Annotated in this window: 50 protein-coding genes and 3 tRNA genes (2 of these 53 cut by a window edge); 16 read left to right on the forward strand and 37 right to left on the reverse strand. The window is 55.7% G+C overall.

From position 1 onward, the window contains the following. From cdsA to rpsB, 7 genes are all read right to left on the reverse strand, one after another. Nucleotides 1–794 carry the 5' portion of a phosphatidate cytidylyltransferase gene (cdsA, locus tag RZ35_RS08530; protein WP_026742924.1) on the reverse strand. Its footprint begins 64 nt before the window's first position, so only the first 794 of its 858 coding nucleotides appear in the window; it begins with the start codon at nucleotides 792–794; its stop codon lies beyond the left edge, outside the window. Between the two features lie 9 nt (nucleotides 795–803). Beyond that, entirely contained in the window at nucleotides 804–1565 is a 762-nt protein-coding gene (gene ispU / locus RZ35_RS08535) for a (2E,6E)-farnesyl-diphosphate-specific ditrans,polycis-undecaprenyl-diphosphate synthase (protein WP_026742925.1), read from the reverse strand. A gap of 188 nt (nucleotides 1566–1753) precedes the next feature. Then, the gene (gene ispC, locus RZ35_RS08540; RefSeq protein WP_026742926.1) at nucleotides 1754–2947 is read right to left on the reverse strand and encodes a 1-deoxy-D-xylulose-5-phosphate reductoisomerase; all 1194 of its coding nucleotides are present in this window, start codon (nucleotides 2945–2947) and stop codon (nucleotides 1754–1756) included. A gap of 200 nt (nucleotides 2948–3147) precedes the next feature. After that, nucleotides 3148–3705, reverse strand: coding sequence for a ribosome recycling factor (frr, locus tag RZ35_RS08545; protein WP_026738762.1), 558 nt, complete (start codon nucleotides 3703–3705; stop codon nucleotides 3148–3150). Nucleotides 3706–3840: 135 nt separating this feature from the next. Continuing rightward, nucleotides 3841–4572 (reverse strand): UMP kinase, encoded by a 732-nt coding sequence (pyrH, locus tag RZ35_RS08550; protein ID WP_026738761.1) that lies wholly within the window; start codon nucleotides 4570–4572, stop codon nucleotides 3841–3843. Between the two features lie 144 nt (nucleotides 4573–4716). After that, nucleotides 4717–5574: a translation elongation factor Ts gene (gene tsf, locus RZ35_RS08555; protein WP_026738760.1), complete on the reverse strand. Its 858-nt coding sequence runs from the start codon at nucleotides 5572–5574 to the stop codon at nucleotides 4717–4719. 112 nt (nucleotides 5575–5686) lie between these two features. Beyond that, nucleotides 5687–6412, reverse strand: coding sequence for a 30S ribosomal protein S2 (rpsB, locus tag RZ35_RS08560; RefSeq protein ID WP_026742927.1), 726 nt, complete (start codon nucleotides 6410–6412; stop codon nucleotides 5687–5689). 356 nt (nucleotides 6413–6768) lie between these two features. Between rpsB and map the strand changes: the two genes are divergently transcribed. From map to RZ35_RS08580, 4 genes are all read left to right on the forward strand, one after another. After that, nucleotides 6769–7563: a type I methionyl aminopeptidase gene (gene map, locus RZ35_RS08565; protein ID WP_026738758.1), complete on the forward strand. Its 795-nt coding sequence runs from the start codon at nucleotides 6769–6771 to the stop codon at nucleotides 7561–7563. A gap of 41 nt (nucleotides 7564–7604) precedes the next feature. Continuing rightward, nucleotides 7605–10298 (forward strand): bifunctional uridylyltransferase/uridylyl-removing protein GlnD, encoded by a 2694-nt coding sequence (glnD, locus tag RZ35_RS08570; RefSeq protein WP_026742928.1) that lies wholly within the window; start codon nucleotides 7605–7607, stop codon nucleotides 10296–10298. Between the two features lie 39 nt (nucleotides 10299–10337). Next, entirely contained in the window at nucleotides 10338–11162 is an 825-nt protein-coding gene (gene dapD, locus RZ35_RS08575; protein WP_026742929.1) for a 2,3,4,5-tetrahydropyridine-2,6-dicarboxylate N-succinyltransferase, read from the forward strand. Nucleotides 11163–11283: 121 nt separating this feature from the next. Next, nucleotides 11284–11673 carry a DUF3461 family protein gene (locus tag RZ35_RS08580; protein WP_026742930.1) on the forward strand — a complete coding sequence of 130 codons (390 nt, stop codon included), beginning with the start codon at nucleotides 11284–11286 and terminating at the stop codon, nucleotides 11671–11673. Nucleotides 11674–11770: 97 nt separating this feature from the next. Here the strand turns inward: RZ35_RS08580 and RZ35_RS08585 are convergent, their stop codons facing one another. From RZ35_RS08585 to syd, 4 genes are all read right to left on the reverse strand, one after another. Continuing rightward, nucleotides 11771–12229 (reverse strand): flavodoxin, encoded by a 459-nt coding sequence (locus RZ35_RS08585; protein WP_026742931.1) that lies wholly within the window; start codon nucleotides 12227–12229, stop codon nucleotides 11771–11773. A gap of 45 nt (nucleotides 12230–12274) precedes the next feature. Continuing rightward, nucleotides 12275–13030, reverse strand: a complete 756-nt coding sequence (gene truC / locus RZ35_RS08590; protein WP_026742932.1) for a tRNA pseudouridine(65) synthase TruC — start codon at nucleotides 13028–13030, stop codon at nucleotides 12275–12277. A gap of 4 nt (nucleotides 13031–13034) precedes the next feature. After that, complete coding sequence (locus RZ35_RS08595) at nucleotides 13035–13355, reverse strand: YqcC family protein (RefSeq protein WP_026742933.1); 321 nt, start codon at nucleotides 13353–13355, stop codon at nucleotides 13035–13037. 663 nt (nucleotides 13356–14018) lie between these two features. Continuing rightward, nucleotides 14019–14573: a SecY-interacting protein gene (syd, locus tag RZ35_RS08600; RefSeq protein ID WP_026742934.1), complete on the reverse strand. Its 555-nt coding sequence runs from the start codon at nucleotides 14571–14573 to the stop codon at nucleotides 14019–14021. 225 nt (nucleotides 14574–14798) lie between these two features. Here syd and ppnN point away from each other — a divergent pair, with 225 nt between their 5' ends. Beyond that, entirely contained in the window at nucleotides 14799–16163 is a 1365-nt protein-coding gene (gene ppnN, locus RZ35_RS08605; protein ID WP_026742935.1) for a nucleotide 5'-monophosphate nucleosidase PpnN, read from the forward strand. A 73-nt stretch (nucleotides 16164–16236) separates the two neighbouring features. After that, a complete protein-coding gene (gene xni / locus RZ35_RS08610; RefSeq protein ID WP_026742936.1) occupies nucleotides 16237–17001 on the forward strand; it encodes a flap endonuclease Xni in 765 nt (254 codons plus the stop codon). Between the two features lie 18 nt (nucleotides 17002–17019). Here xni and rlmM read toward each other — a convergent pair whose 3' ends face one another. From rlmM to RZ35_RS08630, 4 genes are all read right to left on the reverse strand, one after another. Then, a complete protein-coding gene (rlmM, locus tag RZ35_RS08615; RefSeq protein WP_026742937.1) occupies nucleotides 17020–18120 on the reverse strand; it encodes a 23S rRNA (cytidine(2498)-2'-O)-methyltransferase RlmM in 1101 nt (366 codons plus the stop codon). Continuing rightward, nucleotides 18113–18508 carry a DUF423 domain-containing protein gene (locus RZ35_RS08620; RefSeq protein ID WP_026742938.1) on the reverse strand — a complete coding sequence of 132 codons (396 nt, stop codon included), beginning with the start codon at nucleotides 18506–18508 and terminating at the stop codon, nucleotides 18113–18115. The genes rlmM and RZ35_RS08620 overlap by 8 nt, the downstream gene beginning before the upstream one ends. 52 nt (nucleotides 18509–18560) lie before the next feature. Further along, complete coding sequence (locus RZ35_RS08625) at nucleotides 18561–19490, reverse strand: transcriptional regulator GcvA (RefSeq protein ID WP_026742939.1); 930 nt, start codon at nucleotides 19488–19490, stop codon at nucleotides 18561–18563. Between the two features lie 339 nt (nucleotides 19491–19829). After that, nucleotides 19830–20051, reverse strand: a complete 222-nt coding sequence (locus RZ35_RS08630) for a YgdI/YgdR family lipoprotein (protein WP_026742940.1) — start codon at nucleotides 20049–20051, stop codon at nucleotides 19830–19832. 183 nt (nucleotides 20052–20234) lie between these two features. On the opposite strand from RZ35_RS08630, the gene csdA reads away from it, so the two are divergent. Next, the gene (gene csdA / locus RZ35_RS08635; protein ID WP_026742941.1) at nucleotides 20235–21440 is read left to right on the forward strand and encodes a cysteine desulfurase CsdA; all 1206 of its coding nucleotides are present in this window, start codon (nucleotides 20235–20237) and stop codon (nucleotides 21438–21440) included. Nucleotides 21441–21445: 5 nt separating this feature from the next. Then, nucleotides 21446–21889 (forward strand): cysteine desulfurase sulfur acceptor subunit CsdE, encoded by a 444-nt coding sequence (gene csdE, locus RZ35_RS08640; protein ID WP_026742942.1) that lies wholly within the window; start codon nucleotides 21446–21448, stop codon nucleotides 21887–21889. Here the strand turns inward: csdE and tcdA are convergent, their stop codons facing one another. Beyond that, nucleotides 21890–22702: a tRNA cyclic N6-threonylcarbamoyladenosine(37) synthase TcdA gene (tcdA, locus tag RZ35_RS08645; RefSeq protein WP_026742943.1), complete on the reverse strand. Its 813-nt coding sequence runs from the start codon at nucleotides 22700–22702 to the stop codon at nucleotides 21890–21892. It lies immediately after the preceding gene. Between the two features lie 186 nt (nucleotides 22703–22888). Next, nucleotides 22889–24064 (reverse strand): murein transglycosylase A, encoded by a 1176-nt coding sequence (gene mltA / locus RZ35_RS08650; RefSeq protein ID WP_026742944.1) that lies wholly within the window; start codon nucleotides 24062–24064, stop codon nucleotides 22889–22891. A 226-nt stretch (nucleotides 24065–24290) separates the two neighbouring features. Between mltA and RZ35_RS08655 the strand changes: the two genes are divergently transcribed. The 3 genes from RZ35_RS08655 (at nucleotide 24291) to RZ35_RS08665 (ending at nucleotide 24621) form a co-directional block, all read left to right on the forward strand. Beyond that, nucleotides 24291–24367, forward strand: a tRNA-Met gene (locus RZ35_RS08655). A gap of 50 nt (nucleotides 24368–24417) precedes the next feature. Further along, a tRNA-Met gene (locus tag RZ35_RS08660) sits at nucleotides 24418–24494 on the forward strand. A gap of 50 nt (nucleotides 24495–24544) precedes the next feature. Then, nucleotides 24545–24621: transfer RNA gene (locus RZ35_RS08665), tRNA-Met, on the forward strand. Between the two features lie 116 nt (nucleotides 24622–24737). On the opposite strand, the gene amiC is transcribed toward RZ35_RS08665, so the two are convergent. Continuing rightward, nucleotides 24738–25976 (reverse strand): N-acetylmuramoyl-L-alanine amidase AmiC, encoded by a 1239-nt coding sequence (amiC, locus tag RZ35_RS08670; RefSeq protein WP_026742945.1) that lies wholly within the window; start codon nucleotides 25974–25976, stop codon nucleotides 24738–24740. 233 nt (nucleotides 25977–26209) lie between these two features. Here amiC and argA point away from each other — a divergent pair, with 233 nt between their 5' ends. Then, nucleotides 26210–27535: an amino-acid N-acetyltransferase gene (gene argA / locus RZ35_RS08675; RefSeq protein WP_026742946.1), complete on the forward strand. Its 1326-nt coding sequence runs from the start codon at nucleotides 26210–26212 to the stop codon at nucleotides 27533–27535. Between the two features lie 83 nt (nucleotides 27536–27618). Here argA and recD read toward each other — a convergent pair whose 3' ends face one another. The 11 genes from recD to rppH form a co-directional block, all read right to left on the reverse strand. Beyond that, the gene (gene recD / locus RZ35_RS08680) at nucleotides 27619–29472 is read right to left on the reverse strand and encodes an exodeoxyribonuclease V subunit alpha (RefSeq protein WP_026742947.1); all 1854 of its coding nucleotides are present in this window, start codon (nucleotides 29470–29472) and stop codon (nucleotides 27619–27621) included. After that, the gene (gene recB / locus RZ35_RS08685; RefSeq protein WP_026742948.1) at nucleotides 29465–33031 is read right to left on the reverse strand and encodes an exodeoxyribonuclease V subunit beta; all 3567 of its coding nucleotides are present in this window, start codon (nucleotides 33029–33031) and stop codon (nucleotides 29465–29467) included. The genes recD and recB overlap by 8 nt, the downstream gene beginning before the upstream one ends. Before the next feature lie 436 nt (nucleotides 33032–33467). Continuing rightward, nucleotides 33468–36884 (reverse strand): exodeoxyribonuclease V subunit gamma, encoded by a 3417-nt coding sequence (gene recC / locus RZ35_RS08695; protein WP_026742950.1) that lies wholly within the window; start codon nucleotides 36882–36884, stop codon nucleotides 33468–33470. Nucleotides 36885–36910: 26 nt separating this feature from the next. After that, nucleotides 36911–37309, reverse strand: coding sequence for a prepilin-type N-terminal cleavage/methylation domain-containing protein (locus tag RZ35_RS17815; protein ID WP_051625517.1), 399 nt, complete (start codon nucleotides 37307–37309; stop codon nucleotides 36911–36913). Beyond that, complete coding sequence (locus tag RZ35_RS17820) at nucleotides 37296–37748, reverse strand: YgdB family protein (protein ID WP_235195097.1); 453 nt, start codon at nucleotides 37746–37748, stop codon at nucleotides 37296–37298. The genes RZ35_RS17815 and RZ35_RS17820 overlap by 14 nt, the downstream gene beginning before the upstream one ends. Continuing rightward, complete coding sequence (locus tag RZ35_RS08710; RefSeq protein ID WP_026742953.1) at nucleotides 37735–38334, reverse strand: prepilin peptidase-dependent protein; 600 nt, start codon at nucleotides 38332–38334, stop codon at nucleotides 37735–37737. Before RZ35_RS08710 ends, RZ35_RS17820 begins: the two co-directional genes overlap by 14 nt. Beyond that, complete coding sequence (locus RZ35_RS08715) at nucleotides 38328–38819, reverse strand: prepilin peptidase-dependent protein (protein WP_026742954.1); 492 nt, start codon at nucleotides 38817–38819, stop codon at nucleotides 38328–38330. Before RZ35_RS08715 ends, RZ35_RS08710 begins: the two co-directional genes overlap by 7 nt. Before the next feature lie 268 nt (nucleotides 38820–39087). After that, complete coding sequence (thyA, locus tag RZ35_RS08720) at nucleotides 39088–39882, reverse strand: thymidylate synthase (RefSeq protein WP_026742955.1); 795 nt, start codon at nucleotides 39880–39882, stop codon at nucleotides 39088–39090. Nucleotides 39883–39913: 31 nt separating this feature from the next. Further along, nucleotides 39914–40780: a prolipoprotein diacylglyceryl transferase gene (lgt, locus tag RZ35_RS08725; RefSeq protein WP_026742956.1), complete on the reverse strand. Its 867-nt coding sequence runs from the start codon at nucleotides 40778–40780 to the stop codon at nucleotides 39914–39916. A 179-nt stretch (nucleotides 40781–40959) separates the two neighbouring features. Further along, the gene (gene ptsP / locus RZ35_RS08730; protein WP_026742957.1) at nucleotides 40960–43206 is read right to left on the reverse strand and encodes a phosphoenolpyruvate--protein phosphotransferase; all 2247 of its coding nucleotides are present in this window, start codon (nucleotides 43204–43206) and stop codon (nucleotides 40960–40962) included. Nucleotides 43207–43217: 11 nt separating this feature from the next. Then, nucleotides 43218–43742, reverse strand: a complete 525-nt coding sequence (gene rppH, locus RZ35_RS08735) for an RNA pyrophosphohydrolase (RefSeq protein ID WP_026742958.1) — start codon at nucleotides 43740–43742, stop codon at nucleotides 43218–43220. Nucleotides 43743–44431: 689 nt separating this feature from the next. Here rppH and mutH point away from each other — a divergent pair. From mutH to RZ35_RS08755, 4 genes are all read left to right on the forward strand, one after another. Then, a complete protein-coding gene (gene mutH, locus RZ35_RS08740; RefSeq protein ID WP_026742959.1) occupies nucleotides 44432–45118 on the forward strand; it encodes a DNA mismatch repair endonuclease MutH in 687 nt (228 codons plus the stop codon). 80 nt (nucleotides 45119–45198) lie between these two features. Continuing rightward, complete coding sequence (locus tag RZ35_RS08745) at nucleotides 45199–45906, forward strand: TerC family protein (protein WP_026742960.1); 708 nt, start codon at nucleotides 45199–45201, stop codon at nucleotides 45904–45906. 317 nt (nucleotides 45907–46223) lie between these two features. Further along, a complete protein-coding gene (locus RZ35_RS08750; RefSeq protein WP_051625523.1) occupies nucleotides 46224–46430 on the forward strand; it encodes a YgdI/YgdR family lipoprotein in 207 nt (68 codons plus the stop codon). 118 nt (nucleotides 46431–46548) lie between these two features. Further along, nucleotides 46549–47589 carry an NADP(H)-dependent aldo-keto reductase gene (locus RZ35_RS08755; RefSeq protein WP_026742962.1) on the forward strand — a complete coding sequence of 347 codons (1041 nt, stop codon included), beginning with the start codon at nucleotides 46549–46551 and terminating at the stop codon, nucleotides 47587–47589. Nucleotides 47590–47643: 54 nt separating this feature from the next. Here RZ35_RS08755 and RZ35_RS08760 read toward each other — a convergent pair whose 3' ends face one another. The 8 genes from RZ35_RS08760 to RZ35_RS08800 all read right to left on the reverse strand — a co-directional run. Continuing rightward, a complete protein-coding gene (locus RZ35_RS08760; protein ID WP_051625518.1) occupies nucleotides 47644–50745 on the reverse strand; it encodes an autotransporter serine protease in 3102 nt (1033 codons plus the stop codon). A 524-nt stretch (nucleotides 50746–51269) separates the two neighbouring features. After that, nucleotides 51270–51989 (reverse strand): YggN family protein, encoded by a 720-nt coding sequence (locus RZ35_RS08765; protein WP_099049256.1) that lies wholly within the window; start codon nucleotides 51987–51989, stop codon nucleotides 51270–51272. Between the two features lie 104 nt (nucleotides 51990–52093). Further along, on the reverse strand, nucleotides 52094–52438 hold the full coding sequence (locus RZ35_RS08770) for a YggL family protein (RefSeq protein ID WP_026742964.1): 345 nt from the start codon (nucleotides 52436–52438) through the stop codon (nucleotides 52094–52096). After that, the gene (gene trmB, locus RZ35_RS08775) at nucleotides 52438–53157 is read right to left on the reverse strand and encodes a tRNA (guanosine(46)-N7)-methyltransferase TrmB (protein ID WP_026742965.1); all 720 of its coding nucleotides are present in this window, start codon (nucleotides 53155–53157) and stop codon (nucleotides 52438–52440) included. Before trmB ends, RZ35_RS08770 begins: the two co-directional genes overlap by 1 nt. Nucleotides 53158–53295: 138 nt before the next feature. Continuing rightward, nucleotides 53296–53898 (reverse strand): hypothetical protein, encoded by a 603-nt coding sequence (locus RZ35_RS08780; RefSeq protein ID WP_026742966.1) that lies wholly within the window; start codon nucleotides 53896–53898, stop codon nucleotides 53296–53298. A 79-nt stretch (nucleotides 53899–53977) separates the two neighbouring features. After that, a complete protein-coding gene (locus RZ35_RS08785; protein WP_051625519.1) occupies nucleotides 53978–54478 on the reverse strand; it encodes a fimbrial protein in 501 nt (166 codons plus the stop codon). A 1280-nt stretch (nucleotides 54479–55758) separates the two neighbouring features. Further along, nucleotides 55759–56511 (reverse strand): fimbrial biogenesis chaperone, encoded by a 753-nt coding sequence (locus RZ35_RS08795; RefSeq protein ID WP_026742969.1) that lies wholly within the window; start codon nucleotides 56509–56511, stop codon nucleotides 55759–55761. Further along, nucleotides 56512–57671 carry the 3' portion of a fimbria/pilus outer membrane usher protein gene (locus RZ35_RS08800; RefSeq protein WP_455709703.1) on the reverse strand. The gene runs 1480 nt beyond the window's last position, so the window shows 1160 of its 2640 coding nt (coding positions 1481–2640); the start codon falls outside the window, past its right edge; it ends in the stop codon at nucleotides 56512–56514.

Consider the following 57671-nt stretch of genomic DNA (forward strand, 5'->3'; position numbering starts at 1 on the left):
TCAATGCGATCCATCACCCCGCCGTGACCGGGAATGAGATGACTACTGTCTTTAACGCCCGCTTCGCGTTTGAACATGCTTTCAGTCAGATCGCCCAATATGGAAGCCAGCACGGCGACAATCGAGCAAATCAGCAGGATATGACCCGAATTTGTCAGCGGCACAAAATGATTAAAAACTACGGAAATCAACGCAGAGCTTGCCAGCCCGCCGATCAGACCTTCCCAGGTTTTCCCAGGGGAGATTTTCGGCGCCAGCTTATGTCGGCCGAAGGCCTTACCGAAAGCGTAAGCGCCGCTGTCGGCGCCCCATACCAACAACATGACGTACAGCAACCACCAGGCGCCGGTAAATGAGTTGGCTTCGTAGCCCATCTGACGCAGCGTCACCATGCCCCAAAAGAACGGGATGATGGTCAATATACCGGCAACCAGCCGCAGTATGCGCGAATGCCGCCAGGCGAGAGCCGATGCGGGATAGGACAGCACCATCACCAACGCCACGCACCACCAGACGACAGAAGACCACAGCGACGCTGAGACCTGCACCACGTGCACCGAGCGTTGGTAAGCCGGTATCGTCAACATCATGACAGCCAGCAACAACCCAAAGAGCAACGCCAGCCAGATACGTTGACTGTATGAAACAAACCCAGCCAGCTGTCCCCACTCCCAGGCAGCCAGCATGCAAACGGCCAGCGTTACCAAAGAGAATCCCAGCAGCGGCAGGAAAAAGAGCGCGGCAATAACAGCAGGAATAAGAATTAAAGCAGTAATCAAGCGATACTTCAGCAAAAGGTCCCCCTAGGATGCAACGACATCGTTAGGCGTGGTTCCTCCGAAGCGACGCTCTCGTTGAGCAAAAGCATTCAGCGCNCCTTCAAAGACTTCTTCATCAAAATCGGGCCAGAGGACATCGGTGAAATACAACTCAGCATAGGCTATTTGCCACAATAAAAAGTTGCTGATGCGATGTTCTCCGCCCGTTCTTATTACTAAATCAACCGGCGCCTGCTCGTTAAGACAGGTGTACCGGCACAGGGTGGCTTCATCGATGGTATCGGGACGCAGCGCACCTTCCTGTACCTGCTCGGCGATTTGTCGGACTCCCTGAATGATATCCCAACGGCCGCCATAATTCGCAGCAATATTCAGGGTAAGACCGCTATTATTCGCAGTCAGCTCTTCCGAAAGACGGATTCGCTCCTGCAAACGTGAACTAAAGCGACTCGTGTCGCCAATAATGCGCAGCCGAACATTGTGTTTGTGCAAGCTTTTCACTTCGCTGTCCAGCGCTCGCATGAACAGCTGCATTAACGCCGACACCTCTTGCGCTGGACGACTCCAGTTTTCACTACTGAACGCATAAAGCGTTAAGGCGTTCAACTGATGACGGGCGGCGAAACTGACTGCCCGGCGAACGGATTTGACTCCCGCCTGATGGCCGAAAACGCGTAGTTTACCCCGCTGCTTTGCCCAACGTCCGTTACCATCCATGATGATGGCCACATGACGTGGACTGCATAACTGCTGGCTTTGGCTGCCTTGTTGATTTTTGGAGGGCATAGCGTGTACTGATTTCCTCAAGCAAGAATATCGATAGGTTCTTTCAGTCATCGGACCTGGCAGCGCAAAAAAAGCCGTGAACGTGCACAGCTTGTCGTTACCATTGGCTTATCGCGTAAACAGCCTACACCTAGCGGCGCAGACTATACCATTTCGAAACACCCGCCACAAACGGACACCCCGCCCAATCAGCGGTAGTGCTGCAGTTGCCGTCGTGCCTGTCCCCTTGCCCAGCGGTCGATTGCCAGCACATCATCCACACTGTCGGGTTCGGGCAGTACCAGTTGCTCCAGCACCTCCCGGTTGACCTGCGCGATATCCGTGAAATGGATAGCCGACTGCAAAAAAGCCTCGACGGCAACCTCATTGGCGGCATTCAACGCCGTTGTCGCCGCCTGTCCGTGATTACAGGCTTCTATCGCCAGCGTGAGACAAGGATAACGCTGATAATCCGGAGCCGAAAAGGTCAACGCGCCCAGTTGGCAAAAATCCAGCTTTGGCACCCCTGAGGCGACGCGAACCGGATAGGCCATCGCGTGCGCAATCGGCGTACGCATATCCGGAGATCCCAGCTGTGCCAGTACGCTGCCGTCCCGATAACGCACCATGGAATGAATGACCGACTGAGGGTGAATCACCACTTCCATCTGTTCATCCGAAGCGTTGAACAACCAGCGGGCTTCGATGTATTCCAGACCTTTGTTCATCATGGTCGCAGAATCCACGGAAATCTTACGCCCCATCGACNAATTGGGATGGGCGCAAGCCTGATCGGGCGTCATCGCCCTCAGGNCCGCCAGCGCGGTATCACGGAAAGGCCCACCTGAACCGGTAAGGACAATCTGTTCAACGCCGTAATCCATAAGGCCAGCGTACCCCAGCTGATGCTGAATTTGCTCAGGTAAACTCTGAAAAATAGCATTATGTTCGCTGTCGATAGGCAGTAGTTGGGCTCGGTTAGCCGCAACTTCACGCATAAACAGGTGACCGCAAGTGACAAGCGATTCTTTATTCGCCAATAGTACCTGCTTACCTGCGCGAATTGCCGCCAACGTCGGCAACAGTCCAGCCGCGCCTACAATGGCCGCCATAACCTGGTCGACGCCGTCCAGCTTGGCCAGCTCGCAGGCACCCTGCTCTCCGCATAGCACCTCAGTTTTACAGCCCTGTTCTTTCAACTGCCGACGCAATTCGCCTGCGCTGTCTTCATCCGCCATCGCAGCAAATTCAGGGCGAAATTCCAGACATTGTTCCACCATTCGCGGCACATTCCGCCCGGCGACCAGCGCTTTGACCGAAAAGTCGTTCGGATTCGCCCTGACCACAGCCAGCGTACTCACGCCGATCGAACCCGTTGAACCCAAAATTGTCAGCTTCTTCATAGGAATGCTCTAATACGTACAGCGGTTGATTGTCAGATGTGGCAGCAGGCGGGAGTTCGACTCTTCCATTGCTGTCGGCAATGCCGGTTGAACCGGTATGAATACCGCCAAACCTGAATCAAGGAAGTGTAAAAAATAAAGCGCCGCGAGAGGGAAGGATAAACCTTCACCTACTGGCGGCGCTGTCCTGACTGATGGATTTAGAAATCCATCAGCTCTTTTTCTTTGTCAGCCAGCGCGGCATCGATTTTCTTGATAAAGCTGTCGGTCAGCTTTTGAATATCGTCCTGAGCACGGCGTTCTTCGTCTTCGCTGATGGTTTTGTCTTTCAGTTGCGCCTTCAGCTTGTCGTTCGCGTCACGGCGCACGTTACGGACGGAGACTCGCCCCTGCTCGGCTTCGCCGCGGACCACTTTGATCAGATCTTTACGGCGTTCTTCGGTCAGCGCAGGCAGCGGTACACGAATGACCGTACCCGCGGACATCGGGTTCAGACCGAGATCGGACGCCATGATTGCTTTTTCCACAGCCGCGCTCAGGGAGCGGTCGAAGACCGTCACCGCCAGCGTACGGGCATCTTCCGCAACCACGTTGGCGACCTGACGCAGCGGCGTTGCGCTACCGTAATATTCCACATGAATACCGTCCAGCAGGCTGGGAGAAGCCCGTCCGGTACGGACTTTGCTGATTTGGTTTTTGAAAACCTCTACGCATTTTTCCATGCGCGTATCAGCATCTTTTCTGATTTCATTAATCACGTTGTGAACCCTTGAAAACTGGTTGCCTGTCAGATCACGCCTTAACATGATCCAGNGAATAATTGATGCCTGCCGTAGCGGGCAGCGATAGCGCTATCTTGTATCGCCGAAGCAGGATATTACCCTACTTTGACGTTAGCCGTTATTACTGATCAGCGTGCCTTCTTTTTCACCCATCACCACACGACGCAGCGCGCCGGGCTTGTTCATATTGAACACGCGAATCGGCAGGTTGTGGTCTCGCGCCAGCGTAAATGCGGCCAGATCCATGACCTTCAGCTCACGTTCCAGCACATCCTGGTAGTCCAGCGTTTCGTACAAGGTCGCATTCGGATCTTTTACCGGATCGGCTGAGTAAACGCCATCGACTTTAGTCGCCTTCAAGACCACGTCGGCTTCGATCTCAATGCCGCGCAAACATGCTGCGGAGTCTGTGGTGAAGAAAGGGTTGCCGGTGCCGGCCGAGAAAATCACGACGCGGTTGTTGCGCAGCAGGCTGATAGCCTCCGCCCAACTGTAGTTATCGCACACGCCGTTCAGCGGGATCGCCGACATCAGTCGGGCATTGACGTATGCGCGGTGCAAGGCATCACGCATCGCCAGACCGTTCATTACCGTCGCCAGCATCCCCATATGGTCGCCCACAACACGGTTCATTCCCGCCTTGGCAAGCCCAGCGCCGCGGAACAGGTTGCCGCCGCCGATAACCACACCGACCTGAATGCCCAGCTCCACCAGTTCTTTCACTTCCTGAGCCATGCGATCCAGAATGCTAGCATCAATACCGAAACCGTCCGCGCCTTGCAGGGCTTCGCCGCTCAGTTTGAGCAGGATACGTTGATATACGGGTTTTGCGTTGGTTGCCATGGTGTTTTGTCCTAACAGGCTGTCGTCGTATTGGGGATGGTTACACTGCTTACACCCGGTTTCGCAGAATAGCGAGTTACCCGATGTCATGAACTCTTTTGGCTGGATAAAAAGGAACCGCCAACCGGCGGCTCCTCTTTTTTCTTAAGACTGCTTGCTCATTGCTGCAACTTCAGCAGCAAAGTCAACTTCAGCTTTCTCGATACCTTCACCGACTTCATAACGAATGAAGCTGGTGACGTCTGCATTGTGCTCTTTCAGCAGCTGGCCGACGGTTTTGCTCGGGTCCATCACGAAGTGCTGGCCGGACAGAGAGATTTCGCCGGTGAATTTACGCATACGGCCTTCGACCATTTTTTCTGCGATTTCACGCGGTTTGCCGGACTGCATGGCGATATCCAGCTGGATCTGGTGCTCGCGGGCAACAACGTCAGCCGGAACATCTTCAGCCTTCACGTATTCAGGCTTGCTGGCGGCGATGTGCATGGCGATATGCTTGATCAGCTCTTCGTCTGCGCCCGTCGCGGCAACCATAACGCCGATGCGCGCGCCGTGCAGGTAAGAACCCAGCGCGTCGCCGGACAGTACGGAGATACGACGGATGTTGATGTTTTCGCCGATTTTAGCCACCAGCGCAGTACGCTGATCTTCAAATTTGGCTTTCAGCGCTTCGACGTCGGTAATGCGATCGTTCAGAGCAGCGGTAGCGACTTCTTCACCGAACGCTTTGAAACCGGCATCTTTGGCAACAAAGTCAGTTTCACAGTTCAGTTCAGCGATGACGCCGTATTTGCCGTCTGCAGAAATCTTGGTCAGGATGATGCCTTCAGCAGCAACACGACCCGCTTTCTTGGCAGCTTTAGCCTGGCCGGATTTACGCATGTTGTCGATGGCCAGCTCAATGTCGCCATTCGCTTCAACCAGCGCTTTTTTACATTCCATCATGCCTGCGCCAGTACGTTCGCGCAGTTCTTTTACCAGGGCAGCGGTAATTTCAGCCATTATCTTTTCCTCGTTATCTCATGGGGGAGATAAGTAAAAGGGGGCCTTTACAGGCCCCCTAACCAACATATATCAATACCTGGTTAATAAGGGCTCGATAGAGCCAGCCTTATTATTCAGCTTCGACGAAGCTCTCTTCAGCCTGCTCAACCAGGTCCTGAGAACGGCCTTCGCGCACTGCTGCGGCAACGGCATTCAGGTACAGGCTAACGGCGCGGATGGCGTCATCGTTACCAGGGATAATGTAGTCAACGCCATCGGGATCGGAGTTGGTATCAACGATAGAGAATACCGGGATCCCCAGGTTGTTAGCTTCTTTGATCGCAATGTGTTCATGATCGGCGTCGATCACGAACAGCGCGTCAGGCAGACCGCCCATGTCTTTGATACCGCCCAGGCTGTTTTCCAGCTTGTCCAGTTCACGAGTACGAACCAGGGCTTCTTTCTTGGTCAGCTTATCGAAAGTGCCGTCCTGAGACTGCGTTTCCAGATCTTTCAAACGTTTGATGGACTGACGAACGGTTTTCCAGTTGGTCAGCATGCCGCCCAGCCAGCGATGGTTCACGAAGAACTGATCGCAGTTGGTAGCAGCTTCTTTTATCGCTTCGCTTGCTGCGCGTTTGGTACCAACGAACAGGATTTTACCTTTGCGAGAAGAGATTTTGCTCAGCTCAGCCAGTGCGTCGTTGAACATCGGTACGGTTTTTTCAAGGTTGATGATGTGAACTTTGTTACGAGCACCGAAGATGAACGGCTTCATTTTCGGGTTCCAGTAACGGGTCTGGTGACCAAAGTGTACGCCAGCCTTGAGCATGTCGCGCATGGAAACAGTTGCCATGATTACCTCTATAAATTAAGTATGGGGTTATGCCTCCACGTGTCCCATTATGCCGACCCCGCAGCATGCTGCAGAGCACCCCGGCAAATGTGCCGACACGTGTGTGTTATTTACACATAGTGAGTATTTAGTCACCCGATGGCGAGATCAAAGTTTAGCGTTCAAAGCTCGATCGCAACCCAGCCGGATCACCGGCGCGCTTTATACCATAAACTCCCCATCGACACCAACTTTACTTGCGCTTTCGCGCCCCCGCGCCAATGATGATTTGGCAGTCCTTTGCAGGGCTGATACCATAAGTCACTCTTTGCTGACCCTATTTTCGTTAGGAACATTTACACCTGCGGACACACTCAATGGCTATTTCTATTAAAACTCCGGAAGATATTGAAAAAATGCGCGTAGCTGGACGACTGGCGGCTGAAGTGCTTGAAATCATCGAGCCTCACGTCGTACCGGGAGTCACTACGGGTGAACTAGATCGCATTTGTCACGATCACATCACCAACAAGCAGCATGCGATTTCAGCCTGTCTGGGTTACCACGGCTTCCCCAAGTCAGTGTGCATTTCCATCAATGAAGTCATCTGCCACGGCATTCCTTCCGATGAGAAACATCTCAAAGACGGCGACATCGTCAATATCGATGTGACTGTTATCAAGGATGGTTTCCACGGCGATACCTCCAAAATGTTCATCGTTGGCAAACCCACGATTCTGGGCGAGCGTCTGTGCCGCGTCACGCAAGACAGCCTGTATCTGGGAATCAAAATGGTAAAACCCGGTATTCGTCTGCGTTCGATCGGCAAAGCTATTCAGCAGTTTGTTGAGGCACAGGATTTCTCCGTGGTGCGCGAGTATTGTGGACACGGTATCGGCACTGGCTTCCACGAGGAACCGCAGGTTCTGCATTATGATGCAGACGATGGCGGCGTCGTACTGAAGCCCGGCATGGCGTTCACCATTGAACCCATGGTTAATGCCGGCGATTTCCGCATTCGCACCATGAAAGACGGTTGGACGGTGAAAACCAAAGATCGCAGCTTGTCGGCGCAATACGAGCATACTATTGTGGTGACCGAGGACGGATGCGAAATAATGACGTTGCGTAAGGATGACACCATCCCAAAAATCATCACGCATCAGGAATAAACCGCTGCCGGCAATCGCCGGCTTTTTTATGGGCGCCGTACATGAACGAAATCGATCAGGACCTGCCGCATATCTCCCCCGGGACGCCGACGACGGTCCGCCCCGCCCCCCAATCTCCGTTGACCTTCAGCGACGACATACTGGAACGCCAGACGCTAAAGCAGCATCTTGAACAGTTCCAGATATGGCTGACGGATGAGTTTAAGTCGGGCGTCAGCGCGGAAACCTTGATCGACGCCCGTACACAGTTCATCGACCGCCTGCTGCAACGGCTGTGGCATTTCTACCAATTGGACAGCGCAGAGCAGACGGCCTTGGTCGCCGTCGGCGGCTACGGACGCGGAGAACTGCATCCGCTTTCCGATATCGACCTGCTCGTTCTGAGCCGTGACGGATTTGACGATGCACAGTCACAGGCCGTCAGCCAGTTGATCACCCTGCTTTGGGATCTCCGTCTGGAGGTGGGGCACAGCGTACGAACGCTGGATGAATGCCTGGAGGAGGGTCGGGCAGATATTTCCGTCGCGACCAACCTAATCGAATCCCGCATGATCTGCGGCGACGTCGCCCTGTTTCTTTCGTTGCAGAAGCACATATTCAGCGACGACTTCTGGCCATCGGCTGCATTCTTCGCCGCCAAGGTCGCTGAACAGCGCGAACGTCATCAGCGCTATCACGGCACCAGCTACAATCTCGAACCGGATATCAAAAGCAGCCCCGGCGGCCTACGCGATATTCACACACTNCTTTGGGTGGCGCGGCGCCACTTCGGCGCAACGTCCCTGAATGAAATGGTCGGCTTCGGGTTCCTGACGGAGGCCGAGCGGAACGAACTTAACGAATGCCAAAGCATGCTGTGGCGCATCCGTTTCGCCCTGCATTCGCTGCTGAGCCGCTACGATAACCGATTGCTGTTTGACCGCCAGCTTAACGTGGCGCAACTGCTGCAATATCAGGGGGAGGGAAACGCGCCCGTCGAACGTATGATGAAAGACTTCTTTCGCGTCACGCGACGGGTTTACGAGCTTAATCAGATGCTGCTCCAGCTGTTCGATGAGGCCATTCTGGCGCTCGATCCGCATGAAAAACCACGCATGCTGGATGAAGAATTCCAGCTACGCGGCACACTGATCGATCTGCAGGACGAAACTCTGTTCGACCGCAAGCCTGAAGCCATCATGCGCATGTTCTATGCCATGGTGCGCCACCCGGAGATCAGCGGTATCTACTCCACCACCCTGCGTCGACTGCGCTACGCCCGTCGTCACCTCGCCAGCCCGTTATGCACCATCCCGGAAGCCCGCAGCCTGTTCATGAACATTCTGCGCCATCCGCGCGCGGTCAGTCAGGCGCTGTTGCCAATGCACCGGCATAGCGTGCTATGGGCATACATGCCGCAGTGGAGCAATATCGTCGGCCAGATGCAGTTCGATCTGTTCCACGCTTATACGGTGGACGAACATACGATTCGCGTCTTGCTCAAGCTGGAAAGCTTTGCCGATGAATCCACGCTGGAAGAACATCCGTTGTGCGTCAAACTTTACCCCCGTCTGCCGCAGCCCGAGCTGCTGTTGCTGGCCGCGCTGTTCCACGACATCGCCAAGGGCCGCGGCGGCGACCACTCGGAGCTGGGCGCGAAAGATGCGCTGGAGTTCGCCGCCTTGCACGGCTTGAACCTGCGCGAAGCACAGCTGGTTTCCTGGCTAGTACGGTGTCATCTGATGATGTCGGTCACCGCCCAGCGCCGCGATATTCAGGATCCGGCGGTCATTCAGCAGTTCGCCGAGGAGGTGCAGAGCGAAACTCGGTTGCGCTACCTGATTAATTTGACCGTCGCCGATATCTGCGCCACTAACGAAACGCTGTGGAATAGCTGGAAACAAAGTCTGTTGCACGAGTTGTACTTCGCTACCGAGAAACAGCTGCGACGCGGCATGCAACACTCGCCCGATCTTCGGAAACGGGTACGGCATCATCGACAGCAGGCGCTGGCGCTGTTGCGTATGGACAACATCGACGAAACTGCGCTGAATGATATTTGGAGCCGCTGCCGCGCCGACTATTTCCTGCGTCACACGCCCAATCAGCTGGCCTGGCATGCCCTCCACCTGGTGAGTCACGATCCCAGCAAACCGCTGGTGCTCATCGGCGATGACACCACACGCGGCGGCACGGAAATCTTTATCTGGAGTCCCGATCGCCCCTATCTGTTCGCCACCGTCGCAGGCGAGCTGGATCGCCGTAATCTGAACGTTCATGACGCTCAGATTTTTACCAGCCGTGACGGCATGGCGATGGATACCTTTATCGTGCTGGAGCCGGATGGCTCCCCGGTAGCGCAGGATCGTCACGGCATGATTCGTCTTGCGATTGAGCAGGCGCTAACGCTGAAGGATTACCACACTCCCCGCATTCGCCGCACATCGTCCAAGCTTCGCCATTTCAGCGTCGAGACCGAAGTCAGCTTTCTGCCGACGACGCATACCGATCGCCGCAGTTACATGGAGTTGGTCGCCCTTGATCAACCCGGCCTGTTGGCTCAGGTCGGCGAGGTCTTCGCCGAACTTCGCATATCGCTGCACGGCGCTCGTATTTCCACCATCGGCGAACGCGTAGAGGATTTATTTATTCTGGCGGACAACGATCGGCGGGCGTTAAGCCCTGAATTGCAGCTTAAATTGCAACAACGGTTGACAGAGGCCCTTAACCCAAACGATAAAGTAGGCTTGTGTTAATTAATTATTACCTTGGTAATCACGAGATAGAGAGTCAGGATGCAGCAATTACAAAACGTCATCGAAACAGCCTTCGAACGCCGCGCAGAAATTACGCCGGCAAATGCAGACACCGTCACGCGTGAAGCGGTCAATCAGGCCATCAACCTGCTGGACAGCGGTGCGCTGCGCGTCGCAGAGAAAATCGACGGTCAGTGGGTCACTCATCAGTGGCTGAAGAAAGCCGTACTGCTTTCCTTCCGTATCAATGAAAACCGCATCATCGATGGCAACGAAACGCGTTACTACGATAAAGTGCCGATGAAATTCGCCGACTACGACGAAGCACGCTTCCAGCGTGAGGGCTTCCGTGTCGCGCCGCCTGCCAGCGTACGTCAGGGCGCCTTTATCGCGCGGAATACCGTCCTGATGCCTTCCTACGTCAACATCGGCGCTTATGTCGATGAAGGCACGATGGTCGATACCTGGGTCACCGTGGGTTCCTGCGCGCAGATCGGTAAAAACGTCCACCTGTCCGGCGGCGTCGGCATCGGCGGCGTTCTGGAACCGCTGCAGGCCAACCCGACCATCATTGAAGACAACTGCTTCATCGGCGCACGTTCCGAAGTGGTTGAAGGCGTGATCGTTGAAGAAGGTTCCGTCATTTCAATGGGCGTGTTCATCAGCCAAAGCACCCGCATTTATGACCGCGAAACCGGCGAAGTCCACTTCGGTCGCGTACCGGCAGGCTCCGTCGTCGTTTCCGGCAACATGCCTTCCAAAGATGGCAGCCACAGCCTGTACTGTGCCGTCATCGTCAAGAAAGTTGATGCGAAAACCCGCGGTAAAGTGGGCATCAACGAGCTGCTGCGCACCATCGACTGATCTATCTACATTTGGGGGGNGAAATGACCCGCCATTTTTATGACCAGTCGGAGCACAGCAAATATGGACCCGCTGCATTGCACAAAATGTAGCATGGCTTAGAACTGGAAGAGGTGATGCTATGTATGACAATCTGAAGAGCCTCGGGATCAGCAACCCGGAAGATATCGACCGTTATAGCCTGCGACAAGAAGCCAGCAATGACATTCTGAAAATCTATTTCCGCAAGGATAAAGGCGAGTTTTTCGCCAAAAGCGTGAAATTCAAATATCCCCGTCAACGCAAAACCATTGCGGCGGATAATGCGGGTCAGGGCTTCCGGGAAATTAACGAAATCAGTCCCAATCTCCGCTATGTCGTCGATGAGCTAGATCAGATCTGTCAGCGCGAACAGATCGAAGTCGACCTGAAACGCAAAATTCTGGCCGACTTACGCCATCTGGAAAGCGTCGTCACCAACAAAATTAGCGAGATTGAGTCCGATTTGGAAAAGCTGACCAAAAACCGGTAAAGCGTCTATCCACTCATTTCCTTGCGCTATGCAGCAAAACGGGGCCGAAGCCCCGTTTTTTTGCGCTGATGTTGCGCCACTTCTCTAAAGGTCAAGATTAGGCGCGGCTTTCCACCAGGTCGGCCCACGTTTCAACCCATGCACAGGACACCACTTCCGGTTCCGGCTGCTCTGTCGCATCGATCTCCAGCCTTTCGCCGATTCGCTCCGCCCCCAGCTCTTGCAGCAAGGCATCGAATTGACGACCGCCGCCGCAGTAGACGTCATAGCTGCTGTCGCCCAGCGCAATCAGGCCGTAGCCCATCAGGGGTAAAGGCCCACAGGTGTCGCTTAGCGCGGTGTACAAAGAGACGATAGACTCAGGCAGTTCACCCTGCCCTGTCGTGGAAGTCACCACCAGCACTTGCTGCTCACGATAGGTCAGCCAGTCTTCCAACGAGCCGCCCTCGAAAATCTTCACTTCATGCCCGCGCTCTCTGAGAATATTTTCCGCTTCTTCAGCGACCAACAACGCGTTACCGTAAACAGTGCCAACAAAAATACCGATCTGCGCCATGACGCAATTCCCTCAATCAGACAGATTAACCCCGCTATCCTGACCTCAGGTCGCGGGAAACTCAACCCTTTCAAAATCAGGGAGAATACCCTCCCAACCGAACTGCGACATCACGCTCTGCCAGGTTTCATCCCAGCGCGCTTTAATCTCCAGCGTCTCACCTGTTACAGGGTGAGCGAGCGACAAACAGCTGGCATGCAGCATCATCCGCTGACAGCCAAAATGAGAAGCCATACCGCGATTCTGCTTGAGATCGCCATGCGTGCTGTCGCCAATGATGGGGTGATGAATGTGACTCATGTGCCGTCGTAGCTGATGCTTACGCCCATTTTCCGGCTGCAGTTCCATCAATGTGTAGCGAGACGTGGGATAACGGCCGATGGCGACCGGCATCTCCGCCTGCGCTAACGCGCGATAATGGCTGACCGCAGGCTGTGGCCCCTTATCGGGATTGGCGAATTTGTCCGCAATCTTGTCCAGCTCTTCCGTTAAAGCATAGTCAATGGTATCAGAATCAAAAACGTGTCCGCGTACCACGGCATGATAGGTTTTCTTCAGGTCATGCTGTTCAAACAACGTGGACAGTTGACGAGCGACCTCGCTGGATAACGCCAGCAGCAGAACGCCGGAAGTCGGCCGGTCAAGACGATGCACGGTGTAGACATGCTGGCCAATCTGGTCGCGCACCGTCTGCATGACCACCACTTTCTCTTTGCGGTCGAGCCAACTGCGGTGTACCAACCAGCCGGGCGGCTTATTGACCGCCACCAGATACTCATCCTGATAGAGAATGTCTAACATCGGTTTATTTTCCAAAGAAACCATCCAGCTCGCGCAGCGCGTTAAGCAGAAGCCGNAGTTCCTCTTCGCGTCCTTCAAAAGCCATTTCGAAGTAGGGATGAATTGCAAANCGCTCAGGCAATGGCGCACCACTATCCAGTAGCGCATGCATACGCGGCAACAGAACCCACTGCAGCCACTGTTGGGCTTCCATCGTATCCACGCAGAAAGGCTCGGCGCTTGAGAAGGCCTCTGCCTCCGGCGGCTTGCTCTGCCACAATTCACTTTCTCTCAGGGCATGCTCAACAGCCAACAGGGCTTGCCGAAGCTGAATTTCTTCACTCATACAGAATCTCAAACAGGCTAACAGTAGGGCGGCAAAGGATAACATCGATGCCGCGCGGTGGCATCCTGCGAAATACCTTCACGTCGAGATGTCGCCGGAACAAAAAATGGGGGTANTGATTGCTCAGTACCCCCGATTCGTTTTATAGCAATCCCGCTACACGGTTGCTTCCCTGCTCATCCTTGAAAACTTTTCCTTGGTGGTCATCCCGACCCGCAATTCCCTCGCTGGCGNTCCCTCTTTCTTCCTTGACTGCCGTTCCCTCACGATCTTCCTGATCTCGTTCCCTTTAGGCTCCTGCCCCACCAGCATGTCCAAGCCGGCTCCCATTCTCCATCATGGAGGTGTCCGTGCTTTCATCCTGAAAACATTTCATCCTGAAGCATTTCGGCTGGAGCGGACGCGTAATCATTAAACAACGATATTACATCGTCCTGTTACCATGTTGCCTGGCGAATAATAAGATGTATTAATTAAAGCGAATCGGCAAGCCCCTAATTCAGGGCAACATACCTTCCACCCGGCCATTTTCAATGCCATGAAATTTAACTTATTGAAAAATAATGGTTAATCGTTATTTTCACACTATATTAATATAAAATATAAGCGATAACCTACAGCCATTGTGAGATATTTCTCACACACTGAAAAGCGAAACACGCTTCAGTAATATTGAATCAATGGCTGAAGCTTATATAAAAACTCCGATAATGTCGCGGCAAGTACACGCCTTTTCTGCGTTCCAAACTCTTCCAGGATGACTTCCCCGCTCACGTTGCACAGCGAAATCAACGTCATTTCCGACGCCGTCGTCGCCAAAAACAGCGTCGGTGGCAGCTTTCGCCGCTTCTGCGTCACCAGATGACCGATCAGGNTTTCCTGCATACGGATAAGATCCTCATCGCTCCATGCCTGTAACACTGTGCAATGAATTTCGTCGAAGTGGGCTTCCATATCTCCGGCATACTGACTGGTATAGAACGCATGCGCATCGGGATGTAGTTGGATATCCAGCGCGCGTTCGACGCCATCCAGACGTTGGTGAGCCCCGCCTGACTGTGGCAACCACTGCACCTGTCCGTCGTGCGTAGCGACGATACAGGGCGAGGGAATGCCATACAGCGCTTCAGAGGCGGGCGGATGCCCCGCATGCTCCTGCCAACGACTCACATAGCGCTGGGTAAAATCGGTTAACGCTTGCAGCACCTGTTGATCCATCATTCTTCTTTACTCTACCGGTCGGGTTACACTACCTCGCATTGTAACCTGAGAGTGCGGCCGATCGTCGATAACATCACGGCCAAAATGCGCAACGCCCCGCAGTGTGGACGTCACGGCGCTGTCGAAGATTGGCAAAATGATTAGCGCACGTTAAGGTGAAGAAGCGAGTCAAAAAGTCCGATCAAAGAACCGACGTCATACCCTACGTATCAAGGAGCAAAATTGATTACACATATCAGCCCGCTCGGGTCTATGGATTTGCTGTCGCAGTTGGAAGTAGACAGGCTCAAAAGTAGCGCCAGCAGCGACCTTTACCGCTTATTTCGTAACTGTTCGCTGGCCGTATTGAACTCCGGCAGCCAGACGGACAACAGTAAAGAATTACTCTCCCGTTTCGAGAGTTTCGACATCAACGTGCTGCGGCGTGAACGCGGCGTGAAGCTTGAATTGGTTAACCCGCCTGAAGATGCATTTGTGGATGGCCAGCTGATCCGTTCGTTGCAGGCTAACCTGTTCGCCGTCCTGCGCGACATTCTGTTCGTCAACGGTCAAATCACGCAAACAGGTCAATTTCAAAACCTTGACCTGGAGAATTCGACGCATATCACCAACATCGTCTTTTCCATTCTGCGCAATGCGCGCGCGCTGCACGTGGGCGAAGAGCCGAACATGGTCGTTTGCTGGGGCGGTCACTCCATCAACGAAAAAGAGTATCTGTACGCCCGCCGGGTGGGCAGCCAGCTGGGGCTGCGCGAGCTAAATATCTGCACCGGCTGCGGACCCGGCGCGATGGAAGCGCCCATGAAGGGCGCAGCCGTCGGCCATGCGCAACAGCGCTACAAAGACGGCCGTTTCATCGGCATGACGGAGCCTTCAATCATCGCTGCCGAGCCACCCAATCCGCTGGTCAACGAACTGATCATCATGCCGGATATTGAAAAACGGCTGGAAGCCTTTGTCCGCATCGGCCATGGGATCATTATTTTCCCGGGCGGCGTCGGCACGGCAGAAGAGTTCCTGTACCTGCTGGGGATCATGATGGATCCTGCCAACAGCGAACAGGTGCTGCCGATCATCCTCACGGGTCCGGAAGAGAGTGCGGACTATTTCCGGGTGCTTGACGAATTCATCGTCAGTACGCTGGGACGTCAGGCCCGCCGCTACTACAGCATCATCATCAATGATGCCGCTGAAGTCGCACGCGAGATGAAGAAGTCGATGCCGCTGGTAAAAGAGCATCGCCGTCATACCGGCGACGCCTATAGCTTCAACTGGTCGCTGCGCATCGCTCCCGACTTGCAGATACCTTTCGTACCCACACATGAAAATATGGCGAATCTGCATCTGCACCCCGACCAGCCGACCGAGCAACTTGCCGCCGCGCTGCGCAAGGCGTTCTCCGGCATCGTGGCGGGCAACGTCAAAGAAGGCGGTATTCTGGCCATCGAACAATTTGGACCCTATAAGCTCGACGGCAATGCGGAAATCATGAAAAACATGGACCGTCTGCTTCAGGGCTTTGTCGCGCAACAGCGTATGAAGCTCCCGGGCAGCGCCTACATCCCCTGTTATGAAATTTTGACCTGACAAGACGTCCGCTCTGCCGCTTTCCAGGACTCCTTCGGATGGCGGCAGAGCGCTTTATTCGCGGAGACGAATCATGCCCTTACATCTTTTGATTGTGGATGCGCTGAACCTCATCAGGCGCATCCATGCCGTACAGGGCTCTCCCTGTTTACCTGCCTGTCAGCATGCCCTGAATCTGCTGTTGCAACACAGCCGACCGACCCATGCCGTCGCCGTCTTCGACGACGAGCAGAGAGCATCCAGTTGGCGGCACCAGCTTTTACCCGATTATAAAGCCGGGCGTCCTCCGATGCCGGACTCGCTTCATCAGGAGTTACCGCAAATCAAAGCGGCTTTCCGGGAGCTGGGCGTCGAAAGCTGGCACTCCCCCGGAGACGAAGCGGATGACTTAGCCGCGACCCTGGCCTGCAAGGTTGCCGCGCTGGGCCACCAGGCTACGATAGTGTCAACGGACAAGGGATATTGTCAGCTGCTGGCGCCGACGATTCAGATTCGGGATTACTTTCAAAAACGCTGGCTGGATGTGCCCTTTATCCGCCAGGAATTCGGCGTCGCCCCGCAACAACTCCCTGACTATTGGGGATTGGCGGGAATCAGCAGCAGCAAAATCCCCGGCGTCAGCGGCATCGGCGCAAAAACCGCAGCACAGCTTCTGCAACAAGCGGGATCGTTGGAACAACTTTATCAGCAGTTGGAGCAACTGCCGGAGAAGTGGCGTAAAAAGCTGGAACCGCAGCGGGAAGCGGCCTGGATTTGCCGCCAGGTCGCCACGCTGAAAACCGATCTCACGCTGAACGGCAATTTGCAGCAGCTGCGGCTGACATCGACGGCGGGCTAGTACGCCCGCCGCCCTCTCTTAACGCTCGTCGCGACGGCCGGGTATCGCGGCCCATATACGTCGGGCGTGGATCGTGATTTCCTCACGATCGTGATAGAGCTGTTTGGCATGAGCTTCCGCGTTAATACCGTTTTCATGCAAACGTTCCATCAACAGCTCCAGATTTTGATTCACTTCCTCGTAGCGCTTTTTCATCGGCAGCTTGAGGTTGAAAATCACTTCACGGCACCAGCCTTTCACCAGCCAGTCTGCCATCAGGTTCGTGACCTTGGCAGGTTTCTCTACCATGTCGCACACCAGCCAGTAAACGTTGTTGCGCGGCGGTTCGAACCGGAAACCGTCCGCCTGATGGTGAATCACCTGGCCGGTATCCATCAGGCTCTGCGCCATCAGCCCGTTATCCACCGCGTGAACCATCATGCTGCGCTTGACCAGCTGATAGGTCCAGCCGCCGGGACAGGCGCCTAAATCCACCGCATACATACCGCTGCCCAACCGCTCTTCCCATTCGTCCGCCGGGATAAATACGTGAAAAGCTTCTTCCAGTTTGAGGGTGGAGCGGCTCGGCGCATCCGCGGGAAACTTAAGCCGCGGGATCCCCATGTAGAACGGAGAGTTGTTGTTGCTGTAGGAGTAACCGACATAGCAGCAGCCGGGCGCGATAAACAGCACGTGAATCACCGGGCGACCGGGCTTTTCCTGCGGTGACAAGATCTTACTTTCACGCAACGCCGCGCGCAGCGGCACGGTGAACTTGCGGCAGAACTTCATCAGTTCCTTGCTTTCATTGGTATCCGGCACCTCGACGCGCAGCTCTCCCGCTCGTTCCAGCACGCCGGTCAGCATGCCGACGATCGGCGAGATGCGATCTTCCTGCGGCAGATCGCGCAAAAGCTCGCCGCACACCATCATCTGTCGGGCGAAGATCAGGCTCTTGAACGGTAATTCCTTGATCAGGCGATCGGCATCTTCATATTGATAGCACTCGAAAATGACGTAGCCGCTGTTATCCTTGACCCGCACGAAGCCGTAAACGTTATACTGCGCGGCTTTATCGGTAATTTCCGCCGCACACTCTTTTTCAAAGCCGGGACGGCAGTACAAAATGACTTTATTCATGCGAGTCAGCCTTTCTTTTCTGGCGCAGAGCGCCTATCAACAACAATAACCAGCCGCCCAGGAAGCAAAAGCCGCCCACCGGCGTAACATAAGCCCACATCCGCAGCTGGGACAGCGCCAGACAGTACAAGCTGCCGCTAAACAGCACGGTTCCCAGCCCCAGGAGCGCCGCGCTCCAGTAAAACCACACGTTGGCTCGTTGGTTCATAGCCACACTCAACGCCAGGAGCGCCAGCGTGTGGACAGCCTGATACTGCAGCCCGGTGTGGAGCCAATCCAGTTCGGCCCCGCCGAGCGTACGGCTTAAGACATGAGCGCCGAACGCGCCTAATGCGACATATATAAATCCACTGATGGCCGCAAAGATCAGCATGAAACGGCTATTCATCATCGTTATCCATTTTCTTTTGAGGTAAACAAAGTGCTTGAATCCCGAAGATTCAGCGCGAGCCGCTGTCGTAGCGGAAGCGGAATTTCTCCTGTTCGCTCGCCGCGCGCGCCAGTATCCACTGGCGAAAGGCGGCTATTTTACCCAGTTCTGCCTGACTGTCATGACATACCAGATAAAAAGCGTTTTTACTGACCAGCACATCGTTGAACGGACAGACCAATCTGCCCGCTTCAATTTCCGTCTGCGCCATTACATTATTAGCTAGCGCGATCCCCTGACCGTGTATTGCCGCCTGTAACACCATTGCGCTATGGCTGAAGATCGGCCCTTGTTGAACGTTGATCTGCTGAACGCCCAATTGCCGCGTATAAGTCAGCCAGTCACGACGGGAAGCATCATGCAATAAAGTATGGCGAACCAAATCCGCCGGCACATTTAGCGCATGCTCTCCGGTCAGCAGTTGAGGGGCGCAAACGGGCAGTAAATACTCGGCGTAGAGTTTCTCCACCCTCAGTCCCGGCCAGTTGCCGCGGCCATAAAAAATCGCTACGTCCACATCATCCGCCAGACGATGATCTTCTTCACGCGAGACCGCCTGAATTCGGACATCGATGCCCGGATATTCCGCGTTAAAACTGGACAGCCGAGGCACAAGCCAATGGATGGCGAAACTCGGCAGCATGCTCACCGTCAACGCCCCTTTGGCGCTGCGCGCCTGCAGCTTGCGAGTGGCGTCGTTCAAGGCCAGGAAGATTTCTTTGATATCTAGAAAATAGCTCTGCCCTTCCTCCGTCAACAGCAGTGAACGATTGCGACGACGAAATAATTTCAGGCCGAGAAAATCTTCCAGGGATTTGATTTGATGGCTCACCGCTGCCTGAGTCACAAACAACTCTTCAGCTGCTTTGGTAAAACTCAGGTGGCGGGCGGCCGCATCAAACACGCGCAACGCATTAAGAGGGGGTAGTCGTTTTGACATAGATCGGATTCTTGGCTCAAGCCTGTCAGCGCGGGTCTGACGTATGGTAAGTCATTAGTTTTTTTAATCCGAGACATTATAAATTGTCCGTTGAGGATGCACCAGCAAATACCTATATTAGCGCCACTTCCTGAGTCGGAACGAAAAGTGCGGAGGGATGACCGAAGTACTTTTGACTTGTGGATGTGATGTTGTGTTTGCTATTTACCGTCTGGATTTCAGACAAGGTAGCTCTGCTACCTTTTCATTTCCTGTTTTCCCTGTCTATTCACAAGATTGTGTAGGGCACCGCAAGATTGCGGTGCTTTTTTTTGTTGATACGAATAGTGTCAGACGGGGTTATTTCACTTCTGTCATCTGTTTCACATCGGAACGGTTGATCTGCTGTTCGTGACCAAAAGCGTCGGTATAGCTGATCAGGCCGGTATCATTATCCACTTTCGGTTTGCCATCCGAGATGATCGTCCGTCCGTCGTTGGTATGCAAAACATAGTTGCTGGAGCAGGCCACCAACGAAAAGGCCATGACAATGGCCGCAATGATTGATATTTTATTCTTCATATTACACTCCGAGTAGTTTTATAAGTTTAATATCTTCTATTGAACGCCATTAAATTCCACAACTTGACACTACTAAGCGTAGCAACCCGCCCGATTTTTTCCACCGATAAGGGGTAAGTATTGTCCGAAACTTGTCTAACCCTGAAAAATGGGACAGGATCTGCCCCTTAACAGAGGACAGTCATGATACCGTTTAACGCCCCCCACTTTCGCCAGCAGTTCCCTGCGCTACAGCAGCCCGGCGTCTATCTGGACAGCGCCGCTACCGCGCTTAAACCTCAGGCAATGATTGACGCCGTCGGCCGCTACTACCGCTTGCAGAGCGGCAACGTGCATCGCAGCCAGCATCGCTGGGCGCAACGACTGACCCAATGCTTTGAGGACACGCGACAGCAAGTGGCGGAGTTGATCGGCGCCTCCGATCCGCACAGTGTCATCTGGACGCGAGGGGCGACTGAGTCCATCAATCTGGTGGCACAAAGTTTTGCCCGTCCTCTGCTCTCGCCTGGTGACGAAATTGTGGTCAGCGAGGCCGAACATCACGCCAACCTCTTGCCTTGGCTGATGGTGGCCCGGCAAACCGGCGCGAGCGTCGTCAAACTGCCTCTGGGCGACGATCTGCTGCCAGACGTCGAACGTCTGCCCGCTTTGCTGTCGTCTCGAACACGAATCCTGGCGATTACCCAGATGTCCAACGTCACCGGCGGGCAACCGAACCTGCAACGCGCCGTTACGCTGGCGCATCAGGCTGGCGCCGTCGNCGTGGTCGATGGCGCACAGGGAATAGTGCATACGCCCGTGGATGTCTCTGCATTAGATATCGATTTTTATGCGTTTTCGGCCCACAAGCTGTATGGCCCCACCGGCGTCGGCGTCCTGTATGGTAAACCCGAGCTGCTAGCCGAGATGCCGCCCTGGCAAGGCGGGGGGAAGATGATGCAGGACGTCTCTTTCGACGGCTTCGTTCCTCAAGACGGTCCGCAGAAATTCGAAGCAGGCACGCCGCATATCGCCGGCGTCATCGGCCTATCGGGCACCCTTGAATGGCTGAAAAACTACGACCGCTACGCGGCCGAACAGCACAGCGCTGCGTTGGCCGATCAGGCGGAGAAAGCATTGATGACACTGCCCGGCTTTCGCAGTTGGCGAAGCGCCGGTAGCAGCCTGCTCTCCTTTACTTTTGACGGCGTACACCACAGCGATCTCGTCGCCCTGCTGGCGGAAGACGGCATTGCGCTGCGCGCCGGCCATCACTGCGCACAACCGCTGATGGCCGCCCTCGGCGTCAAAGGCACGCTGCGGGCCTCTTTTTCGCCTTACAACAATGAGCAAGACGTGACGCAACTCATCAATGGGTTGCGCAAAGCGCTCGCTCTGCTGCTGGACTAAACGACATGACTTCAAATCCGACTCACCATCCTTTCGGCTCCGACATTACAGAAGACGATCTGCGCCAACGTTTCTGCGCCTGCCGCAGTTGGGAAGATCGCTATCGCCAGATCATCTTGCTGGCCAAACAGCTTCCCTCCTTACCCGAAGAGAAAAAGCAGTCCGCCATCGCGCTATCTGGGTGTGAAAATCAGGTTTGGTTGGGATACGAACGAGAAGCGTCCGGAGCTCTGCATTTCTATGGCGACAGCGATGGTCGCATCGTCCGCGGATTGTTGGCGATACTGCTCACGGCCGTTGAAGGAAAAACCGCAGCGCAATTGCAGCAGCAGGATCCGCTGGCGTTGCTGGAAACTCTGGGTCTGAAAGCTCAGCTGAGCGCGTCCCGCTCAGCCGGACTGGCGGCGCTAGCCGCCAGAATCCAGGAAATTGCGAACCTGGAGTGCTGATTACAGGCTGTTTTGACGCTGAGCTTTCGCCATCATTTTTTTCAATGCATGAGAAACCGCCACAAATCCGAAGGTGGCGGTCACCATCGTCGCCGCGCCGAACCCAGACGCGCAGTCCATCCGTTTAACGCCATCGGCGCTCTGTTTAGATGCACACACACTGCCGTCCGGCTGAGGGTAAACCAGCGGTTCACAGGAAAATACACAGTCGATGCCCAGCTTGCCCTTGCTGTTTTTCACGATATTGAAATCATGCTTCAGACGCTCACGCAGCTTGGCGGCCAACGGATCCTGAATGGTTTTAGCCAGATCCGCCACGGCGATACGGGTAGGATCGATCTGCCCGCCAGCACCGCCGGNGGTGACGAGCGGGATCTTGTTGCGCCGGCAGTACGCTAATAGCGCAGCCTTCGCCCGCACGCTGTCGATGGCGTCGATCACATAGCTGAATTCGTTATTCAACAGCTCCGCCATATTGTCAGGGCTGATAAAGTCGTCCACGCAGGTCACCTGACACTCTGGATTGATCGCCAGAATGCGCTCCGCCATCACTGCCGTTTTCGGCTGTCCGGTATGCTGACGCAACGCATGAATCTGTCGGTTGGTATTACTGACGCAAACATCGTCCATATCAATCAGAGTGATCGCGCCGATGCCCGTCCGCGCCAGCGCTTCCGCCGCCCAAGAGCCCACCCCGCCGATGCCGATTACGCAAACGTGAGCCTCGGCGAACAGCGACAGCGCCTGCTGTCCATACAGTCGAGCTGTGCCGCCGAAGCGCTGCAGATAGCTTTCAGATAACCGTGAACTCATGACTCACCACCTTTACGGGATACGACCTGTAGAAAACAAACGGCGAGGATAATAACGCAGAGCGAGGCATTTGCGGAGAGAGAGATGAAATGAAATTTTTGCTCGGCGGCAAATTCGTTATCCGAGCGCAACCATGACGAAGCGGGCGCGGCAACCGCGCCCGACGTCATGATTGTCATTATGTCATTACTGAGAGAAGGACACTACCGGCGGCTTTCCGAGTAACCCGCCGTTCGTGTTTTGCGCCGGCGAAGAGCTCAGCAGCAGCCCGGAACTTTGCGGCTGCGTATTACGCAATACCCAGACTCGTCCGTAATGGTTATAAAAACCGGCGGAATGACCCGCGTCAGGGCCGATCCCCTGATAGATGTCAAAGTGCTGCCCCTTGATTGCACCGCCGACATCCAGCGCAATCATCAGACGCATTTCATAGTTGCCGTTGAATTTGCCCTGATCATCCAGCAGCGGGACTTCCGCCAGCAACACGCTGCCTTCGGGGATTAGCGAGCGGTCGGAGGCGACGGAAGCCTTGGCGATCAAAGGCACCGCGCTCGCGCCGCGCACTAACGCCGCATCCATCGGCTTGAAGAACACAAAGGAAGGGTTCTGTTCCAGCAGTTNGCGAACTTCCTGTTCAGAGTGAGTGTCCGCCCAGTGACGAATCGCCTGCATCGACATGTTTTCTTTTGCGACTTCACCTTCATCGATGAGGACTTTGCCGATACTGCGATAGGCATGACCATTTTTGCCCGCGTAGGCAAAGAACGTCAGAGGGCGACCATCGCCAAAGTCGACATACCCGCTCCCCTGAACCTCCATCATGAAGTTGTCCATCAAAGAGTTGCTCCAGCCCAAAATTGGAGCATTGCTGAGCGCGCCCGCATAAATGCCCGCGCGATCGGGAAGACGGCGGTTTTTCTTGCCGCGCGACGGCATGCCGTAGATGGGGTACTGGAACTCCCCTTGCCGGGTGTAGCGCGCCTGCACTACCGGGGTGTAGTAGCCGGTGAACTGAACGTTGCCGAAGCCGTCTACGCCTTCCATTTGCCACGACCCCAGACCAAACTTGCTCAGCTCACGCGTATCGCCGCCCGACAGCATCCAGTTCTGGATCGCCTGGAACGTAGCGTTATTGTTGCTGTAAAGAGTGGGAGAATCCGTCTGAATGTGCGTGACCTGACTGGCGAAGTCGCCGGCGTTAATCGGCTTGCCGCGCGTGTTCGGCTCGTTCACCATTTTCAGAGGCTGAGTGAGATGTCCGTCTTTATACTGCTGCCCCTGATCGGTAGGCCGACTCTGGCATCCCGCCAAAACGGCGATCATTAAGCCGACCAACACATAACCGCTTCGCCATCCTTTCATCTTTCCCCGCTCTCTTCTCAAGTGGTGTGCAACACGGAACGATAACAAACGGGTGGATAAAATGAAATGCGGCCGACACCTCATGCCAATCCCCTCAGCGTTATCAATCCCCCTACCAGGTTTACGTCAATAGATGAAGAAACAAACAAAGACAAGTGAAATCATTGATTTTTGCTAAAAAGGGGTTGCATAGAAACGCTTGGAGAGTATAGTGCGCTTCCACGGACGCGGGGTGGAGCAGCCTGGTAGCTCGTCGGGCTCATAACCCGAAGGTCGTCGGTTCAAATCCGGCCCCCGCAACCAATTCACGTTTAAAACGTGAAAGTAGTGAGAAAGAAAAGCCATAANACGGACGCGGGGTGGAGCAGCCTGGTAGCTCGTCGGGCTCATAACCCGAAGGTCGTCGGTTCAAATCCGGCCCCCGCAACCAATTTATGCCTAAGAAGTGAAAGCAGTAAGAAAGAAAAGTCAGAATACGGACGCGGGGTGGAGCAGTCTGGTAGCTCGTCGGGCTCATAACCCGAAGGTCGTCGGTTCAAATCCGGCCCCCGCAACCAATCATTAAACNCCTTAACGGGTGTTTTTTGCGTTTTAAGGCCAGCTGATTCCCGAAGGCTCCAAACAGGGATGAACGCGCCTCAGCCCGTCCTCCCTGCACTATCGACTCCCTAACCTATCTGGCTCGCTGAGCGAAATACGCTTTGATCCCTTCGAGGATTGATTGCGCCACCTGCTGTTGGAATCGTGCGGTACGCAGCTTACGCTCTTCTTCCGGATTGCTGATAAAGGCGGTTTCCACCAGAACCGAGGGAATATCCGGCGCTTTTAGTACCGCAAATCCCGCCTGATCGACGCTATTTTTATGTAGATGGTTGATTTTCCCCATCCGGCGCAGAATTTCTCCGCCGAACTTGAGGCTGTCGCTGATAGTCAGTGTCTGCACCATGTCCAGCATCGTGTGATCGAGATAGCGATCGCCGCTCATGCTAACGCCGCCGATGAGATCCGATTCGTTCTGAGTCTGCGCCAGAAAACGCGCGGCGGAACTGGNCGCCCCCTTTTTCGACAACGCGAAAACTGAAGATCCTTTAGCCGCACGGTTGGTGAACGCATCCGCGTGAATGGAGACAAACAAATCGGACCGCTGTTTGCGGGCTTTCGCCACACGCACCTGCAACGGGATAAACACGTCTTCATTACGCGTCATATACGCTTTCATGTTCGGCTCGCGATCGATCAAGGCTTTCAGGCGGCGCGCAATCTGTAGCACCACGTCCTTTTCTCGCGTCCGATTTTTTCCGATCGCGCCGGGGTCTTCCCCACCATGCCCCGGATCCAACATCACCACCAACGGCCTCTCCCGGCCCGGCTTCCCTGCGAGCGGCGCTTCTTGCGGCAGAGTGCGTCCAAGATCGCCTTTGTTGTAGTCCTCAAGCAGCGCCAGAAGCGGGTCTTCCGCATTGTCGTAACGCCCTTCGACGGGATAAAGATCGAGCACCAGACGATTTTTAAACCCGGCGACCGGCGATAGCGCAAACATTTTGGGACTGACCTGCTGTTTCAGCTCCAACACCAGTCGCACCGTCTGCTTATCGAACTGCCCTGCCCGCGCGGTCTTAATGTAGGGGTCGCCCTGATTGAAGCGTTGGCCTACATTTTTCAGCACGCTATTCAGCGAGACGTTGTCGATGTCCACCACCAACCGCCGGGGATTATCCAGCATAAATTGCCGATACTTCAGAGGATGGCTGGATTCCAACGTGACGCGAGTATAGGCCGATGCCGGCCAAATACGCACGGCGATGACCTGAGAAGTGGCGGCGAGACCAACGCCGGTAACGCTCAATAGCCAGGTCGCGGCCGCACCCTGCAATAGTCGTCGGCGGGTCAGAGGGTGATTCGAATCAGACATGCGGCTCCGGTTTACGTACGGGGTAACAATTAATGACGATGGAAAAGGTTATGTTTTTCAGAAATGCCCGAAACTTTATCGAATCTGCCCCATACTGTCATGAAAAAAGTTTCCCGGTTAAGCCTGCATATTGGAGTTGCAACGTGAACAAATGCGGGCGATGAAATGCTTGCCTTTTATGCTATTAAGCATAAAAATACAAAAATACCGAATAAAAATTCAGGGGGCTCGCAGTGAAGGAACGTAGTACAGAACTGGTTCAAGGCTTCCGCCATACAGTTCCTTATATCAACGCGCATCGCGGCAAAACGTTCGTCATCATGCTAGGCGGTGAAGCGATCGAGCATGAAAACTTCAGCAATATCGTCAGCGACATCGGCCTGCTTCACAGCCTGGGCATCAAGCTGGTTGTGGTCTACGGCGCCCGACCGCAGATCGACGCCAACCTGGTCGCCCACCATTGCGAACCGACCTACCACAAACACACTCGCATTACCGACAGCACCACGCTCGAACTGGTGAAGCAAGCCGCCGGCATGTTGCAACTGGACATCACCGCGCGTCTGTCGATGAGCCTGACCAATACGCCGTTGCAAGGCGCACATATCAACGTCGTCAGCGGCAATTTCGTTATTGCCCAGCCGCTCGGCGTGGATGACGGCGTGGACTACTGTCACAGCGGACGCATTCGCCGTATCGATGAAGAGGCGCTTCACCGCCAGTTGGAAAGCGGCGCCATCGTGTTGCTTGGCCCCGTCGCGGTGTCCGTAACAGGCGAAAGCTTCAACCTGACCTCAGAAGAAGTCGCGACACAGCTAGCGATAAAACTGCAGGCAGAAAAGATGATCGGGTTCTGCGCCGGACAAGGCGTCACTGACCCAAACGGCAACGTGATTTCCGAAATACTGCCGGAAGAAGCGCAGCACCTGATCCAGAGCCAGGAAGAAGTGGAAGACTTCAATTCCGAAGTCGTGCGTTTCCTGCGCGGCGCGGTGAAAGCCTGCCGCAGCGGCGTGCGACGCAGCCATCTCATCAGCTATCAGGAAGATGGCGCGCTGCTGCAGGAACTGTTTTCCCGCGACGGTATCGGGACGCAGGTCGTTATGGAAAGCGCCGAACAGGTTCGCCGTGCAACCATCAACGATATCGGGGGAATTCTGGAACTGATCCATCCGCTGGAACAGCAGGGCATTCTGGTGCGCCGCTCCCGCGAACAGCTGGAAATGGAAATCGACAAATTCACCGTGGTCGTCAGGGACAACCTCACCATCGCCTGTGCGGCGCTCTATCCGTTTCCTGAAGAAAGCATTGCCGAGATGGCCTGCGTGGCGGTCCACCCGGAATACCGTAACTCTTCCCGCGGCGACCAACTGCTGCATCNCATTGAAAGCCAGGCTCGTCATCAGGGGCTTAAGCGCCTGTTCGTGCTCACGACGCACAGTATTCACTGGTTCCAGGAGCGCGGTTTCCAGCCCGCCGAGGTCGCCATGCTGCCACGGCGCAAGCAGGAGCTGTACAACTATCAGCGCCGTTCGAAAATACTGGTCATGGATCTCTAAAGCGTTATCGCCAGGCCAGACCGGCGCGAAAGCACTGTCCTTTCGCGCCGCCCATTTCCCCAACCCTTTCTTCTTTCGACCCTCTACTCCGCCATCAAAGAGCGAATGCGTGTCTCGAGTCCGCTGTAGCGCTGCGTCGGCGTGCTGACCGCCCGGCACAGTATCGCCCCATCGCTAAATAACGACAGCCGCTTGCGGGCGCGAGTAATGGCGGTATACACCAACTCCCGCGTCAGAACAGGGAGAAAGTGGTTAGGCAGCGCCAGCGCCGTGTGTTCGAACTCGGAGCCTTGGGACTTATGCACGGTCATCGCATAGGCCGTTTCATGCGGCGGCAGTCGGCTGGGCGCAACCGATTTGGTTCGCCCATCGGGCAGTTGGAAATAGACCCGCAGCTCGCCCTGTTCGTTTGTCATACTGATGCCGATGTCGCCGTTGAAAAGCCCGAGCACCGCGTCGTTGCGCTCAATCATCACCGGGCGGCCCACATACCAGCGTCCACCGTTGAGCGTCGGCCGTTGAATCAATCCCGCCATCTGCAGCGCGCGTTCAATACGCTGATTCAGCCCGGCGACACCAAACGGTCCTTCTCTGAGCGCACACAGCTGTCGGTAACGTTGAAAGGCCTGCAATACCTGCTCCGGGGCGTCGCCGCTGGCAATACGCTGAAGATAATCCGTATATCCCTCCACCGCCTGATCCAGCAGGCGCTGATAGTCTGAGTTATCCGCCAGCGGCAGACAGGCGATATCGCCATACCCCTGCTGCAAAACGGCCAGCAGATGGGCCTCGTCGCCCCGATTTACTGCCTTCGCCAGCTGTCCTATGCCCGAGTCCGCCGTGAAACGGTAACTCTTGCGCAGCAGACAAATGCTGTCGGCCACCGAGGCGTTCGCCGCCGATCCCGACTCCAGCGTGCAGCCGGTAAGGCGATTCAACTGCTGACTCCGCTGCTGACTGTAACCCTGTTCGGCGAAACGACAGATATCGCCGAGCACCGCCCCGGCCTCAACCGAAGCCAGCTGGTCGCGATCGCCTAACAGTATGATGCGAGCCTGCGGCGGCAGCGCGGCTATCAGATTCGCCATCATCGGGAGATCGACCATCGAGGCTTCGTCCACCACCAGGACATCCAAGTGCAGCGGATTGTCCTGATGATAGCGCAGGCGCTGGCTGTCGGGCACCGCGCCCAGCAGGCGGTGCAGNGTGGTGGCTTCTTGCGGAAAAGCCAACCGCTCGGCGTCGCTGAGCGGCAGCTGACTTAACACGCTGCCTAAGGATTCGGTGAGACGCGCCGCCGCCTTTCCGGTCGGCGCCGCCAGTTGGATGCGCGGCGATGGTCCCTTCTGCAACGCAATCAAAGCCGCCAGCAGTCTGGCGACCGTCGTCGTTTTACCGGTGCCAGGCCCGCCGGAGATCACCGCAATCCGTCGGGTCAAGGCGACCGCGGCGGCGATCTTCTGCCAGTCAGCTTCGCCCTCAGCCGCAGGAAACAGCTCATCCAGCACCGCCCGGATACGGGCTTCGTCGTAGACTGTTTCAGCGCGATTACCGGCGATAAACTGGGCGACACGGCTCTCACCCTGCCAGCTGCGCTGCAAGTAGAGGTTGTCCTGCTGAAAAACCAGCGGGGCCACCGCTTCTCCCTCGCCAACGGCAGGATCGCTCAACAGACGCTGTCGCCATTCGGCCTCGTCCGGCTTTCCTAACCGTTGCCAAATCTCCTGAGCCAGCGCCCGATCGCGCCCGTCAAACAGCGCGTTGGGATGAAGCTTAGACAGCGGCAGGCAAACGTGCCCCGCGCCGACGTAGGCGCTGAGGCACGCCGCCGCCAGCAGGAGATGCGGCTGATCGTCTTCCGCCAGCATCCGGGCAAACTGCACGTCCAGCGGACGTAACCATCGCCGCTGACGGGCTTCTTCCAACAGCTCAATCATGCCCGACATGCGCGCCCTCCGTTAACTCTTCGCCGCAAAACAAATCATCCATATCGTCGACAAACGCCCGAGAAGGACGCGTGAAATAGATCCCGTTACCGGGATGCTCGGCGCTGACGCCGCGCAGAAACAGATAAAACACGCCCCCGAAGTGCTGTTCATAGTCGTAATTCGGCAGTCGATGTCGCAGATAACGATGCAGCGCCAGCGTATAGAGTTGGTACTGCAGGTCGTACCGATGCTCCGCCATCGCCCGCATCATGGCGTCCTGCGTATAGGCGCTGGCGTCATGCCCCAGCCAGTTGGATTTATAGTCCAGCAGGTAGTAGCGTCCCTGCCAGACAAACACCAGGTCGATAAATCCCTTCAGCATGCCTTTGACCTGCTGGAACGATAACGCCGGGCAGAGCGCCGAGAGCGGATCGTGATGTCTGATCAGGCGGTCCAACGCATCGGCGGTGAGCATCCGCTGGATCGGCAGATAGAATTGCAGCTCGGCCTNTTTATGTCCGTTATCCAGCTCGGCGAGCCGAATGGCGTCATCGTTAAGCGGGAGCGTCAGAACATTCTCCATCCAGGGCTTCAGCACCGACAGCCACTCATCCTCGATGCCATATTGCCGCAGCTGTTCCAACAGCCACGCGTCGTCGATCGGTTGGGTGAAGTCCAACGTTTCAAATAGGCTGTGCAGAAACGTCCCCGGCGCCGCGCCGCGCGGAAACGAGNGCGGCGAACGCTCTGCCATCTCCTCTTCCGCCGCTTCGCCCATCGAGTCAATATCAAAACGGGGCAACAGCGCCTGGATCGTATCGGAACCGTGCTGCTGCAACCCTGAATAACTGGTCACCCGCCAGCCGTCGCGCAGCCGTCGGGTATTGCGCCTTGCCTCTAGCGACGGCGGCAGCGCCGACTCCGGCTGCCACGGCTGCTCATCTTGCGCAGCCGCCATGTTTAACGCGATATCCTCACCGACCATGCCTTCCAGTTCGGCGATGAGCGCCTCCGCGGTAGCCGCCTGACCGCGCTGCAACAGGTAGCCCAGCGCGCTGTGGTGCATATCGCTTTCGCCCTCTTTCTTCTTTGTACCCTGAAACAGCGGCGCTACCCCGACCGCGCAGTGATAAATAGCTCGGGTCATCGCCACGTACAGCAGCCGTAAATCTTCCGCCAGCCGTTCCTCTTCCGCCAGTTGCTGACTCTCTTCGCCGTTTTGCAGATCCAACATGGCCCGAAAATTCTGCCTGTCGTGGTAAATCCCCTCCTGCTGAGGGCGAAAGTTGCCGATGAAGGGCAGCCAGACCAGCGGATATTCCAGCCCCTTGGACTTATGAATGGTCACTATCTGCACCAGATGGCGGTCGCTTTCCAGCCGCAGCTGCTGGTTCTCCGCCTGTGGGTTAGGCTGGGCGATTTGCTGGGCCAGCCAGCGCACCAACGCATGTTCGCTGTCTAACGACGCCGAGGCCTCCTGCAACAATTCACCGATATGCAGGATATCCGTCAGGCGGCGCTCGCCATCGGCGCTCGCCAGCACATCCTCCGCCAGTCGACGATGCGTCATCAGCGCGCGTAACATCGGCAGAACGCCGCGTTGCAGCCAGAGTTGGCGGTAGCGGGCGAACTCATCCACCAGCGCGTCCCAGTTCGCTTCGCTACGGCTCAGCGCATCCAGGGACGGCGCATCCATCCCCATAATCGTGGTCGCCATTGCCGCACGCAGCGCGCGCTCCTGTTCCGGCGCCAGCACCGCCTGCAGAATCCACAGCATCTCTCTCGCTTCCACGGTGGCGAATACGCTATCGCGGTTGGACAGGTAGACGGATGGAATGTGCAGACGGTTTAACGCCTGACGGATCAACATCGCCTCTCGTCTGCTGCGCACCAATACGGTGATATCCGCCGCCCGTACTGGCCTGGTCTCACCGTGTCCATCCNCCAGCCACGCCTGCCCCGACTGTCCGGCGCTCAGCCAGTCGCGGATCTGTCCCGCGCACTGACGGGCCATCACCTGCTGATATTCGCCGACTCCAGAGCCTTCCCGACTACTCAGCCAGAACTGCAGCGCCGGCATTCTTGCGCCTTCCATTACAAAAGCATAAGCGTGGTTTTTCGAGGCCGAATTAACAGACAGAAACGGAATTTGTTCGAAGATGAACGGAGATTCGACGCGCTGAAACAGTTGATTCACCGCATCCACCATACCGGGCGCCGAGCGCCAGTTGGTGTCGAGCGTATAGTGCGACGGCACCTCTGCGCGCGCGCGCATGTAGGTGAAGATATCCGCGCCGCGAAACGCGTAAATCGCCTGTTTCGGGTCACCGATCATCAGCCAGCCGCACTGCGGCTGGTCAGCATAGATCGTATGGAAGATGCGATATTGCTGGGTATCCGTATCCTGAAACTCATCGATCATCGCCACCGGATAACGCGTGCGGATCGCCTCTGCTAATTGGCCGCCTTCCTGCTGCTGCAGCGCTTCATCCAAACGCCCCAGCAAATCGTCGAAGCCCAGCTCCNCCCGCCGCTGCTTCTCCTCCCGCACCGTGCGCTTGATCTCTTTAAGCGCCAGCCAGATGACCAGATCTTTTAGCGTCAGGGATTCCTGCAACAGCCGTTCTACCGCGCTGAATACGGGGTGAATCGGCGGCTCGCCTTTCGTCGTCCGCTCAATCAGCTCCTGCTGACTAAAACGTTCCAACTCTTTCGGTAGCTGATAACCTTGCGTCGGCTGCTCGGCCCACTCGCCCNCCTTGCGCAGCCAGTTGGGCAGGTTACGACTGCTGTAGCGTCGTTTATCTACACCGGATCCGCGAATCAGCGCCTCCAAGTCGGACGCCTCGCGCCACGTCTGTTTGAAGGCGTCAATGATGGCAACGATCCGTTGATGCCGCTCCAGCAAAGTTTCTTCCTGCTGCGGCGGCTGACGCAGCGTCGGCATTTCTCCATGCAGATAGGGGACCAACGTCTGCAACAAGGCCTCCGGCCCTGCCCACTGTTCGCTCACTGCCCTGACCACGTCCAGGGGCAGCGGATAGCAGTGGCGACGCCAGAAGTCGGCGCAGGCCTGACGGCGCAACGGCTGTTCATCTTCCAGCAGCCGCTGTTCGAACAGAATGCCGGATTCGAAGGCGTGGGTCGTCAGCATACGCTGGCAGAAACCATGAATGGTGTAGATGGCCGCTTCATCCATCTGCCGCTCCGCGCGCAGCAGCACCTCGGCCGCCTCGCTATGCCACTCCTGCGGGATCTCGGCCAGCAGTTGCAGCATGAGCGCATCGACGTCCTTCCCCCCCACACAGGCGAGATAAAGCTCATGAATATTTCTACGGATACGCTCACGCAGCTCTTCCGTCGCCGCCTCCGTGAAGGTGACCACCAGAATCTCTTCGACGAGTAAAGGACGAGGATAAGCATGTTCACCGCCCAGCCCCAGCAGCAAACGTAGATAAAGCGCGGAAAGCGTATAGGTTTTGCCCGTTCCCGCCGACGCTTCAATCAGCCGCTCGCCGGACAGCGGCAGCGTGAATACATTAAGACTATGCGCAGTCACTGTCGTCATGATTGTTCCGCCTGCAGAGGNGACAAGATGTGTTTTAAGGCGCTGATGGTTAAATGACGCGCCTCTCCAGCCGCCGCCGTCTTATCCATCAGCCTGTTGACGCGGTTAATCCGCCGCAAGATTGAGATATCGAGCTTCAGGTTGAAATCATTCGGTATAAGCATTAATGCCATAGACAACAACGATGGGCTACGTGCGGTGACGGCATGACGCAGCCGCGCCACTTCGGTTAACGCGCGCCTCATTTCGTCGAATCCTGGTCGACACGATGTTACTGCTAAGAGCGCCCGATGCCGATATAGGTAGACATCCGGCATGGGTATGACCTGCCGTTGACGCTGTCCCGCCGTGATGCCTTGCCGTCGTGTGACGAAGCCACCGCGCGGCGTTCTTTTCGACGCCCTCCATTCCTTCGCGTCATCCCCCCCGCTACTGTTCAAAACTGATTAAACCGAACGGCGGGGAGTAACCATGTCTTCGCCGCAGCCGTCACCTGATCAATCCTTTCACTGTCCATCTCCCGCACGATGCGCTGCAGGTAATAATCCTCCCCTTCGCCTGACAGGTTGAAGGTTCCCTGCCACGCCTCCAGAAGCTTTTGCTGCGCCTTATTAAGGGCGGCTTCATCGGTCTGCAGGCTGTCGCTTTTACGATCGTAAATGACGTTCAGCCAGGCGCCGCCGGAGCGATGAAGCAGCAGCAACGGTTGATTCATTCCCTGCTGATAGCCGCGAATCATCAATGCCAGACATTCCCGCGCCTGCGCCTCGCTCAGTGAGGGAAAACGCCAGCCGCTGTCGTCGCGTCCATAGATCCGACTTTCGCCTTGTCCGCCATTCAGACAGTAGGCCAGATGCTCCAGCCACAGCATCATGCCGTCCACCAGCGAAATTTTACCGGGACGCCAGCGCAGTAGGCCGTCGTGCTGAATTTGCGTCAGCCAGCCGGTGACGCGCACGCCGTCCAGCGTGATATCCAGCTCCTGACTGTCCAACAGCGCCAACTGCCGTTCTTCGCGCACGCGAGCCGCCAGATTGCGCATTTCATCCATCTGCGTCTGCCAATACAGCTCGCCGAAGGCGCCATAAGGCAGCGTCCCGGCCGCACGCATACGCCGATACAGCTGATCCGCGTCGCCATCGTTGATCAGTTCGTTCAGTAGCAAAGTATTCATTTGATAACGATCGAGGTGATCGACCCAAAACGGCTCCTCTTCACGTAGCTCCTGATCGTCGAGCACAAAATTCACGCCGAGACGCAGTTGGAAAAACGCGCGGACAGGATGACGATAGAAACGTTTCAGTTCATCCAGTGTCACTTCGCTGTAGTGCTGCTCCGGCAACGGCAGGTCGAACGGCGGTTGGCTTTTGCCTTCACGCCCTGCCGCCGCCAGCCACTCAGCGGCAAAACTCTGCGGCCTGCCCTCAGCGATAAAGTTATCCGCATCGAACGGCATCCGCGGATGCTCACAGCAGAGCGTTGCCAAAAGACGCTCTGCGCTGACATCACCGTCCAGATATTCATCGCCCGGCACGCAGTAACTTTGGGTGATGTAGTCGAGCAGTTCGCTGACCAGTACGGAGGGAAAGCGCCGGCTATTGTCCTGGATGGAGTGCCCGATATAGCTGATATAGAGCCGGTTTTGCGCCGACAGCAACGCCTCCAGAAACAGATAACGGTCATCTTCCCGCCGGCTGCGATCGCCGCGGCGGCGGTGCCGCGACATCAGGTCGAACCCCAGCGGCGGCAACGTACGCGGATAAACGCCGTCGTTCATCCCCAGCAGGCAGACCGCCTTGAAAGGGATTGAGCGCATAGGCATTAGCGTACAGAAATTCACTGCGCCAGCCAGGAAACGCTGGCTGAGCCGCTCCCGGTCGAGCCTGCCCGCCAGCTCGCTGCGTAACAGCGCGACGGGCACGGGCTGCGGATAGCGCGCCTGCATGCCGGTATTGATGATCTGCTGCCAGTGCTCCTCGATCAGCGTCAACGCCGCTTCAGCGTCGCCGTCCGGCAAAAAGAAATCATCGACTAATTGGCGGCACAGCGGTTGCCACTCTTCCAGCGTACGCGGCTGCTGCAAACGCTGCCGCCATTGACTCAGCTGCATCAGCAAGTCCGCCAATTGCCCGGCAAGTTCGGCGATCAGCCCGCTGGACTCGTCATAGGGAAGCACACCCCGCCAGTCTCCCGCATGGCTGTCCATCGCATACCCCAGCAGCATACGCGTGATGCCGAAGCGCCAGGTGTGCTGGCCGGTCGGCGGCAGCATCAGCTCCCGAACGTTGTCGTCATCCAGCCCCCAGCGAATGCCGGACTCCGTCACCCAAAGCCGTAGGCGTCTCAGCCCCTCTTCGTGAATGCCGAATCGGTTCGCCAGCGCCGGAACTTCCAACAGCGCCAAAACCTGTTCCGCCATAAATCGGCTGGTCGGCAGCTCCAGCAGTGTCAGCACCGCCTGCAAGGCGGGATGCGCATGACGCGCGCGCTGATCTGAAATGGAAAACGGCAGATAGCGATCTTCCGGCGCGTTGCCGAATACCGCCTGAATAAACGGCGAATAGCTATCGATGTCCGCCACCATCACGATGATGTCGCGCGGCATCAGCTCAGGGTCGTCCGCCATCATCGCCAGCAGTTGGTCATGCAACACTTCCACTTCACGCTGCGGACTGTGACAGGCATGAACGGATACCGAGCGATCACCCGGCATCAGCGGCCGTTTGCGGCGTTTCGTTTCTACGCTACTGTTTGGCGGCTGTGTAATTTCGCTCTTCTCACCGGTCGCGACGAGACGGCTATCTTCCAGCTCCAGAATATCCCGCTGTAGCGCGCTAAGCAGATGTTGCGCGTCAATATCCACATACGCAGAGACGCCGTTCGTCTCATCCAACTGCTCCAGCAGATGCAAATTGTCACGCCCAAGCTTGCCCCATGAGGCCAGCAGCGGGTTACCTACATTCTGCTCGCCATCATCTTTAAACAGGGATTCGGCACGCGCCGGATCGCGGAATAACGGCCGGCTTTCAGACGTTATCCGCCGATTCTGATACAAGCGCCACTGGCGTCCTTTCAGACGAGCCAGAGACGTCTCGTCCTGAATATCGCCCCAATAATAGCGACAAGGATTGGTAAACAACAGGTGTACGTCGATATGTTTGCCCAGCGCATTCAACGCCTGCAAATAGACCGGCGGCAATGCGGAAATACCGCAGATAAATACGCGATCCGGCAGTCCGGCAGGACGGTTTTCCGCCTGTTCCAGTACCTGGATAAATCGCTGATAGAGGATAGTGTGGTGCCATTCAAGCTGTCCCAGAGATTGCGTGTACTCCACCAGCCGCCGCCAGAGCGGCGCCTGCCATTGCTGGGCATCTCCGGCCTCATCCACATCTAGCCCCTGCTGCCAACGCATAATCCAGTCAGGGCGGTAAATCAGATATTGATCGAACAGATCAGCCGTGCGCCCGGCCAGTTGGTGCAACTTGCGATCGTCGCCATCCTCTTCCAAATAGTGGGCCAGCAGAGCAAAAGCAGGGTCATCCAACTGCTGGGGCAGCAAATGCATCAGCTTCCAGCTCATGGCTTCCTTGCTAAAGGCACTCTCCTTGGGGATTTCGGGGATCAGACGCCGACACATGTCCCACAAAAAGACGCCCGGCAGAGGAAATTGGATATTAGCGGCGATGTGAAATTTTTCGGCCAGTTCGATTTGGAGCCACTGCGCCATACCCGGGCTTTGCACTAACACCATTTCCGGCTGGAAAGGGTCGGTAAGTGGTTGCTGCTGCATCAGCGCCGCCGTCAGCTCCTTCAATATATCCAGCTGATTGGAGTGGTAAACCGTGAACATGGTGACTCCTGACCGTTCGATGCCGATTATGATGTATTCGAGATTGGCTCTTCAGTTTCCGTCAGCGGATAACAAAGCCAACGGGTGAGCGAGGCGGAATAGTGCCGCGGCGTCACCACGGCGGCCGTGACCCGCTGGCATTGCGGGCCATAAGGCTGCACGTTCAATGAACTGGTCCAGCCTTCAGGCAATGACGCGGNGACGGTTTGAACGGGCACGCCTGCGTCCTGCGCCTCTAGCTGCTCATTGACCCACCGCCAGGCCTGACGCTGCTGCCATTGGTACTGTAATGACCGTTGAAGTATTAAATGATATTGCAATAATCCGGTCAGAGAAACTGAGAATAGCACTGCGGCAATCAGCGTTTCGAGCAGGCTGAACCCGCTTTGATTTCCGTCGAACGATAACTTCTTAATGAACGACACAATAACGCGCCTCCGGTTCCGGGCAGAAGTCGAGCCATCCTTGCGACATCGCCTGCAGCAGCACGGCTCCGTCGATCGTCTGCGCCGCGACGCGTTGATACAACCTGAGCGGCGGAGTATCCACCTCCAACTGCCCCTCACCGCGCAGTATGCCCTGATTGCCTGAGGGAGATAAATGCAGACACACCCGCAGATGGTCCATCGAGAGCGTACGGCACTGCCATACATCCCCGTTATCCCGCCAACGTTGGCTGATGCCCCATTCAAGAGACGACAGCCCCTGGTTGTAGGCTTTCCAATAATGCTGCTCGTCCTTGCCCTGTTCTATCCATGTTTCCAGCTGTTTTTGCATACCGACCAGCAGTAACACGCCAAGGGAGATCAGCACCATAACGATCATCAGGGCATTGCCTGACTGGTGACGTTTAGACGGCATCATGATTGCGTCTCCCGACCCATCGCTGCACCTGCTGTTTAATGTGCGGTCTGTCGGTCCAGTAGCCCGAAAGCCCCAGCAGATATAAGGTCCCTCGACTGCCTTGTTGTGAAGAGACATGAAAGCCGGTAATGGTCACCTCATTTGGGTCGAAGAATTTATCCCAGCGCTTTCCCCGGCACCGGGCGTAGCCGGTCTGGACCTCCAAAGCGCCGTTGCGCAGGCGGTAGCTGAAAAATTCGCCCTCAGACCGTTCACCGGGATCCCAGTGACCGCTACGGTTCACGTCGTACGATATCGTCAGGCAACTCTGGGCCGGATTCACGCTGTCGGAGCTCAACGTAATCGCCTCGCTCCGGCAGTTCCCGGCGCAAAACCCCGCGCGAAGGATATCCTTCTCGATAACAGATAAAGCCTGACTGAGCGTCTGCTCAAGACGGAACGCGTTAAGTCCCTGCTGGCTCTGCTTGTTCAGTACAGCAAATAGCTGTACGACTGCGAGAATGATGATGCTGACAATACCGAGCGCCAGCATGACTTCCGGCAAAGAAAAACCGCAGAAGCGACATTTTTTATCCGGCGTCAGCATAAAGGGGTACCCAACAGCGACCGTCCTTCACTGCACAACCTTAATCTTCCGCGCACGGAGAGCACCAATCGGATACGACCCGCCGCATTACCCAAGGTCAAATGGCCCGATTGAGCCGTGTGACGCAGACCAAAGAAGGCAAACTGCTGCGCCGTAGCGTCAACCAGCTCAACGTCGCGGGATGTCGGGATAAAAAAAAGCGCGCTGCCCGCCGGACAGTCGCTGCTTGATGTTCCCGGCCCTACGCACCAACGCTCACCGACACGCTGTATCCGTGCTATCAGCGTTTCGTTACGCCAATTGGCCTGCGTTTGTATCCGCCCCACTACGCTCAGCAACTGCCGGGCATTCTGCTCCAGCAACATCGCCTGTCGATATCCCAACCAGCTGTGTAGCCCTGCGCCGACCAGGAGTGATATCACCGCAATTACCATCACTAACTCCAGCAGGGTGAACCCCTGTTGCCATCCATTGCACTTTTTCATGTCGCTCAGTGTAGCGACAATACCTATTTCCGACAGCAAAATGGTATCGGCTTTGCGCAGCGCCGCGTAGATTTTTTGAAGCGAAAACAGTTTATTACTTTTTAAATGCGAAGCGGTTCGCAAAAACCGTCGCGGACATAAAAAAACCTGTCGGCGAAGCGCCCACAGGATATTTTATGAGTAACCAAGGACGCTGATATCAACGCCGGCGATAACGAGCGATGCCGCCGGCGGCAGGGAAAGAGGCGCTCACGCCCCAAACGAACGACTAGATCGCGACAGGCGCTTTAATTGGCGGATGCGGATCGTAACCTTCGATTTCAAAATCTTCGAAACGATAGTCAAACAGGGAGGCGGGACGACGTTTGATGATCAATTTCGGCAACGGACGCGGCTCGCGGGTCAGTTGTAAATTCGCCTGTTCCAGATGGTTGCTATACAGGTGCGTATCCCCCCCCGTCCAAACGAAATCGCCAACTTCCAGATCGCACTGTTGCGCCACCATATGTACCAGCAGCGCATAACTGGCGATGTTGAACGGTAGCCCCAAAAAGACATCGCACGAGCGCTGATAAAGCTGACAAGAGAGCTTACCGTCAGCAACATAAAACTGGAAGAACGCATGGCAAGGCGCCAGCGCCATCTGATCGAGCTCGCCCACGTTCCAGGCGGAAACGATGATACGGCGGGAGTCCGGATCCTGCTTCAATTGGGTCATCACTCTTTCCAACTGATCGATCTGACGGCCATCCGCCGCGCCCCACGCGCGCCACTGCTTGCCGTACACCGGCCCCAGGTCGCCATTGTCATCGGCCCATTCGTCCCAAATGGAGACTTTATTTTCATGTAGATAACCGACGTTGGTATCGCCGTTCAGGAACCACAGCAGCTCGTGAATAATAGAGCGCAAATGACAGCGTTTAGTCGTGACCAGCGGGAATCCCTGCTGTAAATTGAAACGCATCTGATGACCGAAAATCGACAGCGTACCCGTGCCCGTGCGGTCGTCTTTTGGCGTCCCCTCATCAAGCACTTTTTTCATCAGTTCCAGATACTGTTTCATACTACCTCATTTAAAAATTGAATCGTTGCCATCACTGCCGGGCTGGCTGACGGCGATAAGCCCAAATCATCATCAGAAGGCCTGCCAGCACCATCGGAATCGACAGGATTTGTCCCATGCTCATGATGCCGCTGAAAAGCCCTAACTGCGCGTCCGGCTGACGGAAAAACTCGACGATGATACGAAACATGCCGTAGCCGATCAGGAACAGGCCGGACACACTGCCCATAGGGCGCGGTTTGCGGATAAAGAGATTGAGAATGATAAACAGGACAATCCCTTCCAGCAGCAGTTCATACAGCTGCGATGGGTGNCGCGGCAACACGCCATACTGATTCAGAATAGCCTGCCACTCCGGATGCGTCGCCGCCAGCACGACGTCTTCGCCGCGCGAACCGGGAAACAGCATCGCCCACGGCGTGTCGGTCGTCACGCGCCCCCAGAGNTCACCGTTGATAAAGTTGCCCAGACGCCCCGCGCCAAGGCCGAACGGGATCAGCGGCGCAATGAAGTCGGAGACCTGGAAAAAATGACGTTGGGTGCGGTAGGCGAAGCACAGCATGACGACAATCACGCCGATCAGACCGCCGTGGAACGACATGCCGCCATCCCAGACCTTGAATAGGTACAGCGGATTTTCCAGGAAGCTGGAAAAAGCATAGAACAGCACGTATCCCACGCGACCGCCGATAAACACGCCGAGAAACCCCTGATAAAGCAGGTTTTCAACTTCGTCTTTCTTCCAGCCGCTGCCCGGTTTGTTCGCTCGACGAACCGCCAGCCACATGGCGAAGACAAAACCAACCAGGTACATCAGACCATACCAGTGCAGCGATACAGGACCGATGGAAAAAATTACCGGATCAAATTGAGGAAATTCCAGATAGTTCGTCGTCATCAATCACCACATTCTCGTTGTTTTGTCCCTGATTACGGGCTCGGCCAAAGGCAGGAAAACCGGAGGAACGCCTGCCGCATTTCGCGGTTGCGCATAATAGCATAACGTATCGGGGCTCATGGCGGTGTTGCAGCAAAAGATCTGTAAAACATCGCTTCATGATTTGCGGTGACGCAACGTCATCGGCCGCCGCGGATCAGGCCGCCCAGGCCTCGCTCTTCAATAAACAGCGACGCCCACTGTCGCGCCTCGGTGGCGGTCTGCGCCGTCAGCACTTTTTCCGCTAGCCGCCCCGCCTCGTCCTGCTCAATGTGACGCAGCAGATACTTGATACGCGCCACGCTGCGTCCGTTCATACTCAGCGAACGATAACCCATGCCAATCAGCAACAATGCGCCCATCGGCTCCCCTGCCATCTCCCCGCAGACCGACACCGGCAAACGCTGCTGGCGGCACTGCGTGACGATCAGATTCAAGGCCTGCAACATCGAGGGATGAAGGCTGTCGTACAGAGAGCCAACGTGGGGATTGTTGCGATCCACCGCCAGCAGATATTGCGTGAGGTCGTTCGTTCCCACCGAAACGAAATCAATGCGCGAACTGAGATGAGGCAGCAGGAACAGCATCGAGGGGACTTCTATCATAATCCCGATACGCGGTCGGGGCTGCGTGCAATTCGACATCTCCGCGACTTCCCTCGCCGCGCGCTCGATCAGCCGACGCGCTTCATCGATCTCATCCAGACTGTTGATCATCGGCAGCAAAATATGCAGATTGCCCAGCTCCGCATTGGCGCGCAGCATAGCGCGCACCTGAATCAGGAAAATTTCCGGCTGGTCGAGCGTCACGCGAATGCCTCGCCATCCCAAAGACGGGTTCTCCTCGCTAATTGGCATATAGGGCAAGGGCTTGTCGGCGCCGATATCCAGCGTTCGCAGCATGACCGGATTTTCAGGATAAAGGCGCAGCATGCTTTCATACTGCGCCACCTGCTCATCCTCTGAGGGAAATCCGCTTTGTACCATGAAGGGAATTTCCGTGCGGTACAGGCCGACGCCGTCCACCTGATTGATGAAGCGTTTTTCATGCTCGGCGCTGAGGCCGGCATTAAGCATAACCCGCACCCGCTCGCCGCTTTTCAGCATGGCCGGGCGATTGCCGTCATCTTCCGTCAGCCGGTTGAGCTCCAACTCCTCATCCAGTACGCGCTGATATTCCTGTACCAGCACCGGCTCGGGATCGACCAGTAATTCACCGCGGTAGCCGTCAAGGATCAGCAGCCGCTGATGTAACAAAGCCGGCTGAATATCCGCGTCCATCAGGGTAGGGATCCCCATAGCCCTGACCAAGATTGCGGCATGCGAGTTGGCGGCGCCTTCGTGAACGACGATCCCGGCGAGCCTGTCTTGCGGCAGTTCGGCCAGCAGCGTCGCCGTCAGTTCATCCGCCACCAGAATAAAGCGCTCCGGCCACTGTGCCGTACCCTGAATGCTATCGTCCAGATGAAACAGAAGCCGCTGCCCCAGCGCGCGTAGGTCGCTGGCACGTTCACGCAGATAAGTATCTTGCAGCGAGGCGAATTGCGCGGAAAATCGCTCGATGACCACCTTGACCGCCCACTCTGCCGAACTTCCGGTATCCACTTCCTGGCTCAGCTCTCGCTTTAGCCGGGCGTCATTAAGCAAATGGGAGTAGAGATCGAAAATCGCGGCACTTTCTTTCTGCGCGCTGGCGCTGAAGCGTTTGCTGTAACGACGGAACTCCGCGGCAGCGTTTTCCATCGCCAAGAGCAGGCGCGAACGCTCACGATCGCTATCCAGACTGGACGCAGGGAAAACTTGCTCCAGCGAGGGCTGACTACGGTCCTGCCAGCCGGAGGCGATCGCCNCGCCCGGTGCGGCGGCCAGCGCGTTGATCCGCGTTTGCCGGTATTGCCCAAACAACGCTTTGATTTGAGACTGGGACAGAATGCTCGCCATCTGCGTCGCCAGCGTCACCATGAAAGATTCGTCGTTTTTATCGAACTGTCTCAGTTCCCTTTGCTGCACGACCAAAACGCCCAGCAGCTGACGCCGATGAATAATTGGTACGCCGAGGAAAGAACGGAATTGCTGTTCCCGAACGGCAGGAATGAATTGGAAGCTGGGGTGGCTTTGGGCATCGGCCAGATTGATGAGTTCGGCGCGTTCGCCGACCAATCCGACAATTCCTTGGCTGAAGGCGAGGGTGACAGGACGACCGCGAGGTTTTTTCAACCCCCGAGTCGCCATCAGGTAGTAGCAATGACGATCGTGGTCAGCCAGGTAAATAGAACAAACTTCAGTGTCCATCGCCAGGCAAATTTCGCTGACCAAAATATCCAGCGCATCCGGTAACTGCGCCGTCGCGGCGACTTTTTCAATGACTTCTCGCAGGCGCGTAAGCATGGTGAGCTGAATTATCCTCTCTTACGTCGGGGACTGGATGGCGACCGGGCCGAATGCTCCTGTAATTGAATCACTGAGGAGATAAACTCCTTCATGACCCGTCGGTAGACGTCGCGTTTAAAGGAGACGACCTGTCGCACCGGATACCAAAAGCTAACCCAGCGCCAGCCGTCGAATTCCGGCGTACCGCTGCTTTGCATGTTGATCTCAGATTCATTGCACATTAACTGCAACAGAAACCATTTTTGCTTCTGGCCGATACAGACGGGTTTTGTGTCCCAACGCACCAAACGTTTTGGCAATTTATAGCGTAACCAGCTTCGAGTCGAAGCCAGAATACGCACATCCCTTTTACGCAGTCCGACTTCCTCATACAGCTCACGGTACATCGCCTGTTCCGCCGTTTCACCAGGGTTGATCCCCCCCTGTGGAAACTGCCAGGAGTGCTGGCCGTAGCGGCGGGCCCACAGCACCTGCCCCTGCCGATTACAAATTACAATACCCACATTCGGGCGGTAGCCATCATCATCGATCACCGGACTACCTCGATAAACTGAAATGCTAAGATAACCTGATTGTTTCACACTCCCGGCAGACGGTAAACTCCTGCTTATCATCGTCTTCTTTAATAATAAGAGACCGATAACCCACAGATTGAATCAAAGTTATAAACATCACCCCGCTAAAATCACCGGTTTATTCACTTTTTCTGTGGACATCTTTGTGAAGAACATCCTGAAGAAAGTGCGCAAACCGGTTTTCAACGTTCCACCACCCCATCCAAAACACTCAAAATAGTTCTTGTAATTTATAGAGTTAAATTACTTTTCTACCGTTTATTCCCCACCCCTAACACTGCACAGATTTCAGTCTTTTCCAAAGTGGCGAAATATCACACTACTTAGAGCTTATCCACAATCCCCCTCCCGTTTTATGCCAAAAAACCAGCAAAACCAGCAAATAAAGCCCTCGTCAAGGCTGTAAATGGAAACAGTGCTCCAGAATGATCCTGTTTATCCCAAAAATCTGTGGATAACAGGGTGTAAAATCCTGTTCATTCCCGGTGGCTTATCGTGAACAAGNCTCCTTGCCCCTTTTTTACCTCGAGACCACATAGAAAAAACCGCTGCGTAATCATGCTATTATTATTTTCATTTTATAAATGGAACCACTATAAACTTTCCCCTAACGGGGTTGTTTCTTTTTTGAACAGTCTGGAAAACTTATGAAGCCCCCTGCTCTCCACCGCGATCCACCTCTCGATGAGCTGGATTTACTGCAGCGCGCCCAGTCACTCGCCGGATATAATCTGGCTGAACTCGCGGCGATTGCTGAACTGCCGTTGCCGGCAAACTTAAAGCGGGACAAAGGGTGGACCGGCATTTTGCTTGAGCGTTTTCTGGGCGCCAGCGCTGGCAGCAAACCGGAACAAGATTTTCCCGAGCTTGGCGTGGAGCTGAAAACGATCCCTATCGATGCACGGGGACGCCCGCTGGAGACCACTTTTGTCTGCGTCGCGCCATTAACAGGCAACAGCGGGGTCACCTGGGAGCACTGCCATGTTCGCCATAAACTGACCCGGGTATTGTGGATGCCGGTGGAAGGAGGAAGGCAAATTCCGCTGGGCGAACGTCGCATCGGCGCACCGCTGCTGTGGAGCCCCAGCCCGGAGGAAGAGGAACAGCTGCGTCAGGATTGGGAAGAACTGATGGATTTGATCGTACTGGGCAAGGTGGAAAGCATCACGGCACGGCACGGCGAAGTGCTGCAGCTACGCCCCAAAGCCGCGAACAGCCGTGCTCTCACGGAAGCGGTGGGCGAACACGGACAGCCGATCATGACGCTGCCGCGAGGTTTTTATCTTAAAAAAACCTTTACCGGACCTCTGCTTGCTCGCCACTTTCTGCTTTAATGGCCACTCTTTACTAGCCTGCAACGACAGAGGGCAGACTATAATTATCGCTTGTGTTTTATTTAAGGTGAATTGATAAAATGTTTGACTGGATTGCGGATCCTAATGCCTGGCTGGCGCTTGGCACGCTCACCATTCTTGAAATCGTTCTCGGCATAGACAACATCATCTTCCTGTCTCTGATCGTCGCCAAGCTCCCCAAACACCATCAAAATAAAGCGCGCCGGATCGGTTTGCTAGGCGCGATGTTGATGCGTCTGGGGCTGCTCGCCTCTATCGCCTGGGTGATAAAACTGACCAACCCGTTGTTTTACATTATGGATCAAGCCATTTCCGTCCGCGATCTCATCCTGTTCTTCGGTGGTCTGTTCCTTATCTGGAAATCCAGCAATGAGATCCATGAATCCATTGAAGGCAGCTCGGCAGATCATGACTCAAAGGTGCATTCGTTCTTTGGCGCCATCGTGCAAATCATGCTGCTGGACATCATTTTCAGTCTTGACTCGGTCATCACCGCCGTCGGTTTGTCCGATCACCTGTTTATCATGATGGCCGCCGTTGTGATCGCCGTCGGCGTGATGATGCTGTCCGCGCGTCCCATCGGCGAGTTCGTCGAGCGCCATCCGTCGGTCAAAATGCTGGCGTTGTCCTTCCTGATTCTGGTCGGCTTCACCCTGATTCTTGAAAGCGTGGATGTGCATGTGCCTAAAGGCTACATCTACTTCGCCATGTTCTTCTCTATGACGGTGGAAACCCTCAACCTGCTGCGTGGAAAGAAAGCCGCTTAGCAGCAGTGATACTCGCTTCGTCAGGGGTTTTCCATGCGAAAGTCCTCTGATAAAAGATGCCTCCAACTCATCGTGGAGGCATCTTTTTCAAAGCAACCGGTGCCGCTATAACCTGCGCTGCGGTGCACGAGAAAGAAGCCGGCACCATTGGCGATCCCTCCTTATCAATGAAGACTCTTCGCCGACTAATTTTTTTACATTTTGTCTGGCTCTTCTTTCCATAAATCCCAATAAAACCTGTTACTTCCTTTGCTAAACTTGCCTTAATTTTTCGAACTATTGCCGTTAACAGTAGGTAACTCCCTATGCAATCAATCATGAAAACGCTTTTGGCGTTCAGCGTCATCACCCTAATTGCCGGCTGTTCCAGCCATTATGTCGTCGCCACCAAAGAAGGTCAGGTGCTACTGACCAAAGGCAAACCTCAGGTTGATGAAAGCACGGGCCTGATGATTTTCACGGATGAGGACGGGCACAAGCATGCGATCGACAACAATGATATTTCGCAGGTCGTCGAACGCTAAGGCTAAATGACGATGTTGCGCCAAGAGGCTTTCCACCTTGACGAGGCTTGGTTTATAGTCAATTGAAGGTGTTTTCAAACGCACCTGCTCCTCTTCAAATAAAAAGGAAGCTGGCACAATGCAATACCATCGTATCCCTCATACTGCTCTAGAAGTCAGCGAGCTGGGACTGGGCACCATGACCTTTGGTGAACAAAACAGTGAAGCCGACGCTCACGCCCAACTGGATCACGCCATTGCAGCCGGGGTAAACCTAATTGATACTGCCGAACTTTATCCGGTTCCTCCGCGGCCAGAAACGCAGGGGCTGACCGAAAGCTACATCGGCTCGTGGCTTAAGCAGCGCGGCGGTCGCGAAAAACTGATCATTGCCTCGAAAGTCAGCGGCCCGGTACGCGGCAGCGATCATAACATCCGTCCTCAGCAGGCGCTGGATCGCAAGAATATCCGTGAAGCCCTCAACGACAGCCTGACGCGTCTGAACACCGACTACATCGACCTTTACCAGTTACACTGGCCGCAGCGCCAGAGCAATTTCTTCGGCAAGCTGAACTACAGCTATAACGACGACAAACCGGCTGTGACGCTGCTCGAAACGCTGGAAGCGCTCAACGAGCAGGTTCGGGCCGGGAAAATTCGTTACATCGGCGTCTCCAACGAAACGCCGTGGGGCGTAATGCGCTATCTGCAACTGGCGGAAAAACATGACTTGCCGCGTATCGTCTCGATCCAGAACCCTTACAGCCTGCTCAACCGCAGTTTTGAAGTCGGTCTGGCCGAAATCAGTCAGCACGAGGGGGTGGAGCTGCTGGCCTACTCCGCGCTGGCGTTCGGTACGCTGACAGGTAAATACCTGAACGGCGCCAAACCGGCAGGCGCGCGTAACACGCTGTTCAGCCGTTTTACTCGATACAATGGGCCGCACACCGAGCAGGCCATAGCAGAATATGTCGCGCTGGCGCAGCGCCACGGGCTAGACCCGGCGCAGATGGCGTTGGCGTTTGTCCGACAACAACCCTTCGTCGCCAGCACCTTGCTGGGCGCGACCTCCGTTGAACAGCTGCGCACAAATCTGGAGAGCCTGACGGTCACGCTGGGTGAAGACGTGTTGAACGAGCTGGAAGCCATCCACCAGCGCTTCACCTTTCCTGCCCCGTAACGCGCTTGCGTCACAACAGGGCCAGTATCGGCCCTGTTAATATCCGATACTGGCTCAAAACGTCACACTGAACCGCATACCTACGCCATCGTCGCGGACTTTGCTTCCGTGCATTCCCTGATATCCCAAGGACAGGCGGGCGTGATCACTGAGGTCCGCCGCCAGTCCGGCGTGCATCAATACGGCATTTTTCGGCGTCGCCGCGCCATCAACGTTGAAGTCATCTCCCCCGTGGGTGAAGTGCAACCGCGCCGAACGATTTCGTTCGCTCAGACGACGCTGGTAGCCGATATCCCCGTATAACGAGAAGGGTGTAACGGCGGTGAAACGCATATCGCCGCGCAGTCCCAGCGTCGAAAAAGCCGAAGCGCTATTTTGCGTATTCCATCCCAGTGCCGCTTCGCTGCCGAACTCCCGTCCGCCCGGCGTCTGTAGCCACACGTAAGCCGCGTTGGCATAGGGTTCCAACCCCGAATCCTGCGTGATGGAAAAACGCCGACTGCTCTCGATAAAGCCTTGCGCCTGATGGGCGTGATAGTTCGCGCGAGCCTTGCCTTCCAGATCGGGTATGTGAAGCGTGCGCTGACTCGACAGATCCAGATAGCTGTAGTTTATACCGGTGCGCCAATCCATTCCCGCCAGCTCGCCATCCAGATAGAGCGCCGCATGATAGGCGGTCACATTCGCGCGAGACGCTCTTTCACCCATGCTGATCCGGCTCTTTTCGCTGCCGACCGCGATGCCCAACGCGCTTGACTCGCCCATCTGAGCGCCGCCGCCCAGGAGGAAGCCGTAGCCCTGATGGTCCACCGCCGCCTCGCCAGCCTCACCCGATAATCGCCCATCGTTAGACCAGGTCGTCAGCCAAAGCGGCTCGCCGTGACGGGAACGCATCGCGCCGTTGAGCGCATCACGTACGTTTTGACTACGTTGAACGATGGCCGAGCGCGCAGCCGCATGGAATTCGCCGCTGAGGTTATCGAAAGCATCGCGTGCCGCATCGGCCGACTTCACGTTGGCGATGGCGCTGTNCGCCGCGCCGCCGTTGAGACTGTCGAGCGCGTCGGCCACCGAATGCTGATTGCTTGTTGCCGCCACATCGCTAAAACGTCGGGCGTTGCGCACCGTTTCAAGCCACGCGGCATGGTCGCCATACCCCAAGACGTCGGTAAGAAACGGGGCATCGGCAGATGCGCTCCCGTCGCCGCCGAGCACCAGTTCGTCAAATCGACCGGATACCGAGCCGCTGGCATCAAGCAGCGTATAGCGCGTGCCAAGGGAACTGCGACGTAGATTAATCACCCGCACCGTGCCCGCGAGACTGGCATTTTGCTCGACGATAAGCCTGTCTGAGTGCCCTTGCGCATCAATCTCGAAGTCGTAGATCGATCCCGGCGCGAAACGAACGTTGCCGACGGTTAACGTACCGACGGAAGTACCGGGGGCCAACATGCCGCCCGCGTCGATAGTGACAGAGCCGCCGATTTTGCCGTGTCCTCCCAGCACCGCGCTGGACATAACCCAGACGTCTCCCGCCAGACTCCCGCTGCCTCCGGCGTTTTTCGCCACGACCAGTCTTCCGCCTTCAACAACGGTCGGACCGCGATAGACGTCAGCCCCCGTCAGGTAAAGCGTGCCGTCCCCTTGCTTGCGTAAACCGACGTCCAGATCGTACAACGCGCTGCCCGTATCAGCATTGCGTACCTGAGCGATATCATTGCTCCAGGTGCTGTCGAACCCCTGAGTATCAACGCTATACAGCGCATACCGTCCGCCATAGGCGTCCGAACTCAGATCGCTGTCCGTCAGCCGTTTACCGTCGAGTTTCGCCGGCCCCTGCACCGCCTTATAGGCATTGACGATCCCCTGACCGAACAGCGCCTGATAATCCTCCTGCGACATCAGGGTCATCGTGCTATCGGCGGCGGCCGCCAGAATCGCGGCCTGCACGTCGTCGTCACTCATGCTGTAAAACGGATTATTGAGCTTGAGGGAGTTCACCAGTGCGGCCATTTCCTCGTCGCTAAACGTAATGCCGCCCGTCGCCGCATACACTTTAAGCTCTACGCCCGTCATGTTGAGCGCGCTGTCGACGTTGTTACGCGCCAGCACCACGGCCCGCGGCAGCCGCGCGCCGCTCAGAGGCGTTGCGGTAGACAGCAATACATCAGCCAACTGTTTGCCTGTCAGGTAGGGAAAAGCCTCGCTGACCAGCGCGCCCACGGCCGCCACATAGGGGGCGGAGAATGACGTGCCGCTGAGCGAAGAATAATAGGTCCGATCGTAAGTCGTATAAATATCGACGCCCGGCGCCAGCAAACTGTATTCAGTGGCCCCTTGCGCAAGGTTGCTGAACGAAGCGATAAACGCAGCGCTGGTCGTCGGCTGCCTCGAGTCGAAAGACATCACGCTGATCCAGTTGTTGGCAATCTTGTTCTCGAAGCCGGTCATATCCAATACGGTAGGCAATGCTGACAGCAGCGTCGGCGTCAAATGCCCCTCATTACCGGCGGAGAAAACCAGCAATTGCCCCTGCTCCGCATTGCGCGTCGTCAGCTCCTTGAACCCCGGTATCCAGGTGTCGAATAGCTCGCTTTGAACGTCCGCATCGTAGGAAAACAGCTGATCGGGATAAATATTAAAGCCCCAGCTGTTGTTAACGATCTTCGCTTCGGGGTACTGCGCCATGGTCGCCAGCGCGTTTGCCACGCTCGAGGTCGTTAAGTCGACGCCGAGAGACAAAATATTGGCGTTATAGGCCAAGCCGTGTATGCCGACATTATTTTTTGCCGCACCCACGACGCCGGCTACCGCATATCCATGTCTGTCGTATTCGTCCGGCGTGGATATCCACTGGGTGCCCTCAGCCACGCGCCCCAGAAATTCGGGTCCGCTCAAGTCAGATTGGCTGTCGATAATACCCACCGTGGCTCCGGCGCCGCTGTATCCCAGCGAGTAAGCCTCAGCCGCAAACATCGCGTCCAGCGCGGGGCCATTGTACTGATACTCCCGAGTGCGAAAGGCATCGGCGCTCGCCGCCCCGGCGGAAAATGCGGGCAACAGTAATGACAACGTGACCAAACAGGCCAGCGGCGTCAGTCTGCAACTGTGTTTGTCTTTGTCGCCCGCACGGTGCGGGTTGCGAATTCCCTTCATAAACAATTCCCTGTCAAATGTTGACTCATGGTGACGCGCGGATTGACTCCGGACGCGGCGGTTTACATGACCGCCCCAGGCGTTCTCACCTTGAGTGGGGCGCGCCGCCGGGCGGTTGCCGTAAAAATAGAAATGACGTGATGCGATATGCTGGTCATGAACGGCCCCCTCTCAGCGAAGGAAGGCGTACATCACCCGATATCAGCCAGAGGAATCTGTCGCGTTACGCGAAGGCGATGAGGCGATGGTCCGCCACCAACGAAATTGCCTTTCACACGCCGCAGTCTCCCTGCCATCCCGTCGCTGCCGCGGCCATTATAGGGAAGAACAAGCCATTCAATAACGAGAAAAAGACACTTTACTGACGAAATCCTTACAATATGAGATAAGGCAGCGAAACAGCCATACAAAGGAAAAAAGGGAGGAGTTAATGAAGTGGGGAGATGAAAAGCCGGAGGGCGGCAAGTCCCATAACGATAAGCAAAAATAGAAACGGGGCCAGCAGCCCCGTCGTCTTTAACCCGTTAAGGCAGCGTCTTAAGCAATGTTTTACGCTGTTCTTCCAGACCGGTCACACGCTGGCAGACATCGCGTCCGAAGCGTTGAAAATCCATTTCCTGATTGTTCCACTCCGTTTGGATCGCCTGTTGCAGTCCGCCCAGATTACCCATTACGGCCTGCAACGGATTGCCGCCGCCGTTGGCCATCTGTTTGACGCCCATCTCGTTCAGGCTGTCTTGCAGTACGCCGCCCAGCGTCTGCTGCACAATCTGGCGACCATCCTGCTCCACCTGTTTGATCGCCTGATGGTGGAAAACCAATCCGTCGGGACGGTGCTCAATGATGCGGTCCATCTGCTGTTTAAGCTGGGTATTCAGCGTGGTCAGACGGCCACGGACATTGCTGTCGCTCCCCAGTTGCTGAACGATGACTTTATCCAGCGACTGACGGGCCTTTTCCAGATGCTGTTGCGCGCCCGCGTCTATCCACGGCAGCTGCTCGCGCAGTTCAGCCTGATATTCTCGGGCCTGACGCCGCTGTTCCGACGTCAGGGTCAGCGTCTGGCTATCTTTGACCACATCCCCTTCCGGCGAGAACGTTAGGTTACCGCTGGCGCCCACAACCTTCACGCTTTGCGGCGTGATGAAAATGTCATCCTGCGGCTGAACCGGGCACTGATACTCCGCCCGCGCCTGCCAGGTGAATAGAATCAGTGCACCGAAGACGAGATTACGCAACAACATAGTGACTCCTGAAAAAAAGGGCGCCCAACAGGCGCCTCAATAATAGCCGTAAAGGCGCAAGACCGATGATGAAATCCGTCGACCTACCGCCACGCGTTTCCGCTTTAGCCTAGGTTGGGCGGCAGATCCCACCAGATATCGAACAGCTCACTGACGGTCACGTCGCTTAGCTGCTGTGATTCCAGCCACTCTTTGACCAGCTGACGGTGTTCGTCCGTGCAGTTGCCCAGTTTCTGCTGGCAAACCAGCCCCTGCCATTGCAGGTAGCCGCTGCCTTCAAAAGCCAGACCGCGGGGTTCGATAACATCGTCAACAAAGCGATCCAGCAGCCCGTCGATAGTTTCAACAGACGTGCCTTCCGCGAAACGGAAGCTGACTGAGAAACCCAGTTCCTTGAATTCTTCAATGTGTAACTTTTTACGTAAACGTCGGCTGCGATTAATCGCCATTACTCTTTCCTCTCAAACATGAGATCCCAAACACCGTGGCCTAAACGCTGGCCACGGGCTTCAAATTTCGTTAACGGGCGTGACGCCGGACGCGGTACATAGTCCTGGCTGTCGGACAGGTTGCGATAACCGTCGAGCGCCCCCATCACTTCGAGCATGTGCTCAGCATAAGGTTCCCAGTCGGTCGCCATATGGAATACACCGCCGATAGTCAGTTTGCTGCGCACCAGCTCGGCAAACGGCGGCTGAACGATGCGTCGCTTGTTGTGGCGCGCCTTGTGCCACGGATCCGGGAAAAACAGCTGCACCATCGCCAGCGATCCGGCGGGGATCATATTATCCAGCACATCCACCGCATCGTGACACATGACGCGCAGGTTATCGATGCCGGCTTCCTGAGCGGACGCCAGACAAGCCCCCACGCCAGGCAGATGCACTTCGATGCCGAGGAAGTTCTGTTCCGGGTGCTGTTCAGCCATCGTGACCAGCGAGGCGCCCATGCCGAATCCGATTTCCAGCACGACCGGCGCATCGCGTCCGAACAGCGAGACAAAGTCCAGTGCGTTGTCCTGATACTCCACGCCCATTACCGGCCACAGGCTATCCAGCGCCTGTTGTTGCCCTTTGGTCAATCGCCCCTGGCGACGAACAAAACTGCGAATACGCCGTAAAGGACGACCATTTTCATCAAATTCCGGGGAGATGACGTTATTACTCATAGTGCTTACACGTTGTCAGGGGTTATGAAACAAGCGCGCAGTATAATGGATACCTATGAAAAATTCTTTCCTATCTGCCGACGGTCGTTTCTCCCCTGNCGGGACGCGAGGAGGCGGGCTATCGGCGGGCCATCTCGTTTAAAGTAACGAGTATATATCGCGATGTTTGCGGCAATTGAGTTTAACCAGTGACTTATGCCGCTGGGCATACAGGGTTTTGACACTTTTATTCGTTTCTTCTGCCTCATATCTGGCGCAACGACCGGAAAGCAAACTGATAAAACCCCACATTTCTCCCCGCGCCAGTCGAGACTTGATTCGCTCTCGCGCTTCACTGCCCCCCGAATAAACCCGCTCATTGAGAAAAACCCCAAGCTCATGCATTGAACAGCCGTCCAGCGTGAAAAGCACCGAGTCGATATTGTGGTAGCACATCGACAACAGTTTCAGAAGATTGCCTTTCCCGATAATGAGCAGCCGTTCCTTATTCATATACAAGCTATTACTAATATCGGAGGCAAAACGCAAAAAACGAACCAGATCGCCGATATCCTGCAAAATGAAAATCAAACGTTCGACGCTCGACCAGTCCGGTATGTCAGTAATGACGTCTTCATCCGGTTTTACCAGCAGATAATCCAGTAAATATTCCTGTGGTCGTCCATATTCGTTCAACGCGTGCTCTACTGCGGGGTAATACAAATAACATGACGTCACCAAAAATAAGTTCATCTGGCTCATAACCTTTTCCCAAGTATGTGCAGGCGAATCGTCGGATGCAGATGCAGTCCGAACGAATGCAGATAAATAACGGCTGCGCTTATTGATAGCTCAGCGTGAAATGCGCGGTCGCGCTATAGCTGCCCGCGGCCAACGGTTCGTTGTCAACCTTTTCTAACCGAGCGCGAAAATCCAGCCGGTTGTCGCCTTCGAGTAAGCGGATCTTTCCCGTGTTGCCATTGAGCGGCATCAACTGGTCGGCACGATAGATGCCGATGGCAACCCCCTTCGCTGCTGACGCGGGATCAATCGCCAATCGTCCCGCCAGCGCGGTATTCTCCTTTCCGGAAAAACTCACCACGACATCCTGCAGCGTTTCCGTGCTGCACTGCGTCAGCATGATCGAGAAATCTCGCCACTCACTCGCTTGATTGGTCTGCAAGGCGCGCGCCGACGCCTCCCCCATGTCCACATCAATATTTTCAGAGTCCGACCGCAACACGCACGGCGAGTCCACCACCCGCACATGGAACCCTACGTCATAAACGTAGTCCTGCGATTTCGCGCTACCTACGGCAGAAGCGCTGGCAGCTAACGACATCACGTGCGCCCATAGCACTCCACTAACGGTCCGACGAATGATGGCTCGGCGTTGTATCGCCCTCGTTCCAGCCCTAGTCATAGTTGAAACGCAAGACGATAAATTTCTCAACCTCGCCGGGCACCGCCTCATCGAACGCATACAGCTTGGCGGTGTATTGCTTTTCCACCGTGCCGCTGGCCGGTTTCAATCCGTTGATGAAGCTAATAAACTGATTGTAGACGATATTATTGCCCGTTTCGTTGTCTTCAATTTTCAGCATGGAGCCATTTCCCATATCCATACCGTCAGCCGTTGCCAACGTATTGTTCCTGGAAGCCGTATCAAAGTTCACGGTGAGATCGAACCCTTTTCCGCAGTCTTCGCCGCCGTCGGTCGAGGCGCTGATTTGGAAGTTTTGCTGAGCCACGACGCCCGCGGAAGCGCTGCTCCATGCCTGCNCCGTACCGAAATCGATATACCCGTTGGGCGATACGGTCACGTTGGCAGAGCACTTGATAACCTCAATGTTTCTCAGCCCGGACAGACGGAAAACATAGTTACTGTACGGTTTATTGTTGATGCCCAGTTCGCCATCTACCTGTAATACGCTAAGAGAGTCCGCCCCCAAGCTGCTATTGGTGATATCGCCGATTTTTTCCAGATACAACTGCACCGTGGTCGGCATCATGGTGGGATTTCTCGGCGGGTTGCTACCGGACGGCCCCGGCGCGATAAATCGCCCGGTCGACACCCGCGAGCCGCTGCCTCCCCCACGAGAGATCACGCCAAGATCCTGACCGTTGTAGATAATGCCAATGCCGATCCCTGCCCCCACCACCTCTCCGCCTGGATTGGGGTAAAAGTAGGCGTATTCGCCGTTCGGCCTCACACTTTTATAAGCCCAACAGGCCAGGTTGCGGCGGTAGATTTTTGACGTCCACAGGCGACTTCCCACTGGCAACGTGGAAGGGATCTTTAGCGAGCCGATATCTTCACTGTCGGACACGGGCCCATTGATCGTATCTTTCCTACATTCCAGCGCGGAGGCGTGCATAGCCAGCATCAACAGCATGCCGCAGCAGAACCATGGCAGGCAGCATCGCGCGACGGAAGTCACTAATCCGAACATACTCTCCCCTATTCGATACATTCGCCGACGTATCCACTTCTACATGTTTAGCGAGAAATGAGACGTCGCGCGGCATCCCCCGCGTGAGCACCGACATTGCGCCGCTAAGTTCATTCGGGCAGTGTCAGTGCTCCCGCCATCGAGGCGTTGGTCATCTTCGCTTTCGGCTTCAGTGCGTGCGCGTTTCGACTAAAGAACAGGTCGCCTGCTGACAGGAAAAGCGCAGCTCCGGATGGCCGCCGAAATCATTGACGTAGAACAGCGAGAACTCTCGCACCGACGGGTCTTTGATGTCGACGCTGAGGGTTGACTTCGGCGCAATCATAAAAGCTCGGTTCTTCAGAAGAGAGGGCGCCACCTTCTCCCCAGAGTGGCGCTGAATATTGCTTACGGTAATGTAGTAAGGTGTAGGGTTCTCCACCACAAGCTGCTGACCAGACTTGCGGATGTTAAGTCTTCGCTGCCAAACCTCGTTTTTCACCGGCTTAATGTTTTGCGGCCGATAAAACACTTTAATTTCCGACTGCACGGCAATCTGCAGCACGTTGGCCTTATCCGGTTTTGGCGGGATCTCCCGCACATTTAGATAGAACAGTGACTCCCTATCCTGCGGCAGTTGATCGATCCCCGACGTTTTCGTCACACGAATTAGAGTACGACCCCCAGCTTCGATCCGCTGAAGCGGTGGCAACACCATCAAAGGGGCCGAGATCTTTCGGTGTTCGCTATCTGTCAGCCAGCTTTGCGCCAGGAAAGGATGGGTCCCGTTCTCATTAGTCAGTGTGACTGTGCTGGATGGTTCCGCTCCGTCGAAAACCACCCTTGTCCGGTCAAGGTTGATCGCCGCCTGTAAGACAGGAGGAAACATCACGGTGCACGCCAGCAGCGCGGCTGCCAGCTTGAGATGGCAATGTTGTTTCATTCACTCTTCTCCGTTTGTTGTATTCGTAATGTTCGTTGTGGGGGACGGCAGGCAAGGCAATAGCAGGGACTCCAGGCCGGTCAATGTGTGAGGTAAAGTCATTCGACACTGCGCTTCGCCGTCCCATCGAGCCGTCAATTCTTCATTGGCGGAGACGCCGGTGAGGTAAACTTGGCCTTCTTCTGTCACCATCGCGACCTCACGTCCGCTGGCGTTAAAGACTGTCGCTCCGAAGGGGGGAACACGACCGTCTGGTAGCCTGAGCATGCCAAGCACTTTACTGCCGCTCACGATCTCAAATTTGCGGTAGCCAATAGCGCCCTCGGTCAGCGTACCTTGGACAATAGTGGTCAAGGCTTCAGCGTCTTCTGGCAGATGCTGTACATCCACCAGGGTCTGGACATCTAAGTAACTGCTAGCTCCGGTAATCACTGCCAATCCATACGCGTTGGTGACCACGCTGCCGTTGGAGAACGGCACACCCGCCACCTCGTTGGCATCCACCATCACTCTCGTCCCACCATTGATGCCTTTCTGATGGGCTGCGACGCCATGACGCGTCGCAGTAATGCCCCCCATGAGGGAGCCGTTGAGGTAGGTGTACCCCCCTTGCTGCCAGGCCAGCCCCATACTGGCGTTGGTCGCCGAAGCGGTGTAGTTGTAAGTCCCACTGATGTAGCCCTTGCTGGTGGCGTCGTAGCGCGTGCTCAAATTCCAGCTTCGGTTCAAATCTTGTTGGTTGCTGTAAGTCATCGTCTGGGCCACCGTACCGCCATAGCTGCTCAGGCCGTAACCAACGCGTTCGCGGTCACGTAAAGGGAAGGTGAGATTGAGATAAATGCTATCGTCCGTATTCGCATTGTAGAGGGAGCGCCAAGCGGACACCCCAAGGGAGACGCCCTTGAACGGCCCCAGATCCAAATACGTGCTCAGGGAAATGCCGTAACGGTGCTGCGGCTTCTCATTCCAGAATGTCTGTTGCGTGTAGCTCAGGTAGGTAGACAGGTCATTCAACCATTGCCTTTCAACGTTGAAACTTTTCGATAATGTAACGACGTAACGTTCTTTTTCGCTGTGGTACTGGTTTTCACTGTCATTTAATGTGTAGAGATATTGAGGTATCCCCATGAAGGTCTGTTCAAACAGACGAGAACCAGTGA

It is taken from the genome of Lonsdalea quercina subsp. quercina, assembly GCF_000688655.1.
Lineage (GTDB): Bacteria > Pseudomonadota > Gammaproteobacteria > Enterobacterales > Enterobacteriaceae > Lonsdalea > Lonsdalea quercina.

Bases quoted from the DNA above. Each gene is read 5' to 3' on its own strand.
- pyrH (WP_026738761.1), bottom strand. From the start codon at position 4,572: ATGGCAACCAACGCAAAACCCGTATATCAACGTATCCTGCTCAAACTG.
- tsf (WP_026738760.1), bottom strand. From the start codon at position 5,574: ATGGCTGAAATTACCGCTGCCCTGGTAAAAGAACTGCGCGAACGTACT.
- rpsB (WP_026742927.1), bottom strand. From the start codon at position 6,412: ATGGCAACTGTTTCCATGCGCGACATGCTCAAGGCTGGCGTACACTTT.
- map (WP_026738758.1), top strand. From the start codon at position 6,769: ATGGCTATTTCTATTAAAACTCCGGAAGATATTGAAAAAATGCGCGTA.
- dapD (WP_026742929.1), top strand. From the start codon at position 10,338: ATGCAGCAATTACAAAACGTCATCGAAACAGCCTTCGAACGCCGCGCA.
- RZ35_RS08580 (WP_026742930.1), top strand. From the start codon at position 11,284: ATGTATGACAATCTGAAGAGCCTCGGGATCAGCAACCCGGAAGATATC.
- RZ35_RS08585 (WP_026742931.1), bottom strand. From the start codon at position 12,229: ATGGCGCAGATCGGTATTTTTGTTGGCACTGTTTACGGTAACGCGTTG.
- truC (WP_026742932.1), bottom strand. From the start codon at position 13,030: ATGTTAGACATTCTCTATCAGGATGAGTATCTGGTGGCGGTCAATAAG.
- xni (WP_026742936.1), top strand. From the start codon at position 16,237: ATGCCCTTACATCTTTTGATTGTGGATGCGCTGAACCTCATCAGGCGC.
- rlmM (WP_026742937.1), bottom strand. From the start codon at position 18,120: ATGAATAAAGTCATTTTGTACTGCCGTCCCGGCTTTGAAAAAGAGTGT.
- RZ35_RS08620 (WP_026742938.1), bottom strand. From the start codon at position 18,508: ATGAATAGCCGTTTCATGCTGATCTTTGCGGCCATCAGTGGATTTATA.
- RZ35_RS08625 (WP_026742939.1), bottom strand. From the start codon at position 19,490: ATGTCAAAACGACTACCCCCTCTTAATGCGTTGCGCGTGTTTGATGCG.
- RZ35_RS08630 (WP_026742940.1), bottom strand. From the start codon at position 20,051: ATGAAGAATAAAATATCAATCATTGCGGCCATTGTCATGGCCTTTTCG.
- csdE (WP_026742942.1), top strand. From the start codon at position 21,446: ATGACTTCAAATCCGACTCACCATCCTTTCGGCTCCGACATTACAGAA.
- recC (WP_026742950.1), bottom strand. From the start codon at position 36,884: ATGTTCACGGTTTACCACTCCAATCAGCTGGATATATTGAAGGAGCTG.
- RZ35_RS17820 (WP_235195097.1), bottom strand. From the start codon at position 37,748: ATGATGCCGTCTAAACGTCACCAGTCAGGCAATGCCCTGATGATCGTT.
- RZ35_RS08710 (WP_026742953.1), bottom strand. From the start codon at position 38,334: ATGCTGACGCCGGATAAAAAATGTCGCTTCTGCGGTTTTTCTTTGCCG.
- RZ35_RS08715 (WP_026742954.1), bottom strand. From the start codon at position 38,819: ATGAAAAAGTGCAATGGATGGCAACAGGGGTTCACCCTGCTGGAGTTA.
- thyA (WP_026742955.1), bottom strand. From the start codon at position 39,882: ATGAAACAGTATCTGGAACTGATGAAAAAAGTGCTTGATGAGGGGACG.
- mutH (WP_026742959.1), top strand. From the start codon at position 44,432: ATGAAGCCCCCTGCTCTCCACCGCGATCCACCTCTCGATGAGCTGGAT.
- RZ35_RS08745 (WP_026742960.1), top strand. From the start codon at position 45,199: ATGTTTGACTGGATTGCGGATCCTAATGCCTGGCTGGCGCTTGGCACG.
- RZ35_RS08750 (WP_051625523.1), top strand. From the start codon at position 46,224: ATGAAAACGCTTTTGGCGTTCAGCGTCATCACCCTAATTGCCGGCTGT.
- RZ35_RS08755 (WP_026742962.1), top strand. From the start codon at position 46,549: ATGCAATACCATCGTATCCCTCATACTGCTCTAGAAGTCAGCGAGCTG.
- RZ35_RS08765 (WP_099049256.1), bottom strand. From the start codon at position 51,989: ATGTTGTTGCGTAATCTCGTCTTCGGTGCACTGATTCTATTCACCTGG.
- RZ35_RS08770 (WP_026742964.1), bottom strand. From the start codon at position 52,438: ATGGCGATTAATCGCAGCCGACGTTTACGTAAAAAGTTACACATTGAA.
- trmB (WP_026742965.1), bottom strand. From the start codon at position 53,157: ATGAGTAATAACGTCATCTCCCCGGAATTTGATGAAAATGGTCGTCCT.
- RZ35_RS08780 (WP_026742966.1), bottom strand. From the start codon at position 53,898: ATGAGCCAGATGAACTTATTTTTGGTGACGTCATGTTATTTGTATTAC.
- RZ35_RS08785 (WP_051625519.1), bottom strand. From the start codon at position 54,478: ATGTCGTTAGCTGCCAGCGCTTCTGCCGTAGGTAGCGCGAAATCGCAG.
- RZ35_RS08795 (WP_026742969.1), bottom strand. From the start codon at position 56,511: ATGAAACAACATTGCCATCTCAAGCTGGCAGCCGCGCTGCTGGCGTGC.